Consider the following 54,021-nt stretch of genomic DNA (forward strand, 5'->3'; position numbering starts at 1 on the left):
AACACTAAGTTTGGTGATAATCCAGTATTCTTTGGTTAGGTGGTTTGACCTAGATAAAACTGGGGTGAGCAAGGTCAACCTTCAAGTCGTTTGGTTCACTGCGTCCTCGGGGATCATGTGATACTCAAATCACCATACTACCCCAGAAGGAGCATATCAATAAAATCTTCCATTTCTTTTCAATCTCGGCTAACTGGCAACAAAACACCAAGAATAAAATCGTGACCCGGAGATAGCGAATTTACAAAGGCTGACGGTGGTCTAATTTATCACAATGAATAGCAAGAAAAATAATAAAATCAATCAAAGTATTCACCTCATTTCTAGTTTGCCTCTTTGGTCGATCTTGTCACTATAAAACTCGTTTTTCAAAATAAAGTTTCCTTAACACAAGGGTTGAGAGACTGGAGTCTTTTGAATAAAGTGTGTCAAAACAATAACACAATCTTTGTAAAAATCATAGATTATGGTTCCACTTTCAAGGGGTAGCATATCTGAATGTTGAAGTTGCTCACGATAAGGTCATAATTCTAAAAGTGGGCGACCTATCTCTAAAACAACCTCTTTTCCAACTTTGATCGTTCTTTAGTCTCCACAAGACTCTGAGTTATTATTTTGGGACTGGTTAATAGAGTTCCATCCATGTCAAAGGAAATTAAGTGGTATAATACTCTCCTCCTGGCATTGTGACAGATGCCCTAATTGGCATTATTAAATATTCTGCAAAGTATTTTCCACAGTTTCTTGAATGCTAGATTGATGTTTCGTAAAAAAAGTGGTCATGCCATAATATAGTAGCAAAACCACTTAACCTGTGTGATAAATACTTAGTTCCTGATGTAAAAAATCCAAGTCAGTAAAGGCAGTTTTTATTTCCCACTCCTTTGGTCTTTCTCAAATTAAATCATCTGGATCGGGTCCTTAGAATAGCTTTGGAGCATCCCTACTTCAAGTGCTTTGATGAAAATCATTGCCATCATTTCTATTCTTCAAAGACATTTAGTAAACCCATTGTACGTTTGTAGCTAATAGTTGCCTATCATTCACGATGTATTCGCGACTTTTTGTATAGACAATTCCATTCATCCTGACTCTTTAAAAGAGCAGTTATTGGCATATCCCTAATCACTTGGAACTGAGATCCCCTTACATTGTTAGGAGTTTTCTAAAACTAGCAATTTGTTAGGCTATCACTTGATAAATTCAGTGAAACATCGGCAAGTTTCGAGATTTCTCTGCTATGCGTTACCATGATGACACATTTCTTTTTCTTGTGCGCATATTCCTTAAGTAGGCTAGTTACTTCATTTGCAATGTCAAAATCTAAATTTCCAGTAGGTTCATCTAAAAGAATTGTTGGCGTATTGGAGACTAATGCTCTGGCGATAGCTACTCGTTGCTGTTGCCCACCTGACAACTTGAGAATGTTTCGTGAAAGCAGTTCTTCTTCCAATCCTAATTCCAACAGAAGTGCTTTATCTGCCTTTGGATTGACTAGTTGAATATTTTCAAGCGGGGTTAAATAATCTAATAAATTATAGTTTTGAAAGACCAAAGAGATATTCTGTTTTCGATGATTAGCATAGCCTACTTCTCTAATATCTTGATGTTTAAATAACACCTGACCATCTGTAGGCGTATCTAACCCTGCCATTAATGATAATAATGTCGTTTTTCCTGAGCCAGACTTTCCTAAGATCGTGTAAAACTTTCCTGCTTCAAACTCATAATTAATATTATTCAAAGTATTACTTTGATTACCTTTGTAGCAATAACTCACATTTTTTAATTCTAACATTGATTTACCTCTTATGACATTCTCGATAATATTTCTTTCGGCTTGTATCTAAAAACGACTAAACTGGAACCTAAAATTGAAAGTAAGATAATACCACTTCCTATAGCAGATACTGTTAACATTTCCTTACTTGTTATTGTGACATCTATTTTCTTGATGGTTTGCATTAGCATATCTGTTTCTGGGTCTGCACCGTAGTTCATCCCACCCATTTCTTTTGCCACACCTGCCCTAGCAGATCGTGAAGCTTGATACACCATCATATCTCCAACCTTTTGTCCAAGGACATTTCCACTGACAAATGCTAGTGAGAAAGCTAGGACAGCTACAACCATAACCTCTATAGTGTACTGTAGAACAATATTAATCTTTGATTTTCCTAGTGCTAGCAAGATTCCAATTTCATGTGACCTGTCTCCAACCCAAGAAAATAATGTTAACATCAGCAACACAACAGAGGTGACAATAATTCCACTGATTAAGTGTTTTGAAAATTCATTTAAGATGTCTATACTTTTTTCATAAGTTCGAAGTGAGTTGTCTTTTGAAGTGAGTTCATACTTAGACCAATCAATTTTTTGCTTTTCAACCAAAGCTTTTAGGGGTTCTACCTGGGCACCTCTTTTTAGTTGGAATGTAGACTGCGCATAGTAGGCTTGTCCTTCCTTATAACCATATAAATCCTTTAGTAATTGCTCATCACCAAGAACGGAATTTTCCAACATTTCATAAGGATAATTTGCTTTTGTCGCTGTTCGTCCTTTAAAAATTCCTATTATTGTGGTATTAATCGGTTTTTTATTCTGAGGATTTCTGAGGGGATCTCCTACCATAGGTAATGTATCTCCTACTTTTAATTTGTTTAGTTTTGCAAAATCCTCATGAACCATAACAGCATGCTTGTCTTTTGGGGTTATATGTCGTCCCTTAGATAAACGAACCATACCGACCACAAATTTTGTATCCATCTCTGAATAATTGCTACTGCTGACAGTTACGATATTTTCCTTATACTCCTCTTCGCTAGTGCCTTTTCTAACAATCCCATGATTCGGTAAATTGGCAAACGCAGTCATCAAGTTACTAACTTTCTCAATTGATGAGTGTTTGGCTATTTCTTTTATGATCCCTTCTGGTATTTCCCCCGATCCGTATCCATCACCAATAAGTTGGGTATAATTATTTGAAATTTGCAACGTGTAAGAAGACCTATCTGAAAAGCTATGCTTTGCACTCAATCCAGCTTTTCTAATTGAAATACCAACTAATAAACCAGTCACTACTACCCACAGTGTTAAAAACAGTATGACTGATTTGGTCTTTTTTCTTGTAACGTAGAGTAAGGCTCTTTTAAATATATTCATTAATCAACTCCTAAGTCATCATCGTGAGTATTTGTTTTGGTTTTAACCGAACGATTGAGTAGGCTGAAACAATAACCGCTATAATACAAATCATCGTTCCCATTAAATACAATGAAAAGACATCTTGTAGCCCAACCGTAATAGTAATATCCTTGAATCTTTCCGCATAGATGGCACTTTCTTGAAATGTTGACGAAACGACGCCACCATTTATCTGCGCCATTAACGTTTTAAATAGCTGTTGCCCAACCAATGTTCCAAAAACAATAGAAATGCCAAAAGAAACCGAGCTGACGAGTACAACTTCTATTAAATAATGTCCGATTATTTCCAATTTGCTTTTGCCAACAGAAAGCAAAATTCCGGTCTCTCGCACCCTGTTAGCAATCCAACGTTTTAGGATGACTACTAAGATAGTTGTGGCAAATATCGCTACGATAATTATGATTTTACTGACTAGATAATACAGTGTCACGATATTTTTATAAGTTTCTCCATGAAAATCGACTGCCGTTTTAACACTTAATTTAGACCAGTCTAACCTCCATTGTTTTATTGACTCTATGACAGAATTAACTAGCTTAGACTCTTTAACAGTCAATACAATTGTAGAATAGCCTTGCTTTCCATTTAAAGAATTAATCACATTTTCATTAGTGATAATGGTGTTTTCAATGGTACTTTTTTGAATGGCAGTAGCCTTCCCAGACTGCTTAAATAAGCCTATAATTTCCAATTTGCGACCTTTAACAGTAAGATAACTTCCAATTTTTAACTGATTTAGCTTGGCAAATGATTCGTGAACTAATATTTTATTCACATCGTCATTTTTTAGCCCTCGACCGCTAGCTAATAATAATTGTTTTTCATTGAAAGATTTTATACGTGTACTATCACTATAAGCTACAATGGTCAAAGAAGGATCATTCGTTTCCACTTCCTTATGTTTCACATACTTAACATCTGCTTTTTCCTTAATTTCTCTACTGGCATCAACAGTTTCGGTAATTTTTGCCGTTTTTATTGCGTTAAATGCCTCTTTAGGCCAGATACCACCATCTTTGCTTATTAAATAAATCGTCTTTTCTTGCTTGGATATGACTTTTTTTTCTAAAGAACTCTTAATCCCCATAAGGCTAATTAAGGCAGTTCCTAACAATAACATAACAAGACTTAAAATAATTGTTTTGCTTTTCTTTCTTTTTAAATAAATCCAACTGAGATCAAATAAATTCACTGTTGCATCCTTTCCATTTATCTAAATATAGTAAGTGTGTGGCAATCGTCTAGAAAATAGTAACAAATAAAACTAAATTTTACCTTAAAAAATTATTGCATTTTATTGCCACCAAAACGTTATCACTAATCATTTTTTAAAATTCCTCCCTTTAATCTAATAACAGCCACATCATAAAGTCATCAAAAATAAACCACTAACTTGAGAAAAGGCAATACCTGTCCCTTTACAAGAATATCAAATTGTCATTAAACTGCCTTAATCTCTTATGAAAATCAACTAACATTAAGAATGAGCGGAGACAGCAGCCTGTCAAATGATTTATCAACTCTAAAATGTTAGATAAGCCCTAAACGATGAAGAACGCAAACGCATAAACTTGAGAGGACTGGTCATTTTCATTATTTTTTAAATAGAATGGCACACTAAAGGTATAAAATCCCCTGTCCGATAACACCAAATTTATGACTATTAACACATGACAATGACCGACTGGCAAATCACAACACCTTAGAAATAATGACTAATTAGATTATAACAGGACAAGTCAATTTTTAATAGCTATACTAAAGACATTTTCAGATTGACTGGCTTTTTTACACATTATAAACAAAAGCCTGTTTCTAATTAAAGCAAAAAGCAACAGTTTTAATGCCATTGCTTTTTATCTTGTAGAGATAGTCTGAATAAAATATAATTGTCTAAAATATTAGAAAAGCTATCTCGTGTACGTTCGCTATAGCACAAATCAAACAATCTTGCCACTAGAAATTGATTCCTGTTTGGCACAAGACCATATTATCTTTACTAGTTAATGAATTTGAAGAGGACTATTTTGCTGCATTTTATCACATTTTGACCATTGTCTGATCATCCCAAAATACTCCTATCTGCCCTCTTATTTGCCTATTTTCAAGGTGTCTTTTCAAGACAAAACCGAGAAACTCATGATTAAAAATATAGCCAGATACTATCTAACTGGTCAAATTTGTTGTTTTTTATCGTACCATCAGTCATTTTCGTGTGACTAATAGTACTGACTCTACTGGTATATCCCTTATAAACTCGCCAAATTTTATACAGAATATGAACCACAAGGAAAGAAAATGCACGTTTTCTTATGGGATTATATCTGTTATATCATTGACTTTCGTCTCAATCGTAAAGCGATTTATCATGAAGATAGAATGAAAATGATGGATGAAGAAGAAATAGTCTTTGAAAAAACAGATTTATATATGAAGCGAAGCGAGATTATCAAAGAGTATGACTTGACCCCGTCTAGCTTTGACAAGTGGGTTAAACAAGCAAGAACAACTGGTTCCTTCAAAACGATTGATAATCTGACAGATGAGCAGCGTGAGTTGATGGAACTTAGAAAACGCAACAAAGAGCTTGAAATGCAGGTTGATATCCTAAAGCAAGCGGCGGTGATTATGGCACGAAAAGGGAAATAATCACCGCTAACAAGGACAAATACAGCATTTCGGCCATGTGTAGATGTTTAAATATTCCGCGTTCCAGCTATTACTACAAGGCTGTAGTGCCAGTATCTGAGACACAACTTGAAGCAATGGTGAAACGTATTTTCGTTGAGAGTAAGTCCAGATACGGCGCCAGGAAAATCAAGAAATGTCTAGAAGCTGAAGGTTTGACACTATCTCGCCGTCGGATTCGTCGCATCATGAAGAGATTGAATTTGGTTTCTGTTTACCAGAAGGCTGCCTTCAAACCGTATGCTAAAGGGAAGAATGAAGCACCTATTCCAAATCTCTTAGCCAGACAATTTAAGCAAAAAAAGCCACTTGAAGCGATTGTAACGGACTTGACTTATGTCCGTTACAATCGCTGGGCTTATGTTTGTTTGATTCTTGACCTCTTTAATCGTGAAATCATTGGCCTATCCCTTGGTTGGCACAAGACTGCCGACCAAGGGATAGGCCATTCAAAGCATTCCTTATGCTCTGACCAAAGTCAAGCTCTTCCATTCTGATCGTGGTAAGGAGTTTGATAATGCCTTGATTGATGAGATGTTAGAAGCCTTTGGCATCACACGTTCGCTGAGTCAAGCGGGTTGTCCTTATGACAATGCGGTAGCTGAGAGTACCTATCGTTCCTTTAAGCTTGAGTTTATCAACCAAGAAACCTTCCACTCTCTGGAAGAATTAACCCTTAAAACCAAGGATTATGTCCACTGGTGGAATCACCATCGCATCTACGGCAGTCTCAATTACCAAACACCAATGACTAGGTGAGTCATTGCTTAATAAAAACACTTTATAAATTTTATACAGAAAAGTGTTGCCTTTTCAATCTCAAGAAAGAGATAAAAAATAAATTTGTGTAGTTATTAACTACAACATTATTATACGAGGAGGAAAACTATGCAAGTTATTTTACCAAAAGAGCAGACTAAAGAAATTCAACTTTTTATAGCAAATCTTATTAAAGATGAGATTGAACCCGTTAAAGAAGATTCAGGAAAAATTAGTCCTTTTTTAAATAAAAAGCAAACCTGTCAGTATCTGGGAATTTCAAATAATACGCTGGATATCTGGATAAGGAAGGGAATGCCGTATATTCGGATTGGAAAAACAATTCAATTTGACAAAGATAGTATCCGTAGGTGGATGATACAACTGGAAAATCACTTTTGATTTCATTATAATAAAGTCATGGTAATTTTCTAGCTCAGTAAAAAGGAGATTACTATGACAATTACAAAAACAGCAAATGGTTCTTATCGTTTAAAACTCTATGTCCCGACAGAAGTTAGGTCATCTCTAGGGATTTCAGGAAATTACTACGATAGGCGGTTTAAAACAAAGAAGGAGGCTAAAGAAGCCGAATTACAGATTTTAATAGATATTAACACTATCCAAAAAGGAGGTGCATTACCACATCAAGCAATCAATGGAGATATTCTCTTTAAAGATTTTTATCATAATGTCTGGTGGGAAGCTTATAAAGCAGGTCAAACAACTTCAACAAATAAGCCACCCGCTCTCCCAACAATTGACAATACGGAAACCATCTTTAGGTTACATATATTGCCAATGTTTGGAAATTATTCCGTTAAATTTTTAAATCAGAATAAAATGGTTGTTTTAAATTTGATGACTGCCAAGGCTAATGAATACGCAAATTTTAAGGTCATACATAGTTATATTAATTCAATTTTTGACTGGGCAGAGGAATTAGAATATATTGAAATGAACCGTTTATCTAAAACAATCAGTCGTATTAAGTCTACTAAGAAAATCAAATTACAAGAAGCCAAACGAGATGAGGATTTGTACCTTACTTTAAGTGAGTTACAGGAATGGTTTGAAGCATTTCGAGAAGACCTAGAAAACAAAAGATTGTCGCTTAAAGACTATGTTTTATTTTTTACAACCTTTATCTTGAATGATCGTAAATCCGCAAGCTATGCTCTACAGTGGAAACACATTCTTTTTGAAACATCTGAAATTAGTTTGATTCAAGCTTTGGATAAATATAAGAATCCCAAATCTACTAAGGGTGAAAAGAAAACAATTTTTGGTATTCCACAAGAATTGTCTATTCTCTTACATCAATGGAAGGGTCAACAAAAGGTGGAATTAGCAAAATTTGGTATCATTCAAACTCTTGAACAATATGTGTTTACTTATATTGATACCAAGGGCAATGTGAATAGCCCTCTGCATGCAGATTACCTTAATAACAAAATGAAATCTGTAGAACGTCGTTATAAAAACCTTAGACATTCCACTCCTCACATGTTAAGACATACTGGTGCCACCTTAGCTAAACAAGCTGGTATGTCCTTAGAATCCATTTCAGAAGCTTTAACACATAGTGATTTGAGCACAACAAAGATTTATGTTAACACTTCAAATGTTGTTCCACTTAGTGCTGGCGAAGCTACTTACAAAGAACTCAAAAACAAATAAGGTAAAAATGAGGTGAATTTTGAGGTGAGTTTTTCAAAAAGTGCACAAAAAACACCCAATGAGGTAAACATTGAGTGTTTGTAATCGTTGTTGTAAAACCCTTCTTAACGTTTTGAGAACTGACTAGTTTTGGTTCACTTGATTATTTAAAACCAAATCCCTTTAAAATCAACGTTTCTAAAATGAAAAATCACTAAAAATCTTATTTATAGACAAATATTTAAACCTAAACGGTATCAAAAAGGTATCAATTTTCTGTAGTTTCGGAGCTTATAAAATAAACGAAAGCTATCTCAATCAGTTGGGATTTTTTTATTGACTTTTTTTATGTATATGAGATAATTAAGAAAATTACATAAAGGAGTTACATAACATGGTTACAGTAGAAAAAAACAGAGCTGTCACATTCCAAGCTAACAAAGAACTAGTAAGCGAAGCAATGACAGTATTAAACAAGAAAAATTTAACCTTATCATCTGCTTTAAGATTATTCCTACAAAATGTCGTTGTCACAAATGAGGTTGACTTATTGACGGAAGAGGAGCTAGAGAAAGAAAAACTTTTCAAGCAATTTCAAGCTGAAATCAGCAAAAATATTGAGGATGTTCGTCAAGGGAAGTTTTATACCTCTGAAGAAGTGAGGGCTGAACTTGGACTATAAGAAATATCAGATTATCTATGCTCCTGATGTTTTAGAGAAGCTAAAAGAAATTCGTGATTATATTTCTCAAAACTATTCCTCAACATCAGGTCAGCGTAAAATGGAGCAAATCATTAATGACATAGAAAAACTTGAAGTTTTCCCAGAAGTTGGTTTTGATGCCGATGAAAAATATGGCTCAAAAATCAGCAATTATCACAGTACTAGAGGTTACACCTTAAGTAAAGATTATATTGTCCTATACCATATCGAGGAGGAAGAGAATAGGGTTGTTATTGATTACTTGCTTCCTACTCGAAGCGACTATATGAAATTGTTTAAATAGCAATCGAAAAGCATTAGCAGACTGCTAAGGTTTTTTGGAGATTACAAATTACCTAGGAGCAAAATTAGTTCGGGCTGTTTAGTAGATATTCCACAAGGCAGAGCCGACCCTGTATTGACAAACAATACCTTTGAGAAAACTGTTACCAGTCAATCAACTATCTCCTAAAGTAAAAGCTGAGAACCCCGTCGGGGATTTACCTGAGAAAACTCAGGAGACAACACCTCTACCTAATACCTTTGAAAAGCATTTTTTGAATGAATTGTCACCAATTCAAACTCAGTCTCAGCCTGTTTTCTAAACTATCACTTTTTATTATCTTTTGCAAGTCTTTTATATATATTTATGCGTTCAATAGGCAACATGGTATCTATGTCTGTGATAGATGGTGTAACGTGTGTCAGGATTGGAAATATCAGCAATAAACTTTCTATATCCCTCAACAAAATCTCTTTTGTCAGTCGGCAAAATATCTATTATCATCTTTGTTCTATCCTCTGGGTGGAGGTCATATCCAAATCTGATATTGTAACTGACCAACTCATTCTTTATACGATAAAGCTGTAAGTTATTATCATAAAATTCATTGAATTCTGGTACTGCAAACAACGATTTATCAATTTGTAGATTATCCGGTGCATCAGTATGCGAATACGTCCAAGAAAGTAAAAACAAGAGGTTTTCACCTGTATATACAGGCTCCAGTCCACCCATGTCTCTTTTTGATAGGTTATAGTCAAAATAATAAGCGATTTTTTTATCTGTCATTTTAGTTTCTCCTTGTATTTTAAAATTTATTCCATGGTTCTCTTGACAACAAGAAACCTGGTCTTTTTTAGCCTAGCTTGTTATCAAGAGACTTTCACGGCATAAAAGTGGCTAACTATTATCAACCATCTTCTTAACTTGTCTGATTGCTGTTTTAGCTAACCCAACAGGATTTATGGTGTTTATGATTGACAGTGTTTCTTTATAAACCTGTTTAGGCATAAAATCTTTAGCTTTTTCTTTCCAAACAGAAAGTCTTTCATTCAGAATTTTCACTTGTTCATCAAGCTTTTTCACTTTGTCCTTTAATTTTCTGTTTTCTTGACTTAGTTTGATATTTTCATCAGCCGTCTTACGGTGATTGAGTAGTTCTCTAGAAATGTGGTTGTTCTGCGACTGGGCTTTAACCAAGTCTCTTTTCAACTCAGCACTACTAGATGCATGTTTCGAAGCAGTTTGAAATAGTCTATTATAGGTTTCCTTATCCATCTTCAATTTGCCATCAAAGGGTTGTTTTACCAAATCTTCTTTTTGAATTCTATCAAGTTGTAATAGTTCAATGTCTTTTATGTCTTCAATACTTTCAGCTAGTGGCTGTTTCTCTAATTCATACTGCTTCAAATCGCCAACAGCATCCCATTCTTTCGCTTCTAATTCTTTAAGCCTACTTTCTTTGTCAGCTATTATATCGTTAACATTAGAAATCTTATCATCAAGTGCTTTCAATTCTTCGTTTTTATCAGCTAGTTTTTATCAGCATTGTTCAATAAGCGTTCTTTTTCTTTATATTCAGCAGTTTCCAAATGTTTTTTCTTACTACCTATTTCACCACGTTGTAGGGTAAAACCATGTTCATTAAGGTATTTGGGAAGTTCATCTTGAATTGCTACAAGTTTCTCTTTATTTCCAAGCAGTGCTTTTGAACTTAACTTACCATTTTTCATAGGCACGATACCTAAATGCATATGCGGAGTACTTTCATCAAGATGAACTCTAGCGTAAGCAATATTAGTATCACCATATTTTTCAGCAAAATAATCTTTGGCTGTTTCAAAAAAAAAACTCTAGTCTGTTTCTCATCTAACGACTCAAAAAACGTTTTATCTGAAGTAATAATCCATTCGTTACAGAGTATAGCATCTTTACGGATTCCGCGAGTAGATAGGCGATTTTCATCAATATGCTCCTTTATTTGTTTGTGATAATTTTGTGAGCGGTCACGATTTGTCAATTCATAATTAAGGTGAGATTTCTCAACGTCAATTTCTTTGTTTGAGTGATTTTTAAAAACACGTTCATTATAATTATAAATAGCAGTCAACTGACCTGACTTATACTTAGCCATTCTAGCAACAACGTAACTCATTTTTCAGTTTTCCTTTCTCGGCTCAAAAGGTCGCCGAGATGGTGGAGGTCATTGCCACCATGAATAAGCAACCTATTATCTGGATTTCTTCTTAAGAGATCTGCAGCACTTCCATGTAAAGTGTAATAACGCACTACACTTTACTCCGTAAATGTGCGTTCTCCGACGGGTCTTGCAGACAGCTCTTCGCTCCGAACACAGGAACGACTTCGAACCACCTCTCGAGCCACAAGAGGAGTTTCGATTATACTCGCCTATGCGAGTAGGGCACTTCATCAGTGCCCCAAATCGGACGCTTCGCATTGTCCGACAATTGCCATCAGAAGATGGCGAACCCCATAGCAATAATAAAGCCTATCAATACTAATCCTAGAGCAATCATAAAATACAATCTCTGTCTTTCTAGACTATCAGCATAAGCAGACCATGCTTCTATATTTCTTTGGTAACTAGCTCTATGGGCTTTCAACAACTTTAATTTCTGATTTAATTTGCCCATACTTGCTCTAGCTTCCTCTAATTCTTTTTCCAGTTTAATGACATCATCTTCAAAATGATAATCTTTAAGTATCTTAATGCCTATCAAATCAAGATTTTCAACCTTTTGGTTGTCTCGGTATAAATGACCTTTCAACCTGTCTCTATCTTTTGGAGAACGTATCCGTTTATAGATAGACTGACTACTCACTCCCTGACTATCAGCATAATCTTTTATTCTCATTTTTGACCTCGTAACTTCTTGATAATACTGAATTTTCAACAAAAGGGTTGAAAGCTATTTTTGTCTATCCTACCCCCATAATAAGCAAGCTGATTTTCTAGTCTTGGTCGCTCATGTTTCAGCAAGCCTTTCAGCAAACCTAAATAATCAGTACCTGACGTTTGATAGGTTTCTAAAATCTTTTTGTATTTTGCTCTTGTGTTTCTGTGTAGCCGCTTCCAGATATTTTTATCTCGTGTAAGAGTTACAAGATAAATCTGAGTTTCAACAGGTAAGCCTTCAAATTTGAATGGTTTAAAAACAACAGTATTGATAACGTCGAATATTTCCTCGACTGAACGACTTCTTAACTGAAATTCCAAGCGCCACCAGTTCTGAAACTGACTAGCAAATTCCTTGTCTTTGTCAGTTCCATTTTCCAGTTGCTCTTTTTTCTTGTTATACAGCCTAACCTGTTTTTCTGAACGAGAAGCGCCTAGGTACTTTGTTTCTAGCTTTCCAGTATCTGAGCGAAATTCTTTGGTCACAGTGGGGCGTCCCTTTTTCTCTAGCACAAACTCACTACAATCAACCTCAAACAAATCAAAAGCTAAATCGACACGAGATATTGAAATATCTTCAAGATATGGTATAATAGTGTCTATAATTTCAGTATCTACTGAACGGAGTTTATTGGGATTGAACTCCAGTCGGAAAGGGCGAGCGTTAAAGGCTTGTCCTTTTATTTTGTCATATTCCATGTGGAGCACAACTTGACCTCCATCCTTTGTACAGGCTCTGAACATATCAGTCATAGCAGTTTGAATAGTGATAGCTGTATGACTCTCAACTAGTTTCTTTAAGTTAAGGAGCTTTCGTGTCTTGATATAAGCTGTCATTGTAATGTTATCCAAGCTAACTTTTATATCCAAAAAGAACTCCTTTCTTTGATGGTCGCCTATCGGCGCCGATTTTTTTGACTACGCAAAGGCTTACGTAAAATGACATTCTCGGGGGAGCAACCCCGAGCCGACTTCGTCGGACCATTTTCATTTTGCTCCAGCCAAACTTGCCAAAAAACGGGTGTAGTAAATGCACATAGCGGCTGTTAGGGCGCCCTGTTATAAATTTTTCGCAACCCCTAAAAATCCGACTCCCAAAATATATTTTCACAAAATTTTCACATCTGTTTTCATAAATGTTTTTGACTAGAAATTTTGTCAATCCAACACAGATTTTTTGAAAAAGTCTTCTCGGTCAACCAAAAATAACTTGAGGATTTTTTCGATAATGTCATCAGGCGGGACCTGTTTATTTTTCTTGTAGCTAAAGAAACGGTCTTTAGCTTTTTTGTTTTCTCCTAAATCATCAGACACGTCAGCAAACAACAACTCATTCAATTCGAACCAACGTAGCTCTGATTGCTTACGGAACAATTCAAAGTTTTTCCAGAATAGACGTCCCTCATCTAACTGCTCCATCTTCCTCATCAGCTGAATTCTTTCAATTTTCCGATATTCTTTTAGCAAGAGTACCATCACATAGTCAGGGGACATGTTCGAATAAATAACCTCATCTGTCACAACAATGGGAAGCTTCAGGGTGCTATTGACATCTTTTAAAATCTTTCGAACAAATTGACTAAGGGTAATTTGTGTATTCAGCTTGTATTTCAACATCTTAGTGCTTAGTAATTCAAATATATCGGTCGACCTGAATAGCCATTCCATCAGTGTTTTAGCATCTATATCTTTACTTGAGAATGCTTGATAGTCAATCTGATAGCTATCCAATCGCGACTGAATAGCTTGGTTAAGTGTTGTATCTTTTCCAAAATAAATCTTTATCATTGCTTATACCTCGTTGATATAGGTTTTGTAAGGCAAAGAGTAGCCATAAAAAACGTCTACCCTTTCTCGTTCAATCAAATTAACTTCTTCCAATCGTCGCATAATCTCTACCATTGCGCTTCTACTGCAAGAAAACATTTTAGCTAATTCAGTCAGTTTAAAATTTAGATAGATACTCCCATCAACATCTATCCAACCTTTTTCAAGTGCTTCTATCTTTCAAAACAGAATAGACCAAAATATCTTTAGCAGATAGACTACTGTAAAACTCGTCTTGCAATAAAACTTTGGGAATTAAGTAGTTTTCGTTATCATAGTCCATAGCTCTTACCTCTCAAATTGTTGTAGCCATTGAGCGACTTTGTGCTTATCATACAAGGTCACACCATCAATCACCATGTGGGGCATGCCTTCCTTCTGCCATTTGACAATGGTTGTCGTTGAGACATCCAGCCAACGGCACAAGCCAGCCATACGAACCATAGGCTTATAAAGTTCCTTATCCTCAAGGGCTTTTTCTATTGCCTTTTGGAGCATGTTATCATAACGGGCGAGTAACTTCTTTTCAGTTACTTTTGGAAGTTGAATTGTAAATCCTTCTGTCATCTGCGGGTTCTCCTTTTGGTTAAAATCGTTTTTAAACTGTTTTCACTACCTATTTTCTGGGAATGGCTCAATCTAAAATAGTTCCATAGGGTAAAAATATACCTGTCTAGTATTTCAGACAGAGAGACACTCCTATTTTTCAAGGCTGGTTCTTGCCTGTTTCATACGTTCAGCAAGTTCTTGACATTGTTCTTCTGTCATTTTGCGTTTTTTCTTAGGAAATACGTTGATTGAAAAATCCTCACCAATCTTCATAATGGCATTGAGCCAAATCATTCTGCCTTCTTCCTCAGCGTTCAACACTTCATAGGCTTCAGGAAGTTTTAGCACTTTTTGAATGTGTGGAGAATAATTTGTTTCAATCGTCCATTGTTTATCCAGTGCATCAAATCGGACAAATGTCTCTTGTTCTTCTAGTGTGTAAGCCATAACTGACCCCTTTCTTTATTTTATAAACTCCGAAAAAGTTATTTTGTAACTATTTTTTAAAATTAAAAAATAACTTACGTCAAGAAAAAGTTAAATTTTGATTATTTGTGATATAATGCTTTATATAAAACAATAAAAGTCAGGGGGGTAATAATGTACAATAGACTAAAAGAACTACGAAAAGACAAAGGGTTAACTCAGGCTGATCTAGCTAAAGTCATCAATACTAATCAATCTCAATATGGAAAATATGAAAACGGAAAAACTAGTCTTAGCATAGAAAATTCTAAAATATTAGCTGATTTTTTCGGTGTATCTATCCCTTACTTACTAGGATTTGATAACAATTCAAAAATAGCAAATTCAACAAACAAAGATACAAATTTATTAAGTTTTTTTGAACAAGTCAAAAAGGATATGGGACAAGATTATTTTACTACTCTTGAAACTCTTGAAAAAGTTAGCAAAAAAACTCTTTTCAACTCTCCCATACGTGACAGACTTGAGGAAATTAAGCAAGAAAAAATCAAGCTTAACCAGAAAATTGATGAGCTTGAAGCAGAAGCTAAAAATCTTCGAAAAACTCTTGATAAAGAAGTAAAAGAGAGATTAGAACTTTTAAAAAAATAATAGACAACGTCATTTCTTTATTTTATAAGCTTCGAAACCTTAAAAAAATAAAAGAGAAATGACAATGTCCATTCACAAATACCCAAGTAAAAAAGCCAAAAATGGCTATTTGTATTTAGTCAAGGTCTATATGACTAGAGACGGTCAACGTGCAGACCATATCAAACGTGGCTTTCGTACTCGAAAGGAAGCCAAAGACTACGAAGCTAGACTCATTTATCTTAAAGTTTCAGGAAAGTTGGAAGAGTTCATCAAGCCAACTCATAAAACTTATAACGAGATATTCGAGAAATGGTATCAAGCCTATCAAGATACGGTAGAACCGACAACGGCTTCACGTACTCTTGATATGTTTAGACTTCACATTCTGCCAGTCATGGGAGAACTCCCCATCAACAGCATCTCTCCCCTAGACTGCCAAAACTTCATCACAGATAAGGCAAAGACTTTTAAGAATATCAAGCAAGTCAAGTCATACACTGGGAAGGTCTTTGATTTTGCGCTTAAGATGAAATTGCTTAAGCATAACCCCATGGCAGAAATTATCATGCCAAAGCGGAAAAAGACACGGATAGAAAACTATTGGACGGTTCAGGAATTACAAGAATTCCTAGCCATTGTCCTTCAGGAAGAGCCTTACAAACACTATGCTTTATTCAGACTACTAGCCTACAGTGGCTTAAGGAAAGGCGAGCTATACGCTCTTAAATAGGCTGATATAGGCTTTCAGAGTGAGACACTAAGCGTTAATAAGAGCCTAGGACGATTAGACGGTCATACAATCGAAAAAGGCACTAAAAATGATTTCTCCGTAAGAAAGATTAAGCTAGATAGCGAAACTATTTCTATTCTGCAAGAATGGAAAGCAAACTGCCAAAAAGAAAAGGCTCAACTAGCAGTTGCACCTCTTTCTATCGAGCAAGATTTTATTTTTACTTACTGCACACGGTCAGGCTCAATAGAGCCACTGCATGCAGACTATATCAACAATGTACTTTCAAGGATTATTCGAAAACATGGCTTAAGAAAAATCAGTCCTCACGATTTTAGACATACTCATGCTACCTTGATGATTGAAATTGGAGTTGACCCAGTCAACACAGCCAAAAGACTAGGTCATGCAAGTAGTCAAATGACTTTAGACACCTATAGCCATTCAACAACTAACGGAGAAGATAAGTCCATCAAGCAATTTGCGGACTATCTTAAAGCTAAATAACAGTCAAAAAAGATATAGAAGTTTTTCCAACACGGTATCAAAAAAGGTATCAAAAGCAAAAAACGACAAAAAAGCACCTTGTAAGAGACTTGCAAAATGCTTGTAATCGTTGATGTAAAGCCGTTCTTAACGTTTTGAGAATTGACTTGCTTTACGTGCTTTCTTAAGACCTGGGTTTTTGTCTCATTTATCATTCTTTGATAAATGTCAGTAATACCAAGCACCTATTAGACACTTTATTCGTTTCTCATCACTTATAACCTATTATTTCAGACCAAGGGTTATCAAAAGGTTATCAAAAATGAGTTTTCGGAGCTTATGTAATTGAGAAAAACAAATGTATTTACTTTACTTTTTTGTAAGTTCATTTTATAATGTATATACAAAAGGAGTAGAGTCATGAATGTTATCTTAAGAAAAACAGGAAATAGTACAGTCATTACAATTCCACATCAAATTAAAGAGACCCTTGGAGCAGAAATCGGAGAAGAAATCGAATTCGTTACTTCAGGAAACAATGTCATCATTCGCAAAGCTGAGCCAAAATTTAATTTTGATAAAGAACTAGAAAAAGCCATGAACCAATACGATGAACTTTTGAAAGAATTGGTGGATAAATGAGGTATCTGACCGCTGCAGATATTATCAAAATCAATGTTATGGTTATTGGCAAATATTCTCCAAAGGAACCCGTTGGAATAGCTGACCCTAATAGCTTGCAGATGATTGTTGAACAGCCAAAACAGGAGATTTTCGGCAAAGTTCTCTATCCAGATATTTACAGTAAGGCTGCTATTATTTGGATTAACTTGATTAAGAAACACCCTTTTTATAATGCTAATAAACGGACTGCTGTTCTTGCCTTACATATGTTTCTGGCAATGAATGGCTACCAATCTAGTCTTTCCTTACATGATGGACTTGAAAAAACAGTTGAAATTGCAACGTTTCAAGGAGATTTTGATGAATTGAAAACAACCATTATCCATTTCCTCAAGCAAGATGGAAATGTAACAAAATGACGATAAAAAGTGGTTATCAACCTTTAGTTGACAACCACTTTTTGTATTTCTATATTCTATTGTATTTTCCCTTATTTACAATCGTGATTTAAACCTACAGATAACGACTACTTTATTGGACTTTAGCGTTCCTAGCCACCTAATCTGCTAAATACGTATTAGTATCACATTTCTGTTCATAATGCCATGATTTCACTTTCTTTCCTCTCCCCAATACCTCACAATAAACCGGATCGGGAGTTGCTATTTAGTTCACCAGTAGCGGATCCCCTAGGGGATATTGACTATATTTTCAACATGCCCGTCGTACTAAAAAAGACAAACAGGTTATTGAACCAATTTGTCTCTTCAATCAAATACTACCAATATTTTGTACGGACTGCAGTATTTCGACTAAAAGATAGCATTTATTTCTTGCTATCTTTTTTCAATTGTTTTGGTGATACAAAACAAGTTGTTCTATTGCTTGACACCTTACGAATAATAGGTTTTGCCATAACAATTCTCCTTTCCTAATAAATATGGATATTCTACCATCTTTTTCCAAATTACTATAAAAATGTATCATATTCACAACATCAAGATTCTAGAGTCATTATTTCATCTTTTAACCGCAAATAAAGATTCTCACAATCAATAAAATCTAAAAACTTGGCACACTGTTTCATAATATTTAGCGCTTCTTTATTGCCATTACTATAACTATAATAAGCTTTATTATATTTCAAAAGAAGTTTTTCATACATATCAGTGTCTGAAATATTTAATTTATCTAAATATGTAATATACCTTATTGCAATATCATTTCTTTCATGAGAAATTGAAAGATTAATAACATTTAAAAGCATTTGGTGTATTTTTCTTCTATTGTTTGAATTGCTGTAATACAGCTGTGTTCGCTTTAACATCTCCGAAGAAAAGGTATCCAAAGTTTCAATAGATAAAACCCCAGCGGCATTTGTGAATATCCATAACTCATACCTTCCCCACTCCTCAACCGAAAACAAATATTCCATAAGATATGTTATTTCATGCTCTGTCACTGCTGTGTCACTATTACAGTAAGCCATTATAGCTTTAATAACAATACAATTTAATGTATACGTTTGTAGTTCTAAAGGATCCGATGCTTCATCCATAAGCTTTTGACTACAGGCTAACATCTTATTTAATTTTACTATATTCTTAGACACATAGGCTTCAGATAATTCCTGCGATAAACGAACATCGTCTATTTGATGATAAATATTATAAAGGTACTGAAACTCTTCAAGAGAAACATTCATTCTTTGTAAGGAATTCAAAAATGCATCTACTGTTAAATGAGATTCATTTCTCTCAAACCTTGAAAGCTGCCCCGCAGAAATACATTTACCAGCAACTTGTCTGAGTGAAACTTGCTTTGAATTTCTTATTAATTTAAAAACTTTTCCTGTTAAATTTTTCATATGTTGTATATCCGTTACAAATATATATATATATACGTGTCTCATAGTATATAATAATACAAAATAAAAATCAAACAAGGGGAAAATTTAAAATGAAAAATAATTTTTTATCAAAATTTCTTATCGTCTTAGCAAATATTTTAATCATTATCACTATGTAGTTATTAGGGGGTTGGAGGTTAGCAATAATGTTTATATTTAAGTTTGAAACCAGAGAAATAACGGACTTAGAAACTTTAGAAATCTATGAGGTAGACCAAGACTCTGCAAAAATTTTACACTCTTATTTAGAGGGGAACTTACCTGAATCAGAAAATGAGTCTCTACAAATTATTAAAAAGGCTTTGGAAGATAATTTTATCCATCTAAATGATCTACAATTATGGACGGAGGATACATTTAGACTAAATACACCTATAGTTCATATCATTCAAAATTGCAATAGTCCATGTACAATTTGTGATTGTTGGAAAACCAGAGAAAGGAATATTCGTACCGCAGTAGAACTTTATCCATCATTCAAAAAAATGTCGGAATATGGTGCAAGTTCCATAATGGTATCTGGAGGTGAACCTACACTAAATCCTGAACTAGAGCAAATTATTGATGACATTCATTCCCTAGGTATGGGGGTAGAATTAAATACTAACGGCACCCTCTTATCTCGCAACAAATATTTATATAAAAAAAATATAGAGGCATTAATTATCTCTATCGATGGTTTCTCTCCTGAAGAATATAAACAAATTCGAGGTATTAATAAATTCGAAACTGTTTGTAATAATATTATTGAATTCAAAAAGTATTCACCAGAAACTATCGTTGGAATCCGTGTTACTTTAACAAAGTATACATTAAATCAATTAGATAAGTTAATTGATTTATGTAAAAAGTTAAATATTGATAGTGTCGGGTTCAATCCTATTGATGTTACCTCATCTAGCTTTTCTAGAAATATGAATTTCAAGCGTTCTATGCTATTAAGAAACAGACTATTCCCTGATTTAGATTATCTTAATGATTTTATTGCTTCCTTAGAAAACACTGAATCGGATAACTATAAAATTATTGAGGAAGCTAGCTCAAAATCATTATTTTCTTGGAACGTTTCACAGTTTAAAAAATGTGCAAACTACTATAAAGGAATATTAACATCCGAAGAAACTCTCAATTCATCCGAGCCTTGTAATTTCCCGAATTATTCACTGGTAGTTGACTACGATCAAACCATTAAACCTTGCTTCTATGCGCCCGCATTTTCAAATTTAAAAGACTTTCCAAATGACACATGGGACTTAACAAAAATAAAGGAACATCTCCGTAATACTGGAATATGTAAAGGATGTAGGGGGAAAGTTTTCTGTGGATAAAAAAATATTTCAATTATCTTATATTTTAAGAAGCACTGCTATATCTATGCTTATTTTACCTATTTGGTGGGTAGATATACAAAAAATACCATTACAACCCTATCTAACAATTGCAGCTCTAGTGCCTATAATATCTCTAATTTTAGATATTCCATTTTCAGTTATAGCAGACAAATTTGGATTGAAAATATCATATTTTATTGGTTTGATTATCTTCTCTGTTTCATTTTTAACTCCTCTATTGCTCTCTGGTATAGCATCTTATATTGTTTTTACTATACTGTCAGTATTAGCAGATAGCCTGATAAATGGTGTCGAGATTGCAATTATTAAAAGCATCTCAGGTAGCAACTTTTCCGAATATTACTCAAAATTATCTCAATCATTCTACTTGTTTACAATACCTCTCTTCTTTATAAGTGTAATAGCTTACCAATTTAATACTTTACTTCCATTGATTATTCAATGTATCACCATCTTTCTATCAGCAATAAATTTATTACGAATTAAAATTATGGATGATTCAATACCAGAGGTTCAAATACATGAGGGCTGGTCTTTGAAAACAACCCCAAAATACTTTATTATTCTCTGCTCAATTATTCTTATTTATTCTGTTTTTGATGGCGCCGTACAATTTCAAAACAGAAGCATTCAGTTACTTTTATCCGATAATTTACTTATACTATCATGTTTATTCGCCTGTGGGAATGTAATATCATCAGTGGGGTTGGGAAAACGAGTCTATAATTTCATTAACGATCGTACAACATCTTTCAAAATTTCCTTAATTACTCTCATCTTCGTTTTATCATTAATTTTACTTTCCTTAAATAAATTAGTTTCTATCATCATAGGATACATAGGCATATCTTTAATAAAAGGAATTTATAGACCAATTATGAGCGAACTTTATAGTAATCTTCAGCCTAAGCAAAAATGGAAAGCTAGCTGGTTTAGCTTCCTTTCAGTAGGTAGTGGCATCATTTTGATAGCAATAAATTTCTTTTTTACACAAATCAGTAATCAATTACAATTATTAGAGCTTTTATGGGCATTACTAATTTTGGGAACTGGAATGATATTTTATGTAGTTATTTGGAAAAATGAAAGACTTGAACTTAGCTATCACGACTCAAGCTCACTTTCAAATAAAACAACTACATTAATAATTGATTTAATTAGGTCAAAATTAAATATACGACAATCGTATCCCATACAATATTCCTCATATAATAATGTTTCGGAAATAAAAGAGATACAGGAAACAACCACACTACCAGTTGTAAAAATTATAGATACTGATGATCATTCATTAACTTATCAGTATTTCTCTGGGATAAAGTTAGAAAATTTAGATTCTGATAAACAACATGCTACAATAATTAATATTGTTGAACTACTTAAAACTAGAGAGATAGAAGAAACCACCACTCAATATCCTTGTAGTTGTATTACATTAAGCCATGAAGACTTACATCCAGGAAATATCTTAGTATCAAACAAACAATATAAAGTAATTGATTGGGACTTCTCAGGAATGGGTTATAAAATAACCGATGAAATCTCTCTTTTATTCCATCCCAAACTTCATCTAACACTTAATGAAAGATTTAAATATCTCACTGATATCGCCCAATATCATTCGGATATTTGTCCAATCAAATTAAGTGTAGACAAAAATACTAAATTTGTAGAAACATATTTACATAATAAAATTAAAGAAATTTCTAATTGGAATTCCACTTCAAAATACGCCAAAGAACTAAAAGACGAATACCTAACTTTATTAATGGAGGTTAAAAAATTTGGCAATACCATTGATAATTAGCACTTACTGTAGTGCAGGATGTAATCATTGTCCATTTAATAAAGCAGGTACTAAAATTAAAAATCCTGAAATAAATGATAAAGAAATCTATATCATTACGGGTGGAGAGCCTCTGGAAGATCTTACACATTTAAGAAACGTCATAAAGCAGCTCCAATCAAAGAATGCATATTTTAGATTAGCAACAGGAGGACACATTAGAATAGCCTCGATTCATAATATACTATCAAATACATCTAACTATTTGGGTATAAACATTGGAACAGATATCCTACTAAGAAACGACTCTACTGATTTACAAAAAATTTGGTTAGAAAATTGGGGACTTTATGGGAAACTATCGAATACATGGTTAACAATAACATTATCTTATGATATTGAACTACCCACAATAGAAAAATTAATAACTGAGACTAAGCCTCGTAAAGTTTTACTCAACGAAATAGAGGACGGATTTAAAGACTATATCAAATATTTTCATCTATTAAAAACGAAATTCCCCTTAATAATATTTATTGAAGGTTATAGAAATGAAACTTAAAACAAATACTTTAAATATTCCAAGTGGTTTTGGCAGTGCAAGCGGAACAATATTCCATAAACAAATCTTTTTTATTGATTTTGATGATAAACTCCCCTACTCATTTTGGGAAATAACATATAGTCCCTCCAGGGGAACTGATTCCGGTAAATTAGAAAAAAGTTTATTAAAATATATGGCAAGCATGCATACCTCCGATCCTATTATTATAAATCATATTTCTTGGAGAAATTTTTTAATTTCAAAAAGTAATGTTATTAAAAAGAAAATTCGTCTTTCGGGTATTGAGTTCGATTTAACAAAGCAAACTACTTTTATTCCAAAAGTTGATTTTTTAAGAATAAAAGCTTATAAGAATGTTCCAAAATGGATTTTTAGCTTGGTTACCATGCCTCAAATACTTATTATTGATTACAATAATTCTAGTGATCTTGGTAATTTAAGTAAAGACTTGGCACAAATTCAAAGTACATTTCCTGATATTAAAGTTTATTTAGAACAACCTTTTGAAAGCTTTGAAAACTGCAGAAATAGACCTGAATTTGAAAAATGTCACCTAATATTTGATGGTTATAACTACATAAATAAGATCAAAAATAATTATATTAACAAGGGTGATATTTTTAACTTCAAAATTGGTCGCAATACTGTAAAGGAATATGAGTATTTGATAAAAAATAATTATAATATTATTTTTGGCAATGTCACCTCTTCAAAAATCGGTCAAGAAATTTGTAATAAGTTGTCTGATAGATTTGCCAATGTTGAATTAAATTGTATTGAGATAAAAAATTAGCTTAACTCCAAAGAAGATTTTTAGATAAGGGGTTTGGGGATTTTCCCCAAAATAGAAATCAAACAGCATCATAAATGTGTCAGTCTGACCATTACTGATGTTTGATTTTGACGACAGTGAGTATACACTGTCTGAGTTCGCAAAGTCCTTTTGACATTTTATAAACATTGCCGTACTTGATACGGTGCCGTACATTGTCTGTACAAGGAGTTTTCACGACTACATGATAAAAAACGCTGACCACCATCAGCGTTTTTGTTGTCATATTTTGAAATGATGTCATCAAAATGACTGGAGAACTATCACTTCTTAGCTATTCGTTGCTTGTCTTCCTTCAGTTGTTTCTCTACCAGTTCTACAAACTCCTCCATCAACTGACCTAATTCCATCAAATCTTGTTGGGAAATTTTTCCAAACTGGGTCGCACTCCTGGCGATACTATTAATTGTTCGACCAACCGATAATAACCTATCCGTCAAAGTCTGATACTCTAGAAAACTTACTATCCAAACTTCAAAATCAGGTTTTAATAACTGCTTTCTAGCAAAACGAGAAAAGTTTGAAAAGCCATCTTGCTTCATTCGCTCTAACAGTTTTTGATTTTCTTCTTCAGACAAAAAGACTTGTTTAATAACATTCCTAATTCTCTTTTTAACCATTAAGCTCCCTTAGATAATAATTTTCGTTTCTTTTTCTTGTAGTAACGTGTTAATGCTTTTCATAATTTGAAACTAGCCTTCTGCTATAGTCCATAGCTTTGTAGGCTTGACTATCTTGAGACTGCTCTGCAATTTTAGATAACTGCCTTAAATTATTTTCGATACGTCTTATAGAATAAATCAATTCTTCAAACTGAGAGTCATCAAATTGAATAAAGAGTGATGTTTCCTTAAAGAGCATCCGACGAGCATAATTTGAGAATGTCCCTAATCCTGTATTATCCACTAACTGATTAAGTACTTCATTCTGCGACTCTGTCACATAAAACTTCTTTAAAATAGTCCTGACACGTTCAGTCATGACGAACCATCCTTAAATAGCTGTCTGCCTGCTTCGTATCAAATCATTTTAACTCTTCTACTAATTCTAAATAATCAGTCATTAATGCTTCTGATAAGTTCGGAAAATCATTCTCTGAAGTCTGACAAATAATTTCAAGCTGATTTGTGTTTTCTCTAACCGAAAAACTATAGTCCTCCGTCTCACTTTCATAGTCCTTCTTGAGAGTCTGGTAGTGGTCGTACTCCTCTTGTGACTTAAACCCAGCCACTAACATATTTTCTAATTGATAATATACTGTCATTTCCAGTTATCCTCCTAATCTTTCCATAAATCCATAGCTGCTAAGAAATCTTCTGATACTTCCACATTTGACATTTCTAATGGGTGGTAGTCTCTTTCAGACGCTATCACTTGGTCAGCAGTTATAAGCCCTCTAGCTTCCCAATTCGTTAATATCCCTTTGACGTAACTCATGTTTTGTTTCTTTGGTTCAAGCTCAGATGTTTTCTGAATAGCTAACTGTAATAAAGAATGATTAACCATTAATCCTTCTAGTAATGTTTTCTCCTGTTGGGTCAATTCTCGATGCCATAGCGTTTCCATTAACCAGATGTCATCCGTCAGTCGTGATGAGATAAGAGCATTATCTAATCCTATCTTATCTTTACCTATCCTATCTTTACTTATCTTATCTTTAATTATATTGCGGTTCCCATCTGGATCCAGACTGATTCCAACTTGGATCCGAGTATTTTGAAGATAATTGACCAAGCGTGGACCTAGATTTAAGCTCTCTAACAATTGATTATCCTTCAGATAATCTATAAAAAGTTGTCGATGACTACTTGGGGTGTATCTGTCTGCCTTGATGGTATTCTGCTCAAAGAAATCCTTGATAAAGTAAACCATCTCATTGTTTAACAAGAGTAAATACTGCTTAAGAGTTAATAAATTCAGACTGTCTTCATTAGCATTGATCATTCGCATAATCGGAAAGGCTTCAACAATACCATCGTCGTCTGCATTGGCTACCAAGTGACAATAAAGCGCCTGCGCTTCAAGTGGTAAGCGTAAAAATCGTTGTGTCTGCACCACTGTCTTACTTAACATTCGTCTATTAGCCATTCATTACCTCATCTTTCATATTGCTTCAACCAACGTGTGACCGCTCGTTTATCGTAAAGAGTCACGCCATCAATGACCATTGTCGGCATCCCCTCACGTGTCCATTTTTGAATGGTGGTCGTTGAAACATCTAACCAGCGTGATAAAGCAGACATCCGAACCATTGGCTTATAAAGTTCCTTATCCTCCAAAGCCCGTTCGATAGCACTACTAACCATCTCATCATAATAAGCTCTCAACTGTCTTTCCAATGATTTTGGCAGTTGTACAACTAATGTCGTTTCATCAGTCATAAGATTACCTCATTTCTATTTCTCAATTAAATAAACTCCGAAATTTATTTATTATTCATTTTGAACTATATATTCTTTTAGAATTTATGTCAACTATTTTTATTCAAAAAGAATTAAATATGTTATAATACTCTCAAGGAGGTATTTATGACTAATCATATTGCAAAACTGATAGAGGAGAGTGGCAAAAAACTAACTGAGATTAGTTCTGCTACAAATATTGCTTATCCTACCTTATCGGGATACAATCAAGGTATTCGTCAACCGAAAAAAGGAAATGCTCAAAAATTAGCCGACTATTTCGGCGTATCCGTTGCTTACATCTTAGGACTTGACGATAATAGACAAGCACCATCGACTATGGATATTATCGCAGACAGTTTTAAGGTTTCCGAGATTAGTTCTGTAACACCTTTTAAAAGCGATATGGAAAAGCTGAAGAAAGGAATCGAACTAGGAGAGATTCATCTGTCTATGCCCTTAAACGAAGGCTTCTCAGACGATTTTAGGCGCATTTTAGCTCGCTATTTGGTCAATCACGAAGAAGAATTCATGAAAACCTTCACTAAACACATGAATAGTTTAAAACGGGAATCTGAAATCTGGCAAACCTGGATTCAGACCGAAGAATATCAAATCAGACAAGAAGATCGACACCAAAAATAAGACAACAGTTTTCTCAATTACATAAGCTCCGAAAACTTAGAAACGGAGAACTGTTATGTCTATACATAAATACGAAACAAAAAAAGGATTTTTTTATTACGTTAGCTTTTATATCGGTTTAGATGAATACGGAAAAAAGAAGCGACATCTAAAACGAGGCTTTAAAACTAAAAAAGAAGCTAGGCTATATGAAGCTAGGCTAGAAACCGGTCAACTTTCAGAAGTTCTAAAAGTAGCCAAGCAAAATACCAATATCAGCTATCAGGAACTATATCAAGAATGGTTTCAAGCTTATCAAAACACTGTCGAAGCTACCACCGCTGCAAAGACTAAGGATATATACCGTATTCATATCCTTCCAATTTTTGGTCATAAGCCAATTAGTCGTATCAGTCCATTGGAATGTCAAAATTTTATTACAGAAAAATCAAAGACCTTCAAAAATATGAAGCATATCAAGTCTTACACATCTAAAATATTTGATTTTGCCATCAACATGAACTATATCGACAAAAATCCAATGGCTAATGTTATCATGCCAAAAATAAAAAAAGAGAAATCAGAAAATTTCTGGTCTCTTGAAGAATTGCATCGCTTTTTGAAAATCGTAAAAGAGATTGAGCCCTATAAGCATTTTGCCTTATTTCGCTTACTAGCTTATAGCGGTTTACGGAAGGGAGAACTTTACGCTCTCAGATGGGGAGACTTAGATTTTGATAATAATCTACTGACCATCAATAAAAGTATCGGTAGAATTGATGGTCATGCTATTGAAAAAGGAACAAAAAATAGTTTTTCCGTTCGCTCAATTTATTTAGATAGCGACACCATTGACATCTTAAAGCATTGGCAAGAACTTTATAGGCAGGAACAAAATCAGTTAGCAATTTCAAAAATTGACCTTTCTAATGAGTATATGTTTACCTACTTGACAAACTCGGACCAGATTGAACCCTTACATGCGGACTATCTCAATAATATCCTCAAACGGATTATCAGAAAATACAAGTTAAAACCTATCAGTCCACACGGATTTAGACATACCCACGCTACCCTTATGACAGAAATCGGAATCAATCCAACCAACACTTCTAAACGTTTAGGGCATGCAAGTAGTCAAATGACACTTGATATTTACACCCATACAACAAAAACTGGAGAGCAAAACTCCATCCAAAAATTTGCGGACTATCTCAATCAAGCAAAATAATATCTCTTGATTGAGATTTTTTCTAGAATAAAGTCTCTAAAGGGTTATCACAAGTTCGAAAACATCAAAAAAGCACCTTGCGAAATCTTCGCAAAGTGCTCTGAAACGTTGATATAACTGACTATTAACGTTTTGAAAATTGTGAAGCCTTGCGGGCTTTTTTGAGTCCTGGTTGGTGGCACCTACATTCCTTTAAATAATAAAAGCTTTTATTACTGCACTTTTATCACTACGTACTTTTCACTTTATGTTATATAATTTCAAATAATTTCATTTAAATAAGGTGAATTTTTCAACACTTCCAAGAAAATAGAATACTGAGCTAGAGGTTATCTTACTAGACAAGGTGCCTTTTTTATTTTGATTAAATAAAAAAGTCTTCAAATCAATGTTTGAAGACTTTGAACTATACCAGCGACCGATATTTTAACATTTTAGTTAGAATCACTTTGTTTATTTTAAAGCATTTGAACAACTTAGACTGCTAAAAAATTTGGTTTATTTTTCTTTGATGAGATGATAATGTATAATATAATAATGTATAATATAAAAATCAGGAGATGAACCTTGATGGATAATCGTTTAAAATCGGAAATTTTGCCTGCAACTATCTTATTAAATAATTTTGTAACTAACGAACAAGACTCCAATTACGAAATATTTTTACTAGAATACCTCAATAAATCCTCTTTTTTTCAATGTAAATCAGATTATCATAAATTTGTAAGACCAAACAGTGAGAGTAATGCTGAATGCGATGCAATATCTCCAAAATATCAGATTGACTTCAAACTATTAGCAACAAAAACATACCTTAGAGGATTAAGATTGACCAGCCCTAGTGTTTCTGTGCCAATAAAAGGTGTGACAGCATATGGCGCTCCTAGCAAGCCTAAAGAAACATTTCGTGTTGGTGAAATCCATAAAATTTTTCGTTGTTTGCCGCTAGATAAAATGATAGATATTCGGAAAAGGGCGAGTCAGATTACACCTTATAGTGATGAGGACGACATCCTAAATGTCTTAAAAACAATTGAAACTAAGAAAAATTTACTAATCTTTTTCCCATATTCATTCTCTATTGATGAAGAAGTTGGATTACCTGAAATAGCGGAAATCATCAGTAATTCATTACACAATGACTTCCATATATTATCACAGTATAGAAAAAACACTTCTCCTGATTTAGATACATTCCTAGTCACTGTATATAATGACAAATTCCTACTTTTTTCTTTTGAAATAGCTTCATTTAGTCTTCTGGAAATGTTCGATTTTAAAGAATCACCAACTTTTGTTAAACTACATAATTATTCTAGTCCTTTTAAATAATCAGCCCCCTTCTCTTGGACGAACCCAAGGGAAGTTTTTTGAGTTTTTTAACAGCAAAAAATGACAGTGAATAATTTTTCTACTGTCATTTATATATTTTCCGAAAAAGACTTGTTTTTTAGGAAAAATATTTAAATGGTCATCCTACCATATATTTGAGCACTTTTTCTAAGCAGTCAATACTTTTCTTCGTTTCCACTTCATCCTGACTACCGGGAGCCCGTAAGGAAATAATGTCCCATAAAAAAGCATTCTCATTAAAGTAGTCGAGTAAAATTTGCTCATAACTACCCGGTGCACTAGAACTCTCCCCTTCAGAAACGAATTTCCAATTTTTCATTGCATGAAAAACAAAACTATCAATAACGATTCCTGAAAGTTTATAGCTTTTAAAATGATTATCCCTAATGTATCTCATATGCTGACAGGTAGCAATTAGAAGTCCATTCGAGGAAATATTTTTTTCGCTCATTGTTTCTTGTTCTGCCTTAGGATTTGTTGATAACCAATTACCTCCCGAATTAGTATTAGGATAAATATATGTACCATCTAACTTCTGGAATGCAGGTAAAATTTCAAATAGTATACCATCTGAAAATCTTATTTTAACAATTTGTCCATCCGCCCTTATATCACTATTTGGATACGTTTGTATTAGTGCTGTTCGGATAGCCTGTAATAGTCTAGACTGCCCATTGCCAGATAAGTTGTTATAGTTATCAAATAAATTTTTAGGGAGATTTACTAATATATCAATATCACTAGTACTAATTGCAGTACCACGACCATAAGAACCCACATAAAAACTATTTTTTGTGTCACTACTTAAGTTCCAAAATTCACTATTTATTACCTTCGTAATCCTCTTATATCTTTTGGAAATTGCCTGTCTTTGTTCAAGCGTAATCACTCCATCATACCTTTTCACTCTATTTGTCATAATGCATTTCTCCTTAAAGAATCTGGTAGATTTATATCAATTTCATCATCACTAAATTCATTATCTTTGCTGACATTCAAGGCATTTGCTGCAAGCTTAACAGCTTTATTTGTAGTGTTTGGTGCTGTTTTGTAGACATCAGCTAACTTATCAACCAATTGATGATATAATTCTACGATTTCTATTTCTGATTTATTTCTTAGCTTAATTTCAACTAAAAGCAACTGAAATTTATTTCTGATAATCAGTAACTCAGTAGCTGAATTTTTATGGTTAGTTATTGACTTTTGAATTTCAAAAGATTGAAAAAACATACTTATTGATGTACTAATAAAAGAAATAATCGTTGCTACAATTTTTATCAGAAATTGTTCTGTAAAAATTAAGGAAATTAGGCCTGCTGAAGTTAAAGCACTACAAGTAATTCTCAAAATCTCTAAATTTTTATAGCGTCTTGTTAGTATATCTGCCTGTTTCTCTTGAATTTTATGGGACCAAACAATGCTCATAAATGTGTGCCTTACGTTATTTTCTAAAACTGAATAATTTTCTTTATTAGACATTATCTCTCCTATATTCATTCTAACTCAATAAGCCCTTTCTTGAAATACATAGAAAACAGAATGAAAAATTTCATCTAAAGGTGCAAAACTCTATGTCTAACAAGCTATTCAACAACTGTAAAAACCTTTTTGATAACTGACTTATACCAGTCATCTTCAGTCTTATCCTCTATCAACATCTGTTTTGATACTTGTATTGAGTGCTCATGTATTGAAAATAAATCTTTTGGATTTATATCCTTATTGGTTGCTTGTTTAAAGAACTCAATAAACGTCGTGGTATTCATTGGGATAATATCCACAGTACCATTATAAATCTTAGATTTCTGATGTGATAGAGTATAAAAATAATTTATTACAGACTCATTCAGCACGTCTGCAATAAATAACCCAAATGTTGGTTTTTTTACTTGCATTTCTCCAATATGTCTACTTACAGGTTCTCCTTCCATTTCAAATTGCTTTTGACCTGTAGAAAGAGTAACCTCAATGCCTATATTAAATTCTCCGTAGTCTCCAACTATATCACTTTGACCTCCTCCAGCTGTAGACACAGGCATTCCTGAATCATCAACAACGAAATTACCTCTTACATCGCCATGGTTAATCATAGTCATTGCACGCCAGATGTTCCACTCAAAGAAAGTAGGTCGCATACTTGCAGGTTCAATTTCTCTATTACTAATAGCTTCAAATGTTTGTAGTATATCATCAATGTCTGCTTGATAACGTTTTTTTAGTTTAAGTGACTCACTTTCTACCTTTTCTTGCTTTTTCAAGTTCCGTTGTTGGTTTAGTCTATGTTTAAGAACATAAATATCCTCATCATTATTACCAAAACTACCAATGCTTCTCAATGTATTTATTAAATTGTCTTTATCATCGTTTAACAGTAGGGGTTTATATGGATTAGAAATATATAAATCAAAGTCTTCCCGCTTCATATCAATGGAAACAATTTCTCTATCTATATTTTCCAAAATGTATTTAATCTCAGAGCTTCGCTCTGAACTTAGCGTAAGTGTCCTACCCTTGCTAAATACTACAACACCAGTTGCTCTCAAGATACGAAAAATTGAATCAGTATAATCTCCCCAATTACTTAATTTCTTTTTCATATAAGCTTCAGCAGTTTTTGTTACAGTTTCTCTTGTTTTAAAATCCTCTGCTTGTATAATATCAGCATACAACTCTTTAAAGACACTCAACTGTGTTTCATAATCAAATACTCTTAATGATTTCTTTTGCTGTTTAATTACTTCTCTTTGCTCTCGATATTTTTTTATCTTTTCAATTACTTTTTCAAAATTACGATAATCCGTTAAAGTCATTCCAAAAATCATCAATTCCTTATACGATAAATATCCTAATTCATCTATGAGTCTGATGATTTCTAAAAACGGCTTAATTCTAAATTTTCCTGCATTAGATTCACTCTCCTTATGAAGTGGTGAAGGGAGTTGAAATTTTAAAATTTGGTGAAGTAAGACATCCTCAAATAAATCCTCATCTTTTAATAGCTTTCCTGCTTCTGTTACTTGAAATTTTTTATTTCGCTGTGTAATAAAAAAACCTAATGCTTGCGGCATCCTAGTTAATTTATCCCTTCCAGCTAGTGCTTTATCTTTTGCGGTTCCAGCTTCTTCCCCTGCTACCTTTGCTTCTGAAAGAACCATATAAAACTTTTCTTGAAAAGAAGTATCATAAGGTAAATTTTCTAGGTTATTTTTTTCAATTACTTTAATATACTCACTAATTAGCTTAGGAGTTCTTGGGCTAGTGAACCCTAATAAAAATCTTTCTCCAAATCTTGCCATGATTACCTCTTAATATCATAATTTGTTATTATCAAATGATTAGCTTCTGATTTAAAACGATTTCTTATATTTACCATATAGCTTTTAGGGTATTTTCCCCTTATAAAACCTGAGTACAATTCAGATATTAATGGTGTTTCCCCTATAATCATTAAGCTAGGACTAGATAGATTTTTAAAATCTTCCGCAAGTTTAACATGCTCAGTTTCACCAAAATCACCCGTAAATGTTTCATTTCCATATTCTGTGAAAATAGTATCATAGGGAGGGTCTAAGAATATAAAGTCATTATGAGAAGCTAAATTAAAAGCTTTTTCGTAAGAACCTTTGAAAATTGTAGCTTGACTCAATAACTTGTGATGCTCTTTCGTTAATAAGCTTGTATTAAAGTTAGCATAACGGCCATAGGGAACATTAAACTCACCTAGTGAATTATATCTTATCATACCTGAGTAGGCCGTCTTATTTATAAAAAAATAGAGAGTTGCTTTTTCATACTCTGATAAAATTTTACCATTGAACATATCTCTCATTTTATAATATAGCTCATCATTAGGGTCATCTACTCTTTCATTTGGAGAGAGAGACTTTCTATAATTAAATATTCTTCTATTATCCTCATATTGTGATTGAAGTTCAAAAAGTTCTTGCTTAATTTTTTCAAATTTTTGGCTCCCCACTTCTGAATAAAAATTTATTAATAGTTCATTAACATCACTAATAAAAGCCTTTTTAGGTTCTAAATGAAAATACGTTGCTCCTCCACCAAAAAAAGGCTCATAATAAGTATCGAATTCAGGAATGAAATCTACAAACGATGGTATTTCTTTTGATTTTCCACCTCTGTATTTAAGTATCGGTTTCAAAAATATTACTCCTAAGTTAATGTTTAATATAATTATACTATTATCATTAGTATTCAGCAACAACTTAGGAAAATAACCACAATTTTATTTTTCAGAAAAACTTATCTTTTCTTATAGCTTAGATTTTTGAATTATTTCTGTAATATTTTTCTAGTATAATATCATAAAAGGAGGTTTGGAAAATGAAAAAATTACTTAGTCTATTACTTTTAGGAATTGCTACTATATTTCTAATATCTTGTTCCAAGCAAAATACTCTTGACGGAGAATATTATAACCAATATGATTATCTAGTACTTGAAATTAAAGGAAATCAAGGAACATATCATGAAAATCACAATTATCCGATAACTAATGTAGATTCTCAAAATAAAACATTTACTTTTTCAGCTTCTGGAAGAGAATATGTTGCAACCTATGATATTAAAAAAGATGGGACTTTAACATTTGATACAGGAAACTTCCTAACAGGAGGAAATAAACAAACAGTTTATAAAAAAGATAGTGAAGCCTATAAGAAAAATATAAAAAAATGACTTAGAGATTTTCTCTAGGTCATTTTATTGTTGTTAGAAGGAGTTTTGCATGTCGTTTAGCTGCTACTTCTGTCAGTTGTTTAGGATTCCAAGCATAGTTAATGGACTGTCCTTTGTCATACAAACCCCAAACCTTAAATTTTGGATAACATTGTTTTATCAAAGAGGTGAATTGAGTATCTGCTAACTCTGGTAAGTCAATATCTGAAATGAAGTTTGATTGATTTATTAAATGGTTGAACTTATCTAATGCGCTAGGTTCAAATTCATTGTAATCAGAGATGATATAGTCTTTCACTTGGTCAAAGTAGCCGACAATGTGTTTGTTTTTTCTAGTTAGGTAATCCTCTACAATCTGTTTTGCAGATAGTCTATTGATGTCTAATTCAAAATTTAAGAAGTCTGTCAAACGAGTTTTAAGAGCTTGACCAGAAACTTGTAGTGCTACTTCTACCTCTTGAAAAGCCATTTGCTGGTAAAAAATCTTAGTTAGAAGCACAATATCAGGCATTAAGAGAAAAGCTGAGTAAAAATTAGCCTCTCTTTCTTGTAGAGAATCATCATGAAAATCAGTGAATACTCGCCCACTGTGATGTAATAAGATGTGCCCTAATTCATGACATTTTGTAAAATTTTGACGAGTAATAGAATCACTATCTTGATAGGAAATCGTTAAAACATCATCATTGATATTAAAACCTGCTATATCTATCCGGATATGGTGAGGAATAACAAGTATATTTTTCTTGTCAACTTCATAATTGAAGTAATCCTGAAAAGTATAATAAAGAGGATGTACTTTATTTAATTTCATGAATGGATAAAGTGTTTGTTTGACACGATTCCAAACATTAAAGTAAATTCTTTGCACGAAACATCAGTCTTTCTTTTCTTTATTCATAGCCTTAATGGCTTTTTCTCTCTCTAACAGAAACTCCCTCAAATCTTCCTCTAAGATTTTCTTTTCTTCATCAGATAAATTTTTAGAAGTTTTCCGATACAAAACTTCAAATGTTGATAAATCAATCTCATCTGAATTTTTGTAGTCAGATTTACCTAAAAGATAATCCGTAGAGACATTATAAAATTCTGCAATTTTAGGATATTTATCTGGAGTTGGTTTTTTTTCGCCTTTTTCCCAATTTGAATAAGTGGGTTGTGATACTCCAAACTGTCGCGAAACATCATTTTGCGTTAGTTTAGCTTCTAAACGCAGAGCTTTTAAGCGTTCGGGAAACATTTTGTACCTCTTTAAAAATTTTTAATTTTTTTACAAAAAACTCTTGACAAATATAGCTAAAGGATATATTATATAAATATAGCTGTTAGCTATATAATAATTTTGCTAGATTTCCCTAAAAAGTGAAATTAACTTCAATAAAGAATAGACAAGGCAATTTAGCAAAATAGTTGAATTTGTCCTTTGAAAATTGAATAAAAAAGTGCGTCAGACAACCTCACCCAAGCTTAGCTGACCAACACACAATATTGTTTAGCAACTATTATTGTAACGGTTTTATCGCAAAAAGTCAAGGAGGTTGGAGTAGATGAACACAAAAATCCTTTGGAGTTATCTCACGCACTCGGCTTTTTGCCCCTCTTGACCGGATAACAAAAGGGAACTGCTGGCGCTGGTGGCGTCGGAAATGCTGACAGGTAAGATACGTTCTGCTGGGGGTTAGCATAGGCGGTTAATTGTCGCTATAGTGAAGTGAGATGACTACAATAACAGAGATTAGTCAAGTACAGCTATAGGGCGGTGATAACAACAATGAGTGTGCGACGATATGAGCACGCCCTAAACAGGACTTCCTGTTTAGAAGAGTAGAAAATTGAAATTCAAAGTCACATCAATCAATAAACTTTAATTTTTTCATCTGTATTTGTAATTTTCTTTTGAAATATGGTATAATAAAGAAAATTACATTGAGAGGTGATAAAATGACACAAGAAGATATTTTATCTGAAGAACAGTGTCAACTACTTGTTGATGCTCTCCTTAAAGGAAACGAAGAATTTTGCGAAGAAATGAAAGCAAAAGAAAAAACAGAGCCGATTTACTCTGCTGCTAAAAATGGACGAGGAAATAAAATTGATAGTCGTCTTATCAAAACTTTTGTGAATCAAACAATCAGCTTCATACAAGATTACAGTATAAAAAAAGCTGGATATAATTGGGACTACGGTGAGTATATTTGTGAAACACCTTTTGGTCGATTCTTATTTGTCATTAAATCTGACAAGGCATTAAAAAAAGCCTTTCCTAAGTCCAATAGTGATGAAAATCTTTCTGAGGATGAGGATAAAAAATATTTTGAAAATTATTTGGGAATTAACCAAAAAATAATTCGTCAAAGCAAAGAGCCTGTTGAAGGTTTATTTGAGATTCCGATTCCTCTTTTTGAAGAAGATAGAAATTCTGAAATCTTGTTAATCCCAGATGAAGTTGCTCATGAGGATATCGATTTCTTTTTTGTTCTGACCTATAAAACATCTGGCGAAGAGATAACAAGTATTGAGCTGACATTCCCTAATCCCGTTTCAAATGACCTACGGTTAGCACAAGACTTATCAAGATACATTCAAACAAGTCAAATTAATAGTAACAATAGTCAAAACCTTATCAATACTACTTCTCCTCAAGAAAAAGATGAGGACATGGAAAACTTTGACGAAGGAGTGATTGAAACGAAGAAAAGTAAGTAAAAAATAAAACGTAAAGGGGGATTCACTCGTGTTTAACGGTGATATATTAAAACAATTACGCCTTTTATATGGCATGACAAGAAAGGAGCTGGCGGCTAAATTAGATATAACTGAGCAAGCAGTTTGGCAATTTGAAAAAAATGAAATCTCTCCTAAAACATCAGTTAGACTTAAAATGACCAATTTATTTGGAGTACGTTCAGACTATTTTTCACAAGTAAGTTCCAATTCAAATTTTGACATGACATCCGTAGCTTTCAGAAATGAGGCAGAAAGCACACGAAAAGCCACAGATATACAGGAAGCTTATCTAAATACGTTGGATTCTCTTACCGTATTTCTTGAAAGTATGGTGATGATTCCTAATCAAAAAATTATAGATTTAGTAAACATTCTTTCTCAAAAAGAACCAGACAAGAATAATCTAGAAGAATTGGCGCTGTTTACTAAAGAGTTTCTAGGTATCTCTGACGATAATAGTGACCTTCTCTATCAATTGGAAAAGTCTGGTATTTATATTTTTGAAAGAAAAATGGCTAACAATGAAGACGCCTATAGTATCTGGTCTAACACAAATAGACCATTTATTATTTTAGGAACTGGGAAGACTGCCGTGAGACGAAATTTTGATTTAGCTCACGAATTAGGACACCTTCTCCTACATCGAAATATTGATTTTAGCACCTTGTCTAGAGATGAGTTTTTAGAGAAGGAATCGGAAGCCAATAACTTTGCTTCTTACCTTTTACTTCCACGAGAAAACTTTATTCAAGACATGGCTAATCTTGTTGGAAAGCGGGTAAGCAATCCCGATAACTATATTGACTTAAAACGGAAGTATACTGTTTCCATACAAGCACTGGAATACCGTGCCTTTAAGTTGGGCTTAGTTAGCCCTTCACAACATGGATATTTTTACAGATTGATTAACAAAAATAATTATAAAACATTTGAAAAACTCGATGACGAAATCATTGTAAAAAGACCATCTAAAGTCAGAAGCATGTTAAACACGATTTTGTTAAATGTCTTGACGTTGGAGAGCCTATCTAGTGCTTTAAAGGTTGATAGCCGTTTCTTAGCTCATCTGTTATCGGTGCAGCCACAATTTTTTGATAAATATAAAAAAACGATTAGCGACGAAGATAAGTTTGATAACATTATCCGTCTGAATGATGTGTCTAGGGGGTCTATTTAAATGCCTAACAATAACAACTATAACCCGAAAATCTTAGACGCCTTGGCTGAAGCCAAACGGATTTCTCGAGATAAAACGGTTGTTTCTTATGGTAGCTTGACAGAGTTGAAGAAAGCTCTTGAAACTTAATAATAATGCTAGTATAGACAGTTCTTAATGGAGCTGTCTTTTTTATTTTCTACTCCTCTAAGCTGATAAAGCTACTTAACGTATTCTAAAAGAAAGTGAGGTAACACTATGACCTATTATGAACAAAGTTTTCGCCGTATTTATGAGAACTTTGTTTTTTCTTTGAAAATCTATCCGGATAAGCATTATCAAAAGGTTTTATGTTATCAAGTGCTAGAAAAAATGGATAAGTTGTTTCACGACTACCAAAAACTAGGCTGGCCAACAGTTCAATTAGTCCAATGGAAAAATCACTACAAATTTAAAGTTCAACATGATTACATTATGAAAGGAGGTACAACATGAATTATTTTGAACAACGATTCCAACAAATCTATGAAGTTTCTTTTCTCCCTTAAAATTTATCATGCCAATCCTACACATTGTGAAACGTGCTACCGAGACTGTCTGAATGAAATGGATAGTCTTTTTTTACGCCATGATACTCATGACCAGTTTGCTAAACAGCTTTTGAATTGTAAAAAGACTTTTCAATTTAAAGTTAAAAAAGCCTATTTTGGAATGTAAGGAGGACGGTATGACCAGAGTAAGAGCACCTGCCGATTAAAAAATGAGTTGATTTTTTGACCTAGACAAGTCATAAAACGGTCTAAACAAAATAGAAATTGAGGTAAATATAATGGAAATTACAAAAGTATTCGTTGACCAAAACCAAGTCTTAGGAAATGAGGTCTTTGTCTCAGGTATGGAAGAAGTCCGTGCCAATGATTATAATCCTGTCTCTTACCGTATCTTTGAAATTTCAAGTCGAAAAGAGCCTTCTGCCTTTCTCATTGTAGAAGGTTTTAAAATGTCAGATGTCCCTGAGGGGCGTCAAAAGGTCGTCTTCCCTCGTGGAATTGCTATTGAACGTCGTAACTTCCGTTTTGGAGGCAAACGCAAACATGAAAATGTTATTGTTGCGGAAGAAATGCGTACGGTAAAGTCTAAATAAGAAATAGAATAGGAGAAATACTATGACTGTAAAATTTGCTGCTGATGTAATTGAAACTTTTGATACTACAAAAACGCTTGGTACACTTAATTTTCTTGAAGCTCTTCCTAGTATGAAATGGGAAGATTACCTTGAAGAAGGAACAGGTGAAGAAAAGCGTCGTGAAACAGACGAAGTGGACTATGTAGATGTGAAGCTCTACTCTTCTGCTGTAAACGGGGATATTACCGTAACGGTTCCACCTGAAGCAAAAGTGGCTCAAATGACCGCTGAAAAGAACTACAATGATGAAGTAACACTCGTAGCTCCTACGGCTCGCTTCTGGTCAAATTCAGAAACGATTAACAATCGCCGTATTATCACAAGCGGGGTCAAACTACGGGCTAAAGACGTTGTATTAGTGGGGAAACCTGAACCTAAAAAAGAAGGATAATCGCTTATGAAGCTGTTCACCTATCGGGGAATTCGTGTTCGAAAGTTTCATGAGAAAATCAAACGGCTAACCTTTGCTCTCTTTCTTCTGCCCTTTCTCCTTGGAGGGAGCTTCTTAGCTTACCTGCACCAAGACCAACTTCAAAACCAATTTCAACGTAACCCGCTAACCTACGGGATTCTTTTTGGTGGAAGTTTATTAGGATTGTTGCTACTAGATGGCTTGGTACAAGTGATTTGCTATCGAAAATTTCTTTTCTTTAGCCGTCTAGATAGTTTACGGATTCTTTCCCACTTTTTGCTAGATAATAACTTGTATAAGGTTAAGAAAGTTAAATCAAATCATCACACAAGGGAGCGAATTCTATTACCCAAAGTGTATTTGAAGCGTGACCGTTTTAGTATTACCGTTTCACTCCACCTTCAAGGTAGCCGATTCCAAGACCGTTTTATCGCCCTTGAAAAGCCTCTTGAAATTATGTTTGACGGAGACTTTATGAATAAGCAATTTACCAAAGGCTACGTGTCCTACACCATTGCCATTGACCAATTTTCGGGTCGCTTATCTACCTTTGATGTTAAGATGACAGATAAGGGAATCCGCCTAATGAAAGATGTCTATTGGGATTTCAATAAACACCCACACTTGCTGATTGGTGGTGGAACGGGTGGCGGTAAAACGATTCTCTTGATGATTCTGATTTGGGTCTTGGCTCAAATTGGTTATGTGGAAATCCTTGACCCTAAACGCTCTGACTTTGTCGGATTGAAACAGATTCCTGTCTTTAAAGGGCGGGTTTATTGGGATAAAAAAGAAATGTTAGCTTGCTTAAAGCGGGCTGAGAAAGAAATGGATAAACGCTATGATTACATGACTAGTCACCCCGATTATCAAGCTGGGAAAAAGTATTATGCTTATGGGCTGAAACCTCGTTTTATCGTCATCGATGAGTTGGCAGCCTTAGCTGCTAAATTAGAGCGAGATTACCAATCATCTGGAGACTTTATCGAATACCTAACCGAATTGATTTTAAAAGGTCGCCAATCTGGGGTAATCATGATTGTGGCTATGCAACGTCCTGACGGAGAATATCTCAAAACCTCTTTACGTGACCAATTTATGAAACGGATTTCTGTTGGTCACTTAGAAGATATTGGTAATAAAATGATGTTTGGAGACGCTAACGCAAATAAAGTTTTCAAAAAGATTGATGAAATTGACGGAGAGGAGATTTTCGGTCGTGGTTATATTGCAAACGGTGGGGAGGTGGCTAGAGAATTTTATTCACCTACTGTTCCCTTTGAGGAAGGCTTTTCTTTCTTTGAGGAATATAAGAAACTACCCGTCTTAGATGACCCACTATTAGAAACAACAGAAACTACTCAAACGTCATCATCTGACTTGTCCGTTGAACAAGCAGAATCTTTCCTCCTTCCTCTGAATGACTTTGCCAAAGAATTTGATGTGCCCATTTCAACCTTACGAAACCTTGTGAAATACATAGAAGAACAGGACTATACATTCAGAAGAGAGGATAACCGTATTCTGCTAGATGAAGCAGATAGGGCTTTGTTGGAGGAAATTGTAACAGAGAAAGAACAGGCTGACTTGCCCTATAAGCAAGTTGTCCTTCAACACTTTGAAACACCTCCTGAGCCAGCGTAGGCACGAAGGTCAAGGTCAGGGCTACGCCCGTCCGACCTGCCCGACCGAGCTGACAAGCGGGCGTTTTGGGGTGTGCCCTAGGCACGCCCCAAAAGGGCTTAACCTCCCGATACTAATAGGGGGGTTAAAACTAACACAAGCCCTTAAAAGACTGTTAGATTCCCTATTCTTCCCGTCACTAGAACAAACACAAAAAGGAGGTGGAAAAAGAGTGATAAGCAATACCGATTTAAAGCGTATCAGGCTTGAGTTAGGATTTACTCAACGCAAAATGGCAACTATGATTGGTTATAGTTACTACAACTACCGAAACATTGAACAAGGTCAACGAAAGATGACCAAAGAGTTTGAAGAAGCGCTCTTTCACTTTCTGAATCGCAAATCAGAAACCAAGCTAGAAAGCACGGTGGATTGGTTAAAAATTCGCTTCAAAACACTTGATTTTAAAGCTGTCATCACACACGTTCTAAAATTAAAACCAGCTGACTTTTTTCATGAAGAAAAAAGTCTATACAGCTATTCAGATATGATAACCTATGGTTCAATTCGGGTACTTTACTCCCATTCTGAAAAGAAGGCAGAAGCTGGAACGCTGATTGACTTAACAGGAGGGGGTTGTCGTGAGCTTGAATTGTTATTAAAACAACAAGGTCGGAATTGGTTTTCTTTTCTTCACGATGTCTTTCTCTTTGCGGAACAAGAACGAAAAGATAGACCTTTGGAAGATTTTTTAGCCTTTCCACGCTTTGATATTGCCCTTGATGAATTATACAAAAAGTCAGGGAATCTTGACTTATTTGATATTAAAAATCGGATTTTTGACAATAAAATCATCATGCGCAAACTCCGCACCTTTACCTCTATTGAAGGCTTGAAAAAAGTTGAAAATCGCTTTGTCAATCAAGGTTTGACCTTAAACTTTGGCAGTCGTCAATCAAGCCTCATGATTCGCTTTTATCAAAAAGATTATGAACAGGCCCTCTTAAAAGATGTTTCTGTTGACTATATCCATGAAGCCTATAATTATAAAAACCGCTATGAGATTGAACTACATGATACTAAGGCGTTTGATATTTTGAAAGAATGGTATACGTTGGAAACTGACTTGACTAAAATAGGCGCTCGGATTTTAAATAACTATTTTGAAGTGAAAGATTGGAATGGCAACTATGATAGTGAATGGGATAACCTGCTTGGCACACAAGCAGGTTTTAAATTTGTCACACGTCCTCGTCAAATTAACTATGCAAGGACAAAACATTGGGTTACAAAACAAGTCTCTAGTGCTTTGAAATTGCTGAAAATCGTTGATATGGTTTATCAGACAGATGAGCTTTCAGAAATCATTTCTGAAGCCTATTTGAGTAACAATCATACGAAATTAGCAGAAGAAATTTGTGAACGAAATGGAGTTGATTTTAATGTCATTGTCGGACAGATATAAACCATTCAATGTTCTCGATAAATTCAATCGCCCTCTTCAAACAAAGACCTTCCCAGTCGGTTATGAAGAACTCTACCTATCGTTTTACGATTTTGAATTGGTCAAAGATTTGATTGATTATTGGGGGCTCTTATATTATCAACCTAAGAAAGATTCTGAATTGAAATATGCAGAACAATTTAGAAAGCAAGCCTTTAAAGATGAAAACCACCAACAAAATGCGATTAAAAAGGCGACTAGGCAAGAAGCTAGACAACCTTTTTTTGAAGAGTTAAAAACAAAACCACTAAAAAAGATGAGTCAAAACACTCGTTGGGTGGCAGAAATGCTCGTACAGACGGGCTATGCTCAATTGGTACTATAAAAATGAAATGGAATATAAAGTTGAATTGAATAGTCTGGACAATTTCAGGGCTTGGTCAGGTGCACGCAATACACTAGCAACTGTCCGTGAACGGGGAGATATGGACAGACTAACCTCACTTGGTGAAGATATTTTTTCAGGAAGTATCCCCACAGAAACAGAAATCAATGATTGGCTTTGGTTTGATTCTGATGACATCTATCGATTCCTTGGCTATCATGACTTGGTAGAAGATGACGTATGAAGCTTGTAAAGAAAATTTACGAGGGAATCTCCTGTTTCCCTGATAAAAACGAATTCTGGAATCTCTACATTGTCCTAATGAAGGAAAAAGAGTTTTTCTTAGACGCTTTTGCACGGAAAACCATTGACCTTGAATACCCCGCCCACTACCAACACGCTTATTTCACACTGGATGGTCAAGTGTTAGACTTCAATCAACACATGACGACACAACTTGTCACTCTTTTTAGACAGGTTATCCTAGAAAATCAAATAACATTTATGGAGGAACTGATAATGGCAACACAAAACACACTTGAAAAGAAAGTCAGAGCGGTCTCATTGGAGCTAGGAGAATTGATGAAAGCCCATGATAATAAAGAAGCTTGGAAAAAAGCAGGTGAATTGCACGGACTTCTCAAAAAAGAAGAGGTGAAACAACTCCCTGAAGCACTGGTTGAAAGTCTTCACGCTGAATTGCGAGGTTACTATTATGTCAATAGTGAACTTAATAAACTTCATAAACAACTTTATGCGAAAGGAAATAAATTGATTGAACTAGCCAATCAGTAAGGGGTACCTATGAATACAGTAAAACTTATCTATCATCAATTAAAAACTTATCTTGGAAACTTTACCAAACGTCCTAAAAAGAAAGGAAAACCAACATTAACCCTTGCCAACAAAAAAACAGTCAATCTTGCCGTTCTATCAGGATTGGCTTTTATTTTGCTTGTAGGGCTACTAGGAGGCATTCGTGCGATGACAATGTCTAGTAAAGTCACCAATCTTGAAAAACTGATAGCTGCTAAAAAAGCTACTTCTTCTCCCTCTTCTGCTTACCAAACAATAGATAATCGCCTGCAATATTATCTGAATGATTTTGTAGAGTGCTATTTCACGATTCCTGCAGATTCAGACGGTCAAACCAAACAAGCTAAGCAATTAACGAGCTTTTACGGTTCAGAGCCTGATATTCAAGCACAAGGTCAAGTCAAAAATCCTAGTCAATTGAGCTGGTCACGTTTGCTAATCGTTACAGATAATGTGGCAACGTATGAGGTGCATTACAAACAAACGGTAAAAAATGGGGATAAGACAGAAGAAAAAGAATTGATAACGGGTTTTAATATCCCTTATGCCAAAACAAAAACGGGTTACTATGTTACGGGCTTACCTTGGTTTTCTAGTTTATCGACCAATCAGGCAGATAAGAAAAGTACCGATACAGAAGTCAAGCTCAATCAGTCAGATAGGGTTTCAGAGAAAACAAAAAAGAAATTGGATAAGTTTCTCAACGTTTTCTTCACTAACTATACGACTGACCAAGATAATTTGGACTTAGTGGCTCACAATGTAACAGTTGTAAAAAATGCCACTTTTAAAACCTTAGATTTTAGTTACTACAAAGCAACCGATAAAGCAGTTATGGCTTATGTTCAAGTAACATTTGAAGTCGCAGGCTCGACACATGCTGAAAACTTCACCTTGACCTTATCAGAAAAAGGGAAGTCCTATTATGTGGAGAAAGTCAGCCATACAATCCCTGCTAATTACGCAGATACAAAAGAATAAAAGGAGAGTTTAATCAATGAGTTCATCTAATTTACAAACATGGTTACAAGGAGACGGTTTCTGGTTCATTACCTTTGGAGCGATTATCCTGATTATTTTAGCTTGGAGAAACAGCTCTTGGGGGCGACTATTTACCACGCTTGTTTTCTACGCAGTGATTGCCTCTTTAACAGGAGGCGGACGACAATTACTTCACGTTATCGGTTGGTTCCTCCGTCTCTTTGGAATTGAAACGGGGTTGTGACATGGAAGAAGAACGATTGTATGATTACGCTAGAGGGATAAACGCTCCCTACTGGATTCAAGAAGTTAAAACACAAAAAGGAAAACGTATTTGGTATTTTGCAACACCCATGCAACTTTCCTTTTTTGTGGTTTTTGCACTGGTCTTGATTTTAATGTTGACAGTGTTTAGCTCACTTCTTCTTCCGTTGAACAAATTAACGCATTCCATTTCATGTTATCTTTATTGGTATATCCCTTATAAACTCGCTAAATTTTATACAGAGTATGAACCACAAGGAAAGAAAATGCATGTTTTCTTATGGGATTATATCTGCTATCTTATGGATTTTCGCCTCAATCGTAAAGCGATTTATCATGAAGATAGAATGAAAATGGTGGATGAAGAAGAAATTGTTTTTGAAAAAACAGATTTATAAAGGAGGTCTAATGGTTCTAAAACTTGTCTATCCGATTCTTAAAACACAGGATAATATAGCTTTAACAACAGATAAAATGGTGATGAGTTTTTATCGTATTCCCAATACTCCCATCACCATTACAGATAAAGCAAAGAAACAAAAACACAAGCTGACAACTGCTCAGCTGATAAAAAAACTGGTTAAAAACAAGTCCTTTGAAGTCTCCTTGATTCCAAAGGACTATTTGTTAGAAGAAAAGATGAAAGACTTTTCTCATGCCTTGTCTCCCGATAGTCAAGCATTGGGGGAAGAACTGTTGCAGTATTCGACAGACAAATTGACACAAGAAATGGAAATTCCCTATCAATTTGACTGGTTGATTGGTGTCAATCTTTTAAAAGATGACCAAAACACCACCGTTCAGGATATGGCGGTTGAGCGCTTCTCTGAAGTCTCTGAAATGATTGCTAATAGCGTGGGCTTTCAATATGAGATTCCTGAAGATTGGGCGCAAGAGTATCTGGTTAGTGAAGCGACCGTCTATCAAATCCTTTCCGCTCTTCGGGCACAACGCTTGACCAATGAAGAGCTCTTTTACTATCAACGCATGCAGTACTTGCGCTATATTCCTCATCTAAAGCAAGAAGTCACAGCCAATCGGGCACTCTTTAATGTGACTGATACGGTCTTAAGACCAATGGCTGGGGGCTTTATGAAGTTAGACAGCCCCTATGGTTCTTCTTTTCTCACCATTCTTCCGATTGCTAAAACACCCATTATTTTTAATGGCTTTCATCTGGGGGAATTTACCCAACGCTTTAATTTCCCTGTAGAACTACGGATAAAGGCAGAATTTATCGAAAAGAACTCTTTAAAAGGGCGAATGGCACGTTCTAACATTCGCTACCGCAATATTATGAATGAAGCTGAAAGTACCGATACTGTCCAACAAGATGAAATTATTCTGGGGGCAATGTCTCTCAAAGACTTGATGAAAAAGGTTGGTGGGAAAGAAGAAGTCATTGAATATGGAGCTTATCTCATTGTTTCTGCTTCTAGCCTATCCCAATTACGACGTCGCCGTCAGGTAGTCTTAAGTTACTTTGAGGATATGCACATAGAAGTGAGTGAAGCTAGTCATGATACGCCTTATCTCTTCCAGTCTCTCCTCTATGGTCAACCACTTGAAAATAAGACCAGAACGTGGACACACTATGTCACTCCAAGAGGTTTTGCAGAGCTAATGCCATTTACCAACACAGCTTCAGGAAACCATATTGGCTGGCATATCGGACGGGTGGATAATTGGACAGGACGGTGGGAAAGTATTGAAAAGGCACAAGAAGCGTCTAAAAATATGGTGCTCTTTAATGCGACCGTTGGAAATAAAGAAGGGATTGCAGGAAAACTTACAAAGAATCCGCATATCCTAATTACTGGCGCAACGGGTGAAGGAAAATCTTTTTTGGCAGAACTTATCTTTCTCCTAACCTCTCTTCAAGATGTGAAATCTTTGTATGTTGACCCGAAACGCTCTATCCGAAAACACTTTGAAGCAATTGCTCACCACCCAGACTTTGAAAAACGGTTCCCGCTTCTGGCTGAACATATCAAACAGATAAACTTTATCACTTTGGATAGTAAGGTGAAATCCAATCATGGGGCTCTTGACCCAATTGTCATGTTGGATAAAGATGACGCTGTTTCAGTTTCAAAAAACATGCTCAATTATCTTATTTTCTCCAACAAGCGAATGAAGGTCACAATGAAGCAAATGACCGCTATTTCGAGAGCAATTAACAAAGTGGTGGCTCAAAGACAAGCGGGAGAAATCGTGGGGTTAAAACATGTTCTCAAAGAGCTCACCAATAATCCAGATAGCACTATCTTTGAAGTAGGAGATTATTTGACGTCCATTGTCGAAAATTCCATTTTGGAATTGGCTTTTTCAGACGGTAATGTAGAAGGATTGTCTTATGATAAACGGGTGACTGTTTTAGAGGTAGCGGACTTATCCTTACCAGATAGTAAAGATAATCAACAAGATATTACACCAGAAGATAAAGAAATCAATTCTACGGCTCTGATGTTTGCCTTGGGAGCTTTCTGTACACGCTTTGGAGAACTCAATCGTTATGAAGATACCATTGAATTTTTTGATGAAGCGTGGGTACTGATGAAGTCGGCAGAAGGACGAGCCGTTATCCAATCCATGCGTCGTGTTGGACGCTTCTTTAATAATGTCCTCTGCCTCATTACTCAATCCGTTCATGACGCTGAAGGAGATGATGATACCACAGGCTTTGGGACACTCTTTGCCTTTAGAGAAGACAATGAACTTCCCGATATTTTAGAACACGTTGGACTAACGGATAATGAAGAAAATCTGGAATGGATTAAAAATATGATTTCAGGGCAATGCCTCTATAAAGATGTTTACGGCAATCTCAATATGATTTCCATTTATAACATTTTTGATAGTATTGACCCGCTTCTAAAACCAATGAAAGCTACTGTTTCTTCTAATCTTGAAAATAAATACGCATCTTAAGGAGGTGAGCTTGTGCAAGAAGCATTTGAAAAATTAAAAGGCATGGATATTTTTTCTTTAAAATCTTATACAGTACAAACTGGATTTTTGGATATTAGCGGAATCTGGGTGATGTTCAACGAAATCTTTGTCAACTTCCCCTTTTTTCTCCTTAACCTCATTGTTGGTTTCTTCTCCCTGATGATTCGGATTTTAGAAAATGTCCGTCTTTATGACACCTACAAGCAATATGTTTTCAATGGTGCTCAATCCATTTGGCGAGGCTTTACAGGAGCTCCTTCTGGTGTGGCTCAATCATCATTAGTCTTTCTGATTCTCCTTTGCCTAGCTTTTTATCTCTTTTATCAGTTCCTCATTTCTAAAGGCAATTTCTCTCGAAAATTGCTTCATGTCCTTCTGGTTCTCTTTTTAGGCTTTGGTTGGTTTGGGACAGTTGCTGGAACTTCTGGTGGATTGTATTTGCTTAATACAGTAGACAATGTCGCTAGTACTACGATTCATCACATTTCTAATGTCTCTGTCTCCTACGGAGAAAATCACTCTTTAAAGATAGGGGCTTCTATCGCTGATTCTTATATCGTAGAAACTTCTTATAAAGCCTATCTTTTTGTCAATACAGGACAAGAAAACGGGAAATACAAAGACCGTCAAACAGGAAAAGAAGAACTGTTTGATGATTCAAAAGTCCTAGGCAGCTTGGATAAATCAGGCAAATTTAAAGCCGTTTCTACCGCAGATAGAAATGATTACTTAAAAATGGGAGATGGAGCTAACGATGATAAAGAGAAAAACCGTTGGGTATCAGCTATTCCTGACTATATTCCTGTCAAGTTCTTCTATATCCTTTTTAAAATGGTTGAAGCGATTGTCATTGCCATTCCTATTGTCTTAATTCAGTTGCTCAATGTCCTTGCACAAGCCCTTGTCCTTATCATGATTCTTCTTTTTCCTATTGCCCTTTTGGTTTCCTTTATTCCCAAAATGCAAGATATTCTTTTTGGAGTTTTTAAGGTCATGTTTGGTGGTCTTGCTTTCCCAGCCATTACAAGCCTTTTAACCTTAGCTTTACTTTACCTTGAAAAAATCATTGAAGACTTAGTAAGCAGTCGTTTTGATAAGGTTATTGGAGATTTTTCTTCCTTGTCTACTTTTAGCGCTCTCTTTGAACTAATCGTCTCTGTTTGTGCTAAAGGAATGATTTATTGGTTGCTTTGGAAATACAAAGGAGAATTGATTGAATTGTTACTCGGTTCACGAGCAAAGATTACATTTGATGAGATAGATACCAAAGTCAAAGAAACCGTGACAAATGGACAGGAAACTGTGAAGCAGCTGCCGGCAAAAGCTACTAACGCCTTTGAAATGGCTCAAACATCCGGAAACTTTTTCTTTGCTGGAGCGGGATTTGGAGCGGGACTCTTCATGAATGCTGGTAAACAGATGGAAACTCTTTTTTCAAATCCCCATCCAACTTCAGAAAAAACAGAAAGTTCAACGCCTTCAGAAAATGACGAGGAGGAAACACCCGCTACTTCTTCCTTTGAAGAAACAGGCGCTCCCGACGAGGTAACAACACCGTTTCAAGAGCCAGATATGCCAATGGAGATTTTTGAATCTGCTATTCAGGAAGAAGACACAAGCGTTCAACCTTTTGACACAGAACCTTCCCCGCTAATGGATACAAAGCAGAACAGAGAGCAGAAAGAGTTTGAAGAGCGCCGTCAAAATCGCCTCTCTTGGAGACAAAAGCACAAAATCAATAAACTTGAAAAAGAATTAGAACCTTACAAAGATGATGAAGCCCTCTATCAAGCGCAAGGTTCAAATGCTTTTATCAGGAACTATCGTAAAGCCTTGCCAAAAGACGATAAATTGAAAGTCAATATCAACCGTAAACATCAGATAATAGAGGAATTAGCACGATTGAGAGGAGGAAAGGAATGATGAATACACGCATTTATTCTAAAAGAGGTTTTGAACAGACGGTGAACAATGCGGTTGCCCTTGCCTATGAAAGGAGAAAGCCTTCTATTGACTTTCTCCTTTTATTTTCAGTAAAAGAGGCTGAGAAAGAGCAACTGTTAGCAACTATTAAAGAAAATCCTCTCATTTTAACGGCTCAATGGCGATTGGAAACAGTAATGATGACAGTCTATGTGAAAACTTAGGAGGAAAGATGAAGAAAAGATTAGTAATCGTCAGTAGTTTAAGTATTCTCCTTTTACCTTTATTCTTGGTTGTCATTATCATGGGAGCTTTCGCTGGTAGTGCGTCTTCTAACGGTCAAACAAAAGGTTTACAAACCAAGCTGACAGCTAAAGAGGTGGCTCAAAAAGCTAATATTTCAGAAGAACGGGCTGGTGATGTCATAAAAATTCTCAACCATGAACTCTCACAAGAGCAATTTACTATCGCAGGAGCTTCTGGAAGTTTAGCGGTTGCAGAGCGCGAAAGTAGCTTTGACCCTAAAGCCGTCAATACAGGTAGTGGTGTAGCTGGTTATTTCCAATGGTCGGGTTGGTCTTCTACTATCAATGGGAATCGCTGGTCAAAAGCAAAGCAAAAGAAATTAGATTCTGATATTGAACTAGACCTTTTATCTACAGAGCTAAACGGCTCTTATAACAAAGTCAAAACAGAAATGCAAAAAGCGACTGACCCTGAAGAGGCAGCCCTTTACTGGTCAGAACATTATGAAGGGGTCGCTTTATCAGACGGTCAAACCAAAGCTAGTGACCTGAAAAAGAACGCGAGAAAATGGTATAACCTCTTCAAAGACACCTTAACAGGTGGGACAGCTACTGCTAAAACACGAGACGGTGGAGGCGTAACTTCTGATGGAGTGCCTGTTGGTTACAGCCTTACAAAGGCAATAAACACCTCTAATTACACTTCTGCAACCTATCCTTGGGGACAGTGCACTTGGTTTGTCTATAACCGAGCCAAAGAGGTGGGCGTTAACTTTGACCCTTATATGGGCAATGGTGGGGATTGGAAGCATAAGGCAGGCTATCAAACTACAAATACACCAACTGAACATAGCGCGCTTAGTTTCTCTCCTGGTCAAGCTGGCGCAGACCCAACTTACGGACATATTGCATTTGTGGAGCAGGTCAAATCAGACGGGTCTATCCTCATTTCAGAAGCCAACGCCAAAGGACTTGGAGTTGTTTCTTACCGCACATTTGATAAAGCAACAGCTAACCAATTTACATACGTGATTGGGAAGTAAAAATTTGACAAAAAAACTACATTTGTCGTACAATTGAAGTACAAAAGAGGTGATTGTATGACTAAAAAAATGTTTCAAAAGCGAGTAGATTCAGAATTACTAGATGAAGTATCGGTACTATACAAATCCTTAGGAACTTCTGTAGGTGACGCTTTCGTGATGTTCTTACAAAAATCAAAGGAGGTGAATGGATTGCCATTTGATTTAAGAAAACAAGTCCATGCTATTTCTGATAATCCTTTAGAAAGACTAGCTTTGGCAAACTCAAATGTTATCAAAGTGACTGCTTCTAATCCAGAAGCAATCGCAGATTTCTTTGATGAAGACTATCCAGAATACGAGGAAAGACATGGACAACTATAACCCATATGATATTCTGGTAGCAACTATCGCTTTTAGTGATGGGACAGGAGCTAAAAGACGTCCTGCTCTAGTCATTGCAAATAATGAAGAAGTTATCAGGACCTACCGTATCACTAGTCAGTATTCCCGTAAATCATCTTATATCCGTTCAAAATACTTTGAAATAAAAGAATGGGAAGAGGCAGGATTAGTGAAGCCATCTTGGATTGATACCGTTCAACTTTATGATTTAGACGTAGAACTTGTTCAAGTTCGCTTAATCGGAAAGTTAACAGAAAATGACCAACAGAGATTTGAAAAATTTTTAAGAGAAAATTAAGATTATACGATTATATTATAAATAATCCTAAAACTTTTCTTTTTCATAATCTCCTTAAGGTAAGGGCTTCATAGCTCTTGCTTTTTTTATTGCCTAAAAGGGAGGAAAACTATGCAAGTTATTTTACCAGAAGAACAAACAAAAGAAATTCAACTTTTTGTTGCAAATCTTATTAAAAATGAGATTGAAACCGTTAAAGAAGATTCAGGACAAATTAGTCCTTTTTTAAATAAAAAGCAAACCTGTCAGTATCTGGGAATTTCAAATAACACGCTGGATATCTGGATAAGAAAGGGAATGCCACATATTCGGATTGGAAAAACAATTCGATTTGATAAAGACAGTATCCGTAGATGGATGATACAACTGGAAAATCACTTTTGATTTCATTATAATAAAGTCAGGGTAATTTTCTAGCTCAGTAAAAAGGAGATTACTATGACAATTACAAAAACCTCAAATGGTTCTTATCGTTTAAAACTCTATGTTCCAACAGAAGCTAGACCTTCTTTGGGAATTTCAGGAAATTACTATGATAAGCGTTTTAAAACAAAGAAGGAGGCTAAAGAAGCTGAACTACAAATTTTAATAAATATTAACACTATCCAAAAAGGGGGTGCATTACCACATCAAGCAATCAATGGCGATATTCTCTTCAAAGATTTTTATCATAATGTCTGGTGGGAAGCCTATAAAGCAGGTCAAACGACTTCAACAAATAAACCACCCACTCTTCCAACAGTTAACAATACAGAAACTGTTTTTAGATTACATATTTTACCAATGTTTGGAAATTATTCCATTAAATTTTTAAATCAGAATAAAACAGTTGTTTTAAATGTGATGACTGCTAAAGCAAATGAATATGCAAATTTCAAAGTCATACGTAGTTATGTTAACTCCATTTTTGACTGGGCAGAGGAATTAGAATATATTGAAATGAATCGCCTATCTAAAACAATCAGTCGTATTAAGGCTACTAAAAAAATCAAATTACAAGAAGCTAAGCGTGATGAAGATTTATACCTTACTTTAAGTGAATTACGGGAATGGTTTGAAATGTTCCAAGAAGACCTAGAAAACAAAAAATTGTCGCTTAAAGACTATGTTTTATTTTTTACAACTTTTATCTTAAACGACCGTAAATCGGAAAGCTATGCTTTACAGTGGAAACATATCTCCTTAGATATATCTGAAATTGGTTTAATTCAAGCCTTGGATAAATATAAGAAGCCTAAGTCTACTAAAGGAGAAAAGAAAACAATTTTTGCTATTCCTCAAGAGCTAACTGTTCTCTTATATCAATGGAAAATTCAACAAAAATCAGAACTAGCAAAATTTGGTATCATTCAAACTCCAGAACAATATGTATTTACTTATATTGACACTAAAGGCAATGTGAATAGCCCTCTGCATGCAGATTACCTTAATAACAAGATGAAATCTGTAGAACGTCGCCATAAAAATCTTAGACATGCCACTCCTCACATGTTAAGGCATACTGGTGCTACTTTAGCTAAGAAGGCAGGAATGTCTCTGGAATCCATTTCAGAAGCTTTAACACATAGTGATTTGAGTACAACAAAGATTTATGTTAATACTTCAAATATTGTTCCACTTAGTGCTGGCGAAACTGCTTACAGAGAACTCAAAAATAAATAAGGTAAAAATAAGGTGAATTTTGAGGTGAGTTTTTCAAAAAGTGCACGAAAAAACACCCAATGAGGTAAACATTGAGTGTCTGTAATCGTTGCTGTAAAGCTGTTCTTAACGTTTTGAGAATTGGCTTGCTTTACGAGCTTTTTTAAGACCTGGTTTTTGGCTCATTCTGTTATTTAAATCCAAATCCCTTTAAAATCAACGTTTCTAAAATGAAAAATCACTAAAAATCTTATTTATAGACAAATATTTAAACCTAAACGGTATCAAAAAGGTA

General features: G+C 34.8%; 56 protein-coding genes and 9 pseudogenes. 42 read left to right on the top strand and 23 right to left on the bottom strand.

Translation table 11 applies throughout. The features are described from left to right. Positions 1-1,171: 1,171 nt before the first annotated feature. Genes H346_RS0104540 through H346_RS0104550 form a run of 3 tightly spaced genes read right to left on the bottom strand, consistent with a single transcriptional unit; the run spans position 1,172 to position 4,399 of the window. Positions 1,172-1,798 carry an ATP-binding cassette domain-containing protein gene (locus tag H346_RS0104540; protein ID WP_027970050.1) on the bottom strand — a complete coding sequence of 209 codons (627 nt, stop codon included), beginning with the start codon at positions 1,796-1,798 and terminating at the stop codon, positions 1,172-1,174. Positions 1,799-1,809: 11 nt separating this feature from the next. Beyond that, positions 1,810-3,162 carry an ABC transporter permease gene (locus tag H346_RS0104545; RefSeq protein WP_027970051.1) on the bottom strand — a complete coding sequence of 451 codons (1,353 nt, stop codon included), beginning with the start codon at positions 3,160-3,162 and terminating at the stop codon, positions 1,810-1,812. A gap of 10 nt (positions 3,163-3,172) precedes the next feature. After that, a complete protein-coding gene (locus H346_RS0104550) occupies positions 3,173-4,399 on the bottom strand; it encodes an ABC transporter permease (RefSeq protein ID WP_027970052.1) in 1,227 nt (408 codons plus the stop codon). A 1,040-nt stretch (positions 4,400-5,439) separates the two neighbouring features. Between H346_RS0104550 and H346_RS10625 the strand changes: the two are divergent. The 7 genes and pseudogenes from H346_RS10625 to H346_RS10470 form a co-directional block, all read left to right on the top strand. Continuing rightward, positions 5,440-5,634: pseudogene (locus H346_RS10625) on the top strand (TcpE family conjugal transfer membrane protein); the annotation flags it as partial. Next, a pseudogene (locus H346_RS10715) lies at positions 5,611-6,654 on the top strand (IS3 family transposase). The pseudogenes H346_RS10625 and H346_RS10715, both read left to right, overlap by 24 nt. A gap of 129 nt (positions 6,655-6,783) precedes the next feature. Then, entirely contained in the window at positions 6,784-7,056 is a 273-nt protein-coding gene (locus H346_RS0104570) for a helix-turn-helix domain-containing protein (protein ID WP_027970056.1), read from the top strand. A 54-nt stretch (positions 7,057-7,110) separates the two neighbouring features. After that, a complete protein-coding gene (locus H346_RS0104575) occupies positions 7,111-8,334 on the top strand; it encodes a site-specific integrase (RefSeq protein WP_027970057.1) in 1,224 nt (407 codons plus the stop codon). Between the two features lie 373 nt (positions 8,335-8,707). Further along, positions 8,708-8,995 carry a type II toxin-antitoxin system RelB/ParD family antitoxin gene (gene relB / locus H346_RS0104580; protein WP_000259017.1) on the top strand — a complete coding sequence of 96 codons (288 nt, stop codon included), beginning with the start codon at positions 8,708-8,710 and terminating at the stop codon, positions 8,993-8,995. After that, a complete protein-coding gene (locus H346_RS0104585) occupies positions 8,985-9,320 on the top strand; it encodes a type II toxin-antitoxin system RelE/ParE family toxin (RefSeq protein WP_027970058.1) in 336 nt (111 codons plus the stop codon). Before relB ends, H346_RS0104585 begins: the two co-directional genes overlap by 11 nt. A gap of 130 nt (positions 9,321-9,450) precedes the next feature. Beyond that, the gene (locus H346_RS10470) at positions 9,451-9,621 is read left to right on the top strand and encodes a hypothetical protein (RefSeq protein ID WP_156888851.1); all 171 of its coding nucleotides are present in this window, start codon (positions 9,451-9,453) and stop codon (positions 9,619-9,621) included. A 4-nt stretch (positions 9,622-9,625) separates the two neighbouring features. Here H346_RS10470 and H346_RS09680 read toward each other — a convergent pair. The 8 genes and pseudogenes from H346_RS09680 to H346_RS0104630 form a co-directional block, all read right to left on the bottom strand. Further along, positions 9,626-10,088, bottom strand: a pseudogene (locus H346_RS09680) (hypothetical protein). A 111-nt stretch (positions 10,089-10,199) separates the two neighbouring features. Then, positions 10,200-11,454: pseudogene (mobV, locus tag H346_RS09685) on the bottom strand (MobV family relaxase). 319 nt (positions 11,455-11,773) lie between these two features. Continuing rightward, positions 11,774-12,175, bottom strand: coding sequence for a hypothetical protein (locus H346_RS0104605; protein WP_027970059.1), 402 nt, complete (start codon positions 12,173-12,175; stop codon positions 11,774-11,776). Positions 12,176-12,210: 35 nt separating this feature from the next. Then, the gene (locus H346_RS0104610; RefSeq protein WP_027970060.1) at positions 12,211-13,086 is read right to left on the bottom strand and encodes a replication initiation protein; all 876 of its coding nucleotides are present in this window, start codon (positions 13,084-13,086) and stop codon (positions 12,211-12,213) included. Between the two features lie 288 nt (positions 13,087-13,374). Beyond that, positions 13,375-14,004, bottom strand: a complete 630-nt coding sequence (locus tag H346_RS0104615; protein WP_027970061.1) for an arsenate reductase family protein — start codon at positions 14,002-14,004, stop codon at positions 13,375-13,377. Between the two features lie 3 nt (positions 14,005-14,007). Further along, positions 14,008-14,326 (bottom strand): annotated as a pseudogene (locus H346_RS09690) (replication initiator protein A). Between the two features lie 5 nt (positions 14,327-14,331). Further along, entirely contained in the window at positions 14,332-14,610 is a 279-nt protein-coding gene (locus H346_RS0104625) for a hypothetical protein (RefSeq protein ID WP_027970062.1), read from the bottom strand. A 132-nt stretch (positions 14,611-14,742) separates the two neighbouring features. Further along, entirely contained in the window at positions 14,743-15,039 is a 297-nt protein-coding gene (locus H346_RS0104630; RefSeq protein WP_027970063.1) for a hypothetical protein, read from the bottom strand. A 153-nt stretch (positions 15,040-15,192) separates the two neighbouring features. Between H346_RS0104630 and H346_RS0104635 the strand changes: the two genes are divergently transcribed. From H346_RS0104635 to H346_RS0104650, 4 genes and pseudogenes are all read left to right on the top strand, one after another. Continuing rightward, positions 15,193-15,669, top strand: a complete 477-nt coding sequence (locus tag H346_RS0104635; RefSeq protein WP_027970064.1) for a helix-turn-helix transcriptional regulator — start codon at positions 15,193-15,195, stop codon at positions 15,667-15,669. Between the two features lie 64 nt (positions 15,670-15,733). Then, positions 15,734-16,888, top strand: a pseudogene (locus H346_RS09695) (tyrosine-type recombinase/integrase). Between the two features lie 399 nt (positions 16,889-17,287). Further along, positions 17,288-17,509 (top strand): AbrB/MazE/SpoVT family DNA-binding domain-containing protein, encoded by a 222-nt coding sequence (locus H346_RS0104645; RefSeq protein WP_027970065.1) that lies wholly within the window; start codon positions 17,288-17,290, stop codon positions 17,507-17,509. Then, complete coding sequence (locus H346_RS0104650) at positions 17,506-17,910, top strand: type II toxin-antitoxin system death-on-curing family toxin (RefSeq protein WP_027970066.1); 405 nt, start codon at positions 17,506-17,508, stop codon at positions 17,908-17,910. Before H346_RS0104645 ends, H346_RS0104650 begins: the two co-directional genes overlap by 4 nt. A gap of 578 nt (positions 17,911-18,488) precedes the next feature. On the opposite strand, the gene H346_RS0104660 is transcribed toward H346_RS0104650, so the two are convergent. Then, the gene (locus tag H346_RS0104660; protein ID WP_027970067.1) at positions 18,489-19,358 is read right to left on the bottom strand and encodes a helix-turn-helix domain-containing protein; all 870 of its coding nucleotides are present in this window, start codon (positions 19,356-19,358) and stop codon (positions 18,489-18,491) included. 188 nt (positions 19,359-19,546) lie between these two features. On the opposite strand from H346_RS0104660, the gene H346_RS09700 reads away from it, so the two are divergent. Genes H346_RS09700 through H346_RS0104680 form a run of 4 tightly spaced genes read left to right on the top strand, consistent with a single transcriptional unit; the run spans position 19,547 to position 23,896 of the window. Next, positions 19,547-20,728 carry a radical SAM protein gene (locus H346_RS09700; RefSeq protein ID WP_051188353.1) on the top strand — a complete coding sequence of 394 codons (1,182 nt, stop codon included), beginning with the start codon at positions 19,547-19,549 and terminating at the stop codon, positions 20,726-20,728. Continuing rightward, complete coding sequence (locus H346_RS0104670) at positions 20,721-22,559, top strand: MFS transporter (RefSeq protein WP_027970068.1); 1,839 nt, start codon at positions 20,721-20,723, stop codon at positions 22,557-22,559. Before H346_RS09700 ends, H346_RS0104670 begins: the two co-directional genes overlap by 8 nt. After that, positions 22,537-23,100 (top strand): hypothetical protein, encoded by a 564-nt coding sequence (locus tag H346_RS10720; RefSeq protein WP_027970069.1) that lies wholly within the window; start codon positions 22,537-22,539, stop codon positions 23,098-23,100. The genes H346_RS0104670 and H346_RS10720 overlap by 23 nt, the downstream gene beginning before the upstream one ends. After that, positions 23,090-23,896 (top strand): hypothetical protein, encoded by an 807-nt coding sequence (locus H346_RS0104680; RefSeq protein WP_027970070.1) that lies wholly within the window; start codon positions 23,090-23,092, stop codon positions 23,894-23,896. The genes H346_RS10720 and H346_RS0104680 overlap by 11 nt, the downstream gene beginning before the upstream one ends. A gap of 302 nt (positions 23,897-24,198) precedes the next feature. Here H346_RS0104680 and H346_RS0104685 read toward each other — a convergent pair whose 3' ends face one another. The 5 genes and pseudogenes from H346_RS0104685 to H346_RS0104705 form a co-directional block, all read right to left on the bottom strand. Then, positions 24,199-24,555, bottom strand: a complete 357-nt coding sequence (locus H346_RS0104685) for a hypothetical protein (RefSeq protein WP_027970071.1) — start codon at positions 24,553-24,555, stop codon at positions 24,199-24,201. Further along, positions 24,555-24,916 (bottom strand): annotated as a pseudogene (locus H346_RS09705) (plasmid mobilization protein). Before H346_RS09705 ends, H346_RS0104685 begins: the two are co-directional and overlap by 1 nt. Before the next feature lie 43 nt (positions 24,917-24,959). After that, positions 24,960-25,199, bottom strand: a complete 240-nt coding sequence (locus tag H346_RS09710) for a DUF5962 family protein (protein WP_051188354.1) — start codon at positions 25,197-25,199, stop codon at positions 24,960-24,962. 14 nt (positions 25,200-25,213) lie between these two features. Further along, positions 25,214-26,023: a DnaD domain protein gene (locus H346_RS10820; protein ID WP_027970072.1), complete on the bottom strand. Its 810-nt coding sequence runs from the start codon at positions 26,021-26,023 to the stop codon at positions 25,214-25,216. Positions 26,024-26,031: 8 nt separating this feature from the next. Then, positions 26,032-26,316, bottom strand: coding sequence for a DNA-binding protein (locus H346_RS0104705; RefSeq protein WP_027970073.1), 285 nt, complete (start codon positions 26,314-26,316; stop codon positions 26,032-26,034). A gap of 147 nt (positions 26,317-26,463) precedes the next feature. On the opposite strand from H346_RS0104705, the gene H346_RS0104710 reads away from it, so the two are divergent. The 3 genes from H346_RS0104710 (at position 26,464) to H346_RS09725 (ending at position 29,524) form a co-directional block, all read left to right on the top strand. After that, a complete protein-coding gene (locus H346_RS0104710) occupies positions 26,464-26,982 on the top strand; it encodes a helix-turn-helix domain-containing protein (protein WP_027970074.1) in 519 nt (172 codons plus the stop codon). Positions 26,983-27,037: 55 nt separating this feature from the next. Then, the gene (locus H346_RS0104715; protein WP_027970075.1) at positions 27,038-28,192 is read left to right on the top strand and encodes a tyrosine-type recombinase/integrase; all 1,155 of its coding nucleotides are present in this window, start codon (positions 27,038-27,040) and stop codon (positions 28,190-28,192) included. A gap of 570 nt (positions 28,193-28,762) precedes the next feature. Beyond that, positions 28,763-29,524: a hypothetical protein gene (locus H346_RS09725; protein WP_051188355.1), complete on the top strand. Its 762-nt coding sequence runs from the start codon at positions 28,763-28,765 to the stop codon at positions 29,522-29,524. A 139-nt stretch (positions 29,525-29,663) separates the two neighbouring features. On the opposite strand, the gene H346_RS0104725 is transcribed toward H346_RS09725, so the two are convergent. The 4 genes from H346_RS0104725 to H346_RS0104740 all read right to left on the bottom strand — a co-directional run bounded on the left by H346_RS0104725 (position 29,664) and on the right by H346_RS0104740 (position 33,710). Further along, a complete protein-coding gene (locus H346_RS0104725) occupies positions 29,664-30,464 on the bottom strand; it encodes an SMODS domain-containing nucleotidyltransferase (protein ID WP_037562627.1) in 801 nt (266 codons plus the stop codon). Next, positions 30,461-31,027 (bottom strand): SLATT domain-containing protein, encoded by a 567-nt coding sequence (locus H346_RS09730; protein WP_051188356.1) that lies wholly within the window; start codon positions 31,025-31,027, stop codon positions 30,461-30,463. Before H346_RS09730 ends, H346_RS0104725 begins: the two co-directional genes overlap by 4 nt. Before the next feature lie 104 nt (positions 31,028-31,131). Next, complete coding sequence (locus H346_RS0104735) at positions 31,132-32,844, bottom strand: AlwI family type II restriction endonuclease (RefSeq protein ID WP_027970077.1); 1,713 nt, start codon at positions 32,842-32,844, stop codon at positions 31,132-31,134. Between the two features lie 2 nt (positions 32,845-32,846). After that, positions 32,847-33,710, bottom strand: a complete 864-nt coding sequence (locus H346_RS0104740; protein ID WP_027970078.1) for a DNA adenine methylase — start codon at positions 33,708-33,710, stop codon at positions 32,847-32,849. 182 nt (positions 33,711-33,892) lie between these two features. Between H346_RS0104740 and H346_RS0104745 the strand changes: the two genes are divergently transcribed. Then, a complete protein-coding gene (locus tag H346_RS0104745) occupies positions 33,893-34,246 on the top strand; it encodes a hypothetical protein (RefSeq protein WP_027970079.1) in 354 nt (117 codons plus the stop codon). Between the two features lie 19 nt (positions 34,247-34,265). Here H346_RS0104745 and H346_RS0104750 read toward each other — a convergent pair whose 3' ends face one another. Both H346_RS0104750 and H346_RS0104755 read right to left on the bottom strand, forming a co-directional pair. Further along, on the bottom strand, positions 34,266-35,117 hold the full coding sequence (locus tag H346_RS0104750) for an ImmA/IrrE family metallo-endopeptidase (protein ID WP_027970080.1): 852 nt from the start codon (positions 35,115-35,117) through the stop codon (positions 34,266-34,268). A 6-nt stretch (positions 35,118-35,123) separates the two neighbouring features. Further along, complete coding sequence (locus tag H346_RS0104755; RefSeq protein ID WP_027970081.1) at positions 35,124-35,486, bottom strand: helix-turn-helix domain-containing protein; 363 nt, start codon at positions 35,484-35,486, stop codon at positions 35,124-35,126. Positions 35,487-36,187: 701 nt separating this feature from the next. Between H346_RS0104755 and H346_RS0104760 the strand changes: the two genes are divergently transcribed. The 23 genes and pseudogenes from H346_RS0104760 to H346_RS0104870 all read left to right on the top strand — a co-directional run bounded on the left by H346_RS0104760 (position 36,188) and on the right by H346_RS0104870 (position 53,747). Continuing rightward, on the top strand, positions 36,188-36,952 hold the full coding sequence (locus H346_RS0104760) for a spr1630 family ClpXP-sensitive toxin (protein WP_027970082.1): 765 nt from the start codon (positions 36,188-36,190) through the stop codon (positions 36,950-36,952). Positions 36,953-36,980: 28 nt separating this feature from the next. After that, on the top strand, positions 36,981-38,150 hold the full coding sequence (locus H346_RS0104765) for a spr1629 family repressor/antitoxin (RefSeq protein ID WP_027970083.1): 1,170 nt from the start codon (positions 36,981-36,983) through the stop codon (positions 38,148-38,150). Positions 38,151-38,165: 15 nt separating this feature from the next. Then, positions 38,166-38,279: pseudogene (locus H346_RS10935) on the top strand (type II toxin-antitoxin system RelB/DinJ family antitoxin); the annotation flags it as partial. A 108-nt stretch (positions 38,280-38,387) separates the two neighbouring features. Further along, on the top strand, positions 38,388-38,624 hold the full coding sequence (locus H346_RS0104775; RefSeq protein WP_027970084.1) for a hypothetical protein: 237 nt from the start codon (positions 38,388-38,390) through the stop codon (positions 38,622-38,624). Next, positions 38,621-38,846: pseudogene (locus H346_RS10990) on the top strand (TetR family transcriptional regulator). Before H346_RS0104775 ends, H346_RS10990 begins: the two are co-directional and overlap by 4 nt. Positions 38,847-38,958: 112 nt before the next feature. Then, positions 38,959-39,273: a hypothetical protein gene (locus tag H346_RS0104785; RefSeq protein WP_000406626.1), complete on the top strand. Its 315-nt coding sequence runs from the start codon at positions 38,959-38,961 to the stop codon at positions 39,271-39,273. A gap of 22 nt (positions 39,274-39,295) precedes the next feature. Beyond that, positions 39,296-39,706: a DUF961 family protein gene (locus H346_RS0104790; RefSeq protein ID WP_027970085.1), complete on the top strand. Its 411-nt coding sequence runs from the start codon at positions 39,296-39,298 to the stop codon at positions 39,704-39,706. A 6-nt stretch (positions 39,707-39,712) separates the two neighbouring features. Next, the gene (locus H346_RS0104795; protein WP_027970086.1) at positions 39,713-41,371 is read left to right on the top strand and encodes an FtsK/SpoIIIE domain-containing protein; all 1,659 of its coding nucleotides are present in this window, start codon (positions 39,713-39,715) and stop codon (positions 41,369-41,371) included. A gap of 211 nt (positions 41,372-41,582) precedes the next feature. After that, positions 41,583-42,815 (top strand): replication initiation factor domain-containing protein, encoded by a 1,233-nt coding sequence (locus H346_RS0104800; protein WP_027970087.1) that lies wholly within the window; start codon positions 41,583-41,585, stop codon positions 42,813-42,815. Further along, the gene (locus H346_RS0104805) at positions 42,793-43,179 is read left to right on the top strand and encodes a hypothetical protein (RefSeq protein WP_037562633.1); all 387 of its coding nucleotides are present in this window, start codon (positions 42,793-42,795) and stop codon (positions 43,177-43,179) included. The genes H346_RS0104800 and H346_RS0104805 overlap by 23 nt, the downstream gene beginning before the upstream one ends. A 7-nt stretch (positions 43,180-43,186) precedes the next feature. After that, complete coding sequence (locus H346_RS0104810) at positions 43,187-43,423, top strand: hypothetical protein (RefSeq protein WP_000456039.1); 237 nt, start codon at positions 43,187-43,189, stop codon at positions 43,421-43,423. Continuing rightward, the gene (locus H346_RS0104815; protein WP_027970089.1) at positions 43,420-43,974 is read left to right on the top strand and encodes a hypothetical protein; all 555 of its coding nucleotides are present in this window, start codon (positions 43,420-43,422) and stop codon (positions 43,972-43,974) included. Before H346_RS0104810 ends, H346_RS0104815 begins: the two co-directional genes overlap by 4 nt. Positions 43,975-43,983: 9 nt before the next feature. Then, positions 43,984-44,976, top strand: coding sequence for a conjugal transfer protein (locus H346_RS0104820; RefSeq protein ID WP_027970090.1), 993 nt, complete (start codon positions 43,984-43,986; stop codon positions 44,974-44,976). Positions 44,977-44,992: 16 nt separating this feature from the next. Further along, positions 44,993-45,220 carry a hypothetical protein gene (locus H346_RS0104825; protein WP_000099227.1) on the top strand — a complete coding sequence of 76 codons (228 nt, stop codon included), beginning with the start codon at positions 44,993-44,995 and terminating at the stop codon, positions 45,218-45,220. A 1-nt stretch (position 45,221) separates the two neighbouring features. Then, on the top strand, positions 45,222-45,638 hold the full coding sequence (locus tag H346_RS0104830; protein ID WP_014619934.1) for a conjugal transfer protein: 417 nt from the start codon (positions 45,222-45,224) through the stop codon (positions 45,636-45,638). A gap of 10 nt (positions 45,639-45,648) precedes the next feature. Continuing rightward, positions 45,649-48,171: an ATP-binding protein gene (locus H346_RS0104835; protein WP_027970091.1), complete on the top strand. Its 2,523-nt coding sequence runs from the start codon at positions 45,649-45,651 to the stop codon at positions 48,169-48,171. 12 nt (positions 48,172-48,183) lie between these two features. After that, the gene (locus H346_RS0104840; RefSeq protein ID WP_027970092.1) at positions 48,184-50,115 is read left to right on the top strand and encodes a hypothetical protein; all 1,932 of its coding nucleotides are present in this window, start codon (positions 48,184-48,186) and stop codon (positions 50,113-50,115) included. Then, positions 50,112-50,339, top strand: a complete 228-nt coding sequence (locus H346_RS0104845; RefSeq protein WP_027970093.1) for a hypothetical protein — start codon at positions 50,112-50,114, stop codon at positions 50,337-50,339. Before H346_RS0104840 ends, H346_RS0104845 begins: the two co-directional genes overlap by 4 nt. An 8-nt stretch (positions 50,340-50,347) precedes the next feature. After that, positions 50,348-51,403 carry a phage tail tip lysozyme gene (locus tag H346_RS0104850; RefSeq protein ID WP_027970094.1) on the top strand — a complete coding sequence of 352 codons (1,056 nt, stop codon included), beginning with the start codon at positions 50,348-50,350 and terminating at the stop codon, positions 51,401-51,403. A 57-nt stretch (positions 51,404-51,460) separates the two neighbouring features. Then, complete coding sequence (locus H346_RS0104855) at positions 51,461-51,766, top strand: hypothetical protein (RefSeq protein WP_000162871.1); 306 nt, start codon at positions 51,461-51,463, stop codon at positions 51,764-51,766. Then, positions 51,753-52,085: a type II toxin-antitoxin system PemK/MazF family toxin gene (locus tag H346_RS0104860; protein WP_002299685.1), complete on the top strand. Its 333-nt coding sequence runs from the start codon at positions 51,753-51,755 to the stop codon at positions 52,083-52,085. Before H346_RS0104855 ends, H346_RS0104860 begins: the two co-directional genes overlap by 14 nt. Before the next feature lie 111 nt (positions 52,086-52,196). Next, entirely contained in the window at positions 52,197-52,469 is a 273-nt protein-coding gene (locus H346_RS0104865) for a helix-turn-helix domain-containing protein (protein ID WP_004224179.1), read from the top strand. 54 nt (positions 52,470-52,523) lie between these two features. Next, positions 52,524-53,747 (top strand): site-specific integrase, encoded by a 1,224-nt coding sequence (locus H346_RS0104870; RefSeq protein WP_027970095.1) that lies wholly within the window; start codon positions 52,524-52,526, stop codon positions 53,745-53,747. Positions 53,748-54,021: the final 274 nt, after the last annotated feature.

This window comes from Streptococcus castoreus DSM 17536, from assembly GCF_000425025.1.
Lineage (GTDB): Bacteria > Bacillota > Bacilli > Lactobacillales > Streptococcaceae > Streptococcus > Streptococcus castoreus.

Coding starts and splice junctions, on each gene's coding strand:
- H346_RS0104540 (WP_027970050.1), bottom strand. CDS start 1,798: ATGTTAGAATTAAAAAATGTGAGTTATTGCTACAAAGGTAATCAAAGT.
- H346_RS0104545 (WP_027970051.1), bottom strand. CDS start 3,162: ATGAATATATTTAAAAGAGCCTTACTCTACGTTACAAGAAAAAAGACC.
- H346_RS0104570 (WP_027970056.1), top strand. CDS start 6,784: ATGCAAGTTATTTTACCAAAAGAGCAGACTAAAGAAATTCAACTTTTT.
- H346_RS0104575 (WP_027970057.1), top strand. CDS start 7,111: ATGACAATTACAAAAACAGCAAATGGTTCTTATCGTTTAAAACTCTAT.
- relB (WP_000259017.1), top strand. CDS start 8,708: ATGGTTACAGTAGAAAAAAACAGAGCTGTCACATTCCAAGCTAACAAA.
- H346_RS0104605 (WP_027970059.1), bottom strand. CDS start 12,175: ATGAGAATAAAAGATTATGCTGATAGTCAGGGAGTGAGTAGTCAGTCT.
- H346_RS0104615 (WP_027970061.1), bottom strand. CDS start 14,004: ATGATAAAGATTTATTTTGGAAAAGATACAACACTTAACCAAGCTATT.
- H346_RS0104625 (WP_027970062.1), bottom strand. CDS start 14,610: ATGACAGAAGGATTTACAATTCAACTTCCAAAAGTAACTGAAAAGAAG.
- H346_RS0104630 (WP_027970063.1), bottom strand. CDS start 15,039: ATGGCTTACACACTAGAAGAACAAGAGACATTTGTCCGATTTGATGCA.
- H346_RS0104635 (WP_027970064.1), top strand. CDS start 15,193: ATGTACAATAGACTAAAAGAACTACGAAAAGACAAAGGGTTAACTCAG.
- H346_RS0104645 (WP_027970065.1), top strand. CDS start 17,288: ATGAATGTTATCTTAAGAAAAACAGGAAATAGTACAGTCATTACAATT.
- H346_RS0104650 (WP_027970066.1), top strand. CDS start 17,506: ATGAGGTATCTGACCGCTGCAGATATTATCAAAATCAATGTTATGGTT.
- H346_RS0104660 (WP_027970067.1), bottom strand. CDS start 19,358: ATGAAAAATTTAACAGGAAAAGTTTTTAAATTAATAAGAAATTCAAAG.
- H346_RS09700 (WP_051188353.1), top strand. CDS start 19,547: ATGTTTATATTTAAGTTTGAAACCAGAGAAATAACGGACTTAGAAACT.
- H346_RS0104680 (WP_027970070.1), top strand. CDS start 23,090: ATGAAACTTAAAACAAATACTTTAAATATTCCAAGTGGTTTTGGCAGT.
- H346_RS0104685 (WP_027970071.1), bottom strand. CDS start 24,555: ATGGTTAAAAAGAGAATTAGGAATGTTATTAAACAAGTCTTTTTGTCT.
- H346_RS09710 (WP_051188354.1), bottom strand. CDS start 25,199: ATGACAGTATATTATCAATTAGAAAATATGTTAGTGGCTGGGTTTAAG.
- H346_RS10820 (WP_027970072.1), bottom strand. CDS start 26,023: ATGGCTAATAGACGAATGTTAAGTAAGACAGTGGTGCAGACACAACGA.
- H346_RS0104705 (WP_027970073.1), bottom strand. CDS start 26,316: ATGACTGATGAAACGACATTAGTTGTACAACTGCCAAAATCATTGGAA.
- H346_RS0104710 (WP_027970074.1), top strand. CDS start 26,464: ATGACTAATCATATTGCAAAACTGATAGAGGAGAGTGGCAAAAAACTA.
- H346_RS0104715 (WP_027970075.1), top strand. CDS start 27,038: ATGTCTATACATAAATACGAAACAAAAAAAGGATTTTTTTATTACGTT.
- H346_RS09725 (WP_051188355.1), top strand. CDS start 28,763: ATGGATAATCGTTTAAAATCGGAAATTTTGCCTGCAACTATCTTATTA.
- H346_RS0104725 (WP_037562627.1), bottom strand. CDS start 30,464: ATGACAAATAGAGTGAAAAGGTATGATGGAGTGATTACGCTTGAACAA.
- H346_RS09730 (WP_051188356.1), bottom strand. CDS start 31,027: ATGTCTAATAAAGAAAATTATTCAGTTTTAGAAAATAACGTAAGGCAC.
- H346_RS0104735 (WP_027970077.1), bottom strand. CDS start 32,844: ATGGCAAGATTTGGAGAAAGATTTTTATTAGGGTTCACTAGCCCAAGA.
- H346_RS0104745 (WP_027970079.1), top strand. CDS start 33,893: ATGAAAAAATTACTTAGTCTATTACTTTTAGGAATTGCTACTATATTT.
- H346_RS0104755 (WP_027970081.1), bottom strand. CDS start 35,486: ATGTTTCCCGAACGCTTAAAAGCTCTGCGTTTAGAAGCTAAACTAACG.
- H346_RS0104760 (WP_027970082.1), top strand. CDS start 36,188: ATGACACAAGAAGATATTTTATCTGAAGAACAGTGTCAACTACTTGTT.
- H346_RS0104775 (WP_027970084.1), top strand. CDS start 38,388: ATGACCTATTATGAACAAAGTTTTCGCCGTATTTATGAGAACTTTGTT.
- H346_RS0104785 (WP_000406626.1), top strand. CDS start 38,959: ATGGAAATTACAAAAGTATTCGTTGACCAAAACCAAGTCTTAGGAAAT.
- H346_RS0104790 (WP_027970085.1), top strand. CDS start 39,296: ATGACTGTAAAATTTGCTGCTGATGTAATTGAAACTTTTGATACTACA.
- H346_RS0104795 (WP_027970086.1), top strand. CDS start 39,713: ATGAAGCTGTTCACCTATCGGGGAATTCGTGTTCGAAAGTTTCATGAG.
- H346_RS0104805 (WP_037562633.1), top strand. CDS start 42,793: ATGTCATTGTCGGACAGATATAAACCATTCAATGTTCTCGATAAATTC.
- H346_RS0104810 (WP_000456039.1), top strand. CDS start 43,187: ATGGAATATAAAGTTGAATTGAATAGTCTGGACAATTTCAGGGCTTGG.
- H346_RS0104815 (WP_027970089.1), top strand. CDS start 43,420: ATGAAGCTTGTAAAGAAAATTTACGAGGGAATCTCCTGTTTCCCTGAT.
- H346_RS0104820 (WP_027970090.1), top strand. CDS start 43,984: ATGAATACAGTAAAACTTATCTATCATCAATTAAAAACTTATCTTGGA.
- H346_RS0104825 (WP_000099227.1), top strand. CDS start 44,993: ATGAGTTCATCTAATTTACAAACATGGTTACAAGGAGACGGTTTCTGG.
- H346_RS0104830 (WP_014619934.1), top strand. CDS start 45,222: ATGGAAGAAGAACGATTGTATGATTACGCTAGAGGGATAAACGCTCCC.
- H346_RS0104835 (WP_027970091.1), top strand. CDS start 45,649: ATGGTTCTAAAACTTGTCTATCCGATTCTTAAAACACAGGATAATATA.
- H346_RS0104845 (WP_027970093.1), top strand. CDS start 50,112: ATGATGAATACACGCATTTATTCTAAAAGAGGTTTTGAACAGACGGTG.
- H346_RS0104850 (WP_027970094.1), top strand. CDS start 50,348: ATGAAGAAAAGATTAGTAATCGTCAGTAGTTTAAGTATTCTCCTTTTA.
- H346_RS0104855 (WP_000162871.1), top strand. CDS start 51,461: ATGACTAAAAAAATGTTTCAAAAGCGAGTAGATTCAGAATTACTAGAT.
- H346_RS0104860 (WP_002299685.1), top strand. CDS start 51,753: ATGGACAACTATAACCCATATGATATTCTGGTAGCAACTATCGCTTTT.
- H346_RS0104865 (WP_004224179.1), top strand. CDS start 52,197: ATGCAAGTTATTTTACCAGAAGAACAAACAAAAGAAATTCAACTTTTT.
- H346_RS0104870 (WP_027970095.1), top strand. CDS start 52,524: ATGACAATTACAAAAACCTCAAATGGTTCTTATCGTTTAAAACTCTAT.